44 protein-coding genes and 3 pseudogenes (1 of these 47 running past the window's edge) are annotated in these 57,671 nt (G+C 45.5%); 21 read left to right on the top strand and 26 right to left on the bottom strand.

Annotation, left to right across the window (positions count from 1 at the left end; translation table 11 throughout):
• Positions 1-2,025, bottom strand: the 5' portion of a protein-coding gene (locus H6F63_RS11420) for an alkaline phosphatase PhoX (RefSeq protein WP_190637432.1). It extends 240 nt beyond the left edge of the window; the window shows 2,025 of its 2,265 coding nt (coding positions 1-2,025); it begins with the start codon at positions 2,023-2,025; its stop codon lies beyond the left edge, outside the window.
• Positions 2,026-2,034: 9 nt separating this feature from the next.
• On the opposite strand from H6F63_RS11420, the gene H6F63_RS11415 reads away from it, so the two are divergent.
• Positions 2,035-2,244, top strand: coding sequence for a hypothetical protein (locus H6F63_RS11415; protein ID WP_190637430.1), 210 nt, complete (start codon positions 2,035-2,037; stop codon positions 2,242-2,244).
• On the opposite strand, the gene phoU is transcribed toward H6F63_RS11415, so the two are convergent.
• The 3 genes from phoU to H6F63_RS11400 all read right to left on the bottom strand — a co-directional run bounded on the left by phoU (position 2,241) and on the right by H6F63_RS11400 (position 5,387).
• Positions 2,241-2,912: a phosphate signaling complex protein PhoU gene (gene phoU, locus H6F63_RS11410; protein WP_347269547.1), complete on the bottom strand. Its 672-nt coding sequence runs from the start codon at positions 2,910-2,912 to the stop codon at positions 2,241-2,243. The two genes, H6F63_RS11415 and phoU, sit on opposite strands and share 4 nt — an antisense overlap.
• A 226-nt stretch (positions 2,913-3,138) precedes the next feature.
• Positions 3,139-4,437, bottom strand: a complete 1,299-nt coding sequence (locus H6F63_RS11405) for a HAMP domain-containing sensor histidine kinase (protein ID WP_190637427.1) — start codon at positions 4,435-4,437, stop codon at positions 3,139-3,141.
• 197 nt (positions 4,438-4,634) lie between these two features.
• Entirely contained in the window at positions 4,635-5,387 is a 753-nt protein-coding gene (locus tag H6F63_RS11400; protein ID WP_190444507.1) for a response regulator transcription factor, read from the bottom strand.
• Positions 5,388-5,557: 170 nt separating this feature from the next.
• Between H6F63_RS11400 and H6F63_RS11395 the strand changes: the two genes are divergently transcribed.
• Positions 5,558-6,304: a creatininase family protein gene (locus H6F63_RS11395; protein WP_190637425.1), complete on the top strand. Its 747-nt coding sequence runs from the start codon at positions 5,558-5,560 to the stop codon at positions 6,302-6,304.
• Positions 6,305-7,061: 757 nt separating this feature from the next.
• Here H6F63_RS11395 and H6F63_RS30960 read toward each other — a convergent pair.
• Both H6F63_RS30960 and H6F63_RS30480 read right to left on the bottom strand, forming a co-directional pair.
• Positions 7,062-8,507 (bottom strand): serine hydrolase, encoded by a 1,446-nt coding sequence (locus H6F63_RS30960; RefSeq protein WP_199297959.1) that lies wholly within the window; start codon positions 8,505-8,507, stop codon positions 7,062-7,064.
• A gap of 396 nt (positions 8,508-8,903) precedes the next feature.
• A complete protein-coding gene (locus tag H6F63_RS30480; protein ID WP_277876390.1) occupies positions 8,904-9,029 on the bottom strand; it encodes a hypothetical protein in 126 nt (41 codons plus the stop codon).
• A gap of 111 nt (positions 9,030-9,140) precedes the next feature.
• Here H6F63_RS30480 and H6F63_RS11385 point away from each other — a divergent pair, with 111 nt between their 5' ends.
• Positions 9,141-11,531, top strand: a complete 2,391-nt coding sequence (locus H6F63_RS11385) for an ATP-binding cassette domain-containing protein (RefSeq protein ID WP_190637423.1) — start codon at positions 9,141-9,143, stop codon at positions 11,529-11,531.
• Between the two features lie 20 nt (positions 11,532-11,551).
• Here the strand turns inward: H6F63_RS11385 and H6F63_RS11380 are convergent, their stop codons facing one another.
• The 4 genes and pseudogenes from H6F63_RS11380 to H6F63_RS11365 all read right to left on the bottom strand — a co-directional run bounded on the left by H6F63_RS11380 (position 11,552) and on the right by H6F63_RS11365 (position 15,012).
• The gene (locus tag H6F63_RS11380) at positions 11,552-11,851 is read right to left on the bottom strand and encodes a hypothetical protein (protein ID WP_199297958.1); all 300 of its coding nucleotides are present in this window, start codon (positions 11,849-11,851) and stop codon (positions 11,552-11,554) included.
• A gap of 212 nt (positions 11,852-12,063) precedes the next feature.
• Positions 12,064-12,267 (bottom strand): annotated as a pseudogene (locus H6F63_RS11375) (serine/threonine protein kinase); the annotation flags it as partial.
• Positions 12,268-12,601: 334 nt separating this feature from the next.
• Positions 12,602-14,410 carry a serine/threonine-protein kinase gene (locus tag H6F63_RS11370; protein ID WP_190637419.1) on the bottom strand — a complete coding sequence of 603 codons (1,809 nt, stop codon included), beginning with the start codon at positions 14,408-14,410 and terminating at the stop codon, positions 12,602-12,604.
• Between the two features lie 59 nt (positions 14,411-14,469).
• Complete coding sequence (locus H6F63_RS11365; protein WP_190637417.1) at positions 14,470-15,012, bottom strand: GIY-YIG nuclease family protein; 543 nt, start codon at positions 15,010-15,012, stop codon at positions 14,470-14,472.
• 457 nt (positions 15,013-15,469) lie between these two features.
• On the opposite strand from H6F63_RS11365, the gene H6F63_RS11360 reads away from it, so the two are divergent.
• From H6F63_RS11360 to H6F63_RS11350, 3 genes are all read left to right on the top strand, one after another.
• On the top strand, positions 15,470-17,107 hold the full coding sequence (locus tag H6F63_RS11360) for an ABC transporter substrate-binding protein (RefSeq protein ID WP_190637415.1): 1,638 nt from the start codon (positions 15,470-15,472) through the stop codon (positions 17,105-17,107).
• Between the two features lie 281 nt (positions 17,108-17,388).
• Positions 17,389-18,294: a vWA domain-containing protein gene (locus H6F63_RS11355; RefSeq protein ID WP_190637413.1), complete on the top strand. Its 906-nt coding sequence runs from the start codon at positions 17,389-17,391 to the stop codon at positions 18,292-18,294.
• A 151-nt stretch (positions 18,295-18,445) separates the two neighbouring features.
• Complete coding sequence (locus tag H6F63_RS11350) at positions 18,446-21,724, top strand: tubulin-like doman-containing protein (RefSeq protein ID WP_190637584.1); 3,279 nt, start codon at positions 18,446-18,448, stop codon at positions 21,722-21,724.
• A gap of 62 nt (positions 21,725-21,786) precedes the next feature.
• Here H6F63_RS11350 and H6F63_RS11345 read toward each other — a convergent pair whose 3' ends face one another.
• Positions 21,787-22,110: a hypothetical protein gene (locus H6F63_RS11345; RefSeq protein WP_190637411.1), complete on the bottom strand. Its 324-nt coding sequence runs from the start codon at positions 22,108-22,110 to the stop codon at positions 21,787-21,789.
• Positions 22,111-22,450: 340 nt separating this feature from the next.
• Between H6F63_RS11345 and H6F63_RS11340 the strand changes: the two genes are divergently transcribed.
• The 7 genes and pseudogenes from H6F63_RS11340 to H6F63_RS11305 all read left to right on the top strand — a co-directional run bounded on the left by H6F63_RS11340 (position 22,451) and on the right by H6F63_RS11305 (position 34,042).
• Positions 22,451-24,859: a GH116 family glycosyl hydrolase gene (locus H6F63_RS11340; protein ID WP_190637409.1), complete on the top strand. Its 2,409-nt coding sequence runs from the start codon at positions 22,451-22,453 to the stop codon at positions 24,857-24,859.
• 306 nt (positions 24,860-25,165) lie between these two features.
• Positions 25,166-26,446, top strand: a complete 1,281-nt coding sequence (locus H6F63_RS11335; RefSeq protein ID WP_190637407.1) for an MFS transporter — start codon at positions 25,166-25,168, stop codon at positions 26,444-26,446.
• A 171-nt stretch (positions 26,447-26,617) separates the two neighbouring features.
• Positions 26,618-27,335, top strand: a pseudogene (locus H6F63_RS29975) (IS4 family transposase); the annotation flags it as partial.
• 444 nt (positions 27,336-27,779) lie between these two features.
• Positions 27,780-30,977, top strand: a complete 3,198-nt coding sequence (locus tag H6F63_RS11320; protein WP_190637401.1) for an ABC transporter transmembrane domain-containing protein — start codon at positions 27,780-27,782, stop codon at positions 30,975-30,977.
• 289 nt (positions 30,978-31,266) lie between these two features.
• Positions 31,267-32,958 (top strand): HlyD family efflux transporter periplasmic adaptor subunit, encoded by a 1,692-nt coding sequence (locus H6F63_RS11315; RefSeq protein WP_190637399.1) that lies wholly within the window; start codon positions 31,267-31,269, stop codon positions 32,956-32,958.
• Between the two features lie 36 nt (positions 32,959-32,994).
• Positions 32,995-33,444 (top strand): HetP family heterocyst commitment protein, encoded by a 450-nt coding sequence (locus H6F63_RS11310; RefSeq protein WP_190637397.1) that lies wholly within the window; start codon positions 32,995-32,997, stop codon positions 33,442-33,444.
• A gap of 376 nt (positions 33,445-33,820) precedes the next feature.
• Positions 33,821-34,042 (top strand): hypothetical protein, encoded by a 222-nt coding sequence (locus H6F63_RS11305; RefSeq protein WP_190637396.1) that lies wholly within the window; start codon positions 33,821-33,823, stop codon positions 34,040-34,042.
• 595 nt (positions 34,043-34,637) lie between these two features.
• On the opposite strand, the gene H6F63_RS11300 is transcribed toward H6F63_RS11305, so the two are convergent.
• Complete coding sequence (locus H6F63_RS11300; protein WP_190637394.1) at positions 34,638-35,288, bottom strand: hypothetical protein; 651 nt, start codon at positions 35,286-35,288, stop codon at positions 34,638-34,640.
• 308 nt (positions 35,289-35,596) lie between these two features.
• Between H6F63_RS11300 and H6F63_RS11295 the strand changes: the two genes are divergently transcribed.
• Both H6F63_RS11295 and H6F63_RS11290 read left to right on the top strand, forming a co-directional pair.
• Positions 35,597-36,337, top strand: a complete 741-nt coding sequence (locus H6F63_RS11295; RefSeq protein WP_190637392.1) for a peptidylprolyl isomerase — start codon at positions 35,597-35,599, stop codon at positions 36,335-36,337.
• 72 nt (positions 36,338-36,409) lie between these two features.
• Positions 36,410-36,604 carry a hypothetical protein gene (locus H6F63_RS11290; protein ID WP_190637389.1) on the top strand — a complete coding sequence of 65 codons (195 nt, stop codon included), beginning with the start codon at positions 36,410-36,412 and terminating at the stop codon, positions 36,602-36,604.
• Between the two features lie 351 nt (positions 36,605-36,955).
• Here H6F63_RS11290 and H6F63_RS11285 read toward each other — a convergent pair whose 3' ends face one another.
• The 8 genes from H6F63_RS11285 to H6F63_RS11250 all read right to left on the bottom strand — a co-directional run bounded on the left by H6F63_RS11285 (position 36,956) and on the right by H6F63_RS11250 (position 46,235).
• Positions 36,956-37,831: a PEP-CTERM sorting domain-containing protein gene (locus tag H6F63_RS11285; RefSeq protein WP_190637386.1), complete on the bottom strand. Its 876-nt coding sequence runs from the start codon at positions 37,829-37,831 to the stop codon at positions 36,956-36,958.
• Between the two features lie 604 nt (positions 37,832-38,435).
• A complete protein-coding gene (locus H6F63_RS11280; protein WP_190637383.1) occupies positions 38,436-40,439 on the bottom strand; it encodes a PAS domain-containing protein in 2,004 nt (667 codons plus the stop codon).
• 184 nt (positions 40,440-40,623) lie between these two features.
• Positions 40,624-40,971 (bottom strand): 4a-hydroxytetrahydrobiopterin dehydratase, encoded by a 348-nt coding sequence (locus H6F63_RS11275; RefSeq protein WP_190425889.1) that lies wholly within the window; start codon positions 40,969-40,971, stop codon positions 40,624-40,626.
• Between the two features lie 128 nt (positions 40,972-41,099).
• Positions 41,100-44,813, bottom strand: a complete 3,714-nt coding sequence (locus H6F63_RS11270; RefSeq protein ID WP_190637381.1) for a methyltransferase domain-containing protein — start codon at positions 44,811-44,813, stop codon at positions 41,100-41,102.
• A 53-nt stretch (positions 44,814-44,866) separates the two neighbouring features.
• On the bottom strand, positions 44,867-45,394 hold the full coding sequence (locus H6F63_RS11265) for a hypothetical protein (RefSeq protein ID WP_190637379.1): 528 nt from the start codon (positions 45,392-45,394) through the stop codon (positions 44,867-44,869).
• On the bottom strand, positions 45,369-45,728 hold the full coding sequence (locus tag H6F63_RS11260; protein ID WP_190415303.1) for a type II toxin-antitoxin system PemK/MazF family toxin: 360 nt from the start codon (positions 45,726-45,728) through the stop codon (positions 45,369-45,371). The genes H6F63_RS11265 and H6F63_RS11260 overlap by 26 nt, the downstream gene beginning before the upstream one ends.
• Entirely contained in the window at positions 45,715-45,945 is a 231-nt protein-coding gene (locus H6F63_RS11255; RefSeq protein ID WP_190425874.1) for a CopG family transcriptional regulator, read from the bottom strand. The genes H6F63_RS11260 and H6F63_RS11255 overlap by 14 nt, the downstream gene beginning before the upstream one ends.
• Before the next feature lie 56 nt (positions 45,946-46,001).
• Positions 46,002-46,235: a hypothetical protein gene (locus tag H6F63_RS11250; protein WP_190637377.1), complete on the bottom strand. Its 234-nt coding sequence runs from the start codon at positions 46,233-46,235 to the stop codon at positions 46,002-46,004.
• A 14-nt stretch (positions 46,236-46,249) separates the two neighbouring features.
• Between H6F63_RS11250 and H6F63_RS11245 the strand changes: the two genes are divergently transcribed.
• From H6F63_RS11245 to H6F63_RS11235, 3 genes are all read left to right on the top strand, one after another.
• Positions 46,250-46,555 (top strand): hypothetical protein, encoded by a 306-nt coding sequence (locus H6F63_RS11245; protein WP_199297956.1) that lies wholly within the window; start codon positions 46,250-46,252, stop codon positions 46,553-46,555.
• A complete protein-coding gene (locus H6F63_RS11240) occupies positions 46,548-46,988 on the top strand; it encodes a PIN domain-containing protein (protein ID WP_190637375.1) in 441 nt (146 codons plus the stop codon). Before H6F63_RS11245 ends, H6F63_RS11240 begins: the two co-directional genes overlap by 8 nt.
• A 202-nt stretch (positions 46,989-47,190) precedes the next feature.
• Positions 47,191-49,101, top strand: a complete 1,911-nt coding sequence (locus tag H6F63_RS11235; RefSeq protein ID WP_190637373.1) for a S9 family peptidase — start codon at positions 47,191-47,193, stop codon at positions 49,099-49,101.
• Between the two features lie 61 nt (positions 49,102-49,162).
• Here the strand turns inward: H6F63_RS11235 and H6F63_RS11230 are convergent, their stop codons facing one another.
• Both H6F63_RS11230 and H6F63_RS11225 read right to left on the bottom strand, forming a co-directional pair.
• On the bottom strand, positions 49,163-49,630 hold the full coding sequence (locus H6F63_RS11230) for a DUF4365 domain-containing protein (RefSeq protein WP_190637371.1): 468 nt from the start codon (positions 49,628-49,630) through the stop codon (positions 49,163-49,165).
• 4 nt (positions 49,631-49,634) lie between these two features.
• Positions 49,635-50,120 carry a DUF4365 domain-containing protein gene (locus H6F63_RS11225; RefSeq protein WP_190637369.1) on the bottom strand — a complete coding sequence of 162 codons (486 nt, stop codon included), beginning with the start codon at positions 50,118-50,120 and terminating at the stop codon, positions 49,635-49,637.
• A gap of 373 nt (positions 50,121-50,493) precedes the next feature.
• On the opposite strand from H6F63_RS11225, the gene H6F63_RS11220 reads away from it, so the two are divergent.
• From H6F63_RS11220 to H6F63_RS11210, 3 genes are all read left to right on the top strand, one after another.
• Positions 50,494-50,661, top strand: coding sequence for a hypothetical protein (locus tag H6F63_RS11220; RefSeq protein ID WP_190637367.1), 168 nt, complete (start codon positions 50,494-50,496; stop codon positions 50,659-50,661).
• Positions 50,662-50,876: 215 nt separating this feature from the next.
• The gene (locus H6F63_RS11215) at positions 50,877-54,536 is read left to right on the top strand and encodes a DUF4157 domain-containing protein (protein ID WP_190637365.1); all 3,660 of its coding nucleotides are present in this window, start codon (positions 50,877-50,879) and stop codon (positions 54,534-54,536) included.
• A 7-nt stretch (positions 54,537-54,543) separates the two neighbouring features.
• Positions 54,544-54,996 carry a YbjN domain-containing protein gene (locus H6F63_RS11210; protein WP_190637363.1) on the top strand — a complete coding sequence of 151 codons (453 nt, stop codon included), beginning with the start codon at positions 54,544-54,546 and terminating at the stop codon, positions 54,994-54,996.
• Positions 54,997-55,067: 71 nt separating this feature from the next.
• On the opposite strand, the gene H6F63_RS11205 is transcribed toward H6F63_RS11210, so the two are convergent.
• The 4 genes and pseudogenes from H6F63_RS11205 to H6F63_RS30955 all read right to left on the bottom strand — a co-directional run.
• Entirely contained in the window at positions 55,068-55,907 is an 840-nt protein-coding gene (locus H6F63_RS11205) for a tetratricopeptide repeat protein (RefSeq protein ID WP_190637361.1), read from the bottom strand.
• A 320-nt stretch (positions 55,908-56,227) separates the two neighbouring features.
• Entirely contained in the window at positions 56,228-57,085 is an 858-nt protein-coding gene (locus H6F63_RS11200; protein WP_190637359.1) for a tetratricopeptide repeat protein, read from the bottom strand.
• 192 nt (positions 57,086-57,277) lie between these two features.
• The gene (locus H6F63_RS30475; protein WP_277876387.1) at positions 57,278-57,409 is read right to left on the bottom strand and encodes a hypothetical protein; all 132 of its coding nucleotides are present in this window, start codon (positions 57,407-57,409) and stop codon (positions 57,278-57,280) included.
• 165 nt (positions 57,410-57,574) lie between these two features.
• Positions 57,575-57,671: pseudogene (locus H6F63_RS30955) on the bottom strand (IS982 family transposase); the annotation flags it as partial.

Here is a 57,671-nt window from a genome sequence, read left to right as displayed (position 1 = left end):
GGTAAAAAATGGCCCAGTCGTTTCGCACTCCATTGGCCCCATACCGAACAAGTACGCCTTACCTGCATTCTCTCCAGTTGTGGGAATAAACCAGATGGAGTTGTTGCCAAATATCCCCTGTAAGTTAGTCTCTTCAAGCGGCTTACCCTCAGCATCAACACGACTGGTAACGGCTTTGTTGTGTTTGGAGGTGGACATATCTGTAACCATCCAAACATTACCGTCTGGAGCAATCAACAGGTTGTCTGGATTGGAAAAACCCATTCCTCCAAGAGCAGGTTCGCCTCCTGTGGCTAACATCTGCCAGCGGAAGCTTTTCGCCCCTGGTTCATTGCCATCTTCAATTAGGTGCATAACCCAGCCATACTCATAAGGTATTTCTCCCTTTGGCCCCTTGAAGATGCGCTTGTCTGGCCCGCCGTCGCCGCCGGGGGAACCGGAGGTAAAGGAGATGTAAAGCGAACCATCTGGCGCAATTTCTGTGTCTTCTGGGCGGGCGGTACAGGTTGCTCCAACAGCATTAGCGGCATAATGGGCATCAATTAGAATTGCCCCTTGTTTCTCTTCTGGGTTGCCAGTGTAGAGGTGATTTAGCGTCTTGAACTGCTGTTTGAAACTGGTGCTGAGTTCATCTTTATCAGCTTTGAAGTAGCCACCAGAGGGGCTGGGGGCTGGGGACTTGGAGGACAACGCTTTTTTTACCTTGTCTCCCCCTTTTCTTTCGGGTAAAGGAATCATCTCCCCAGCGACGTTGCTAGGCAAATCTGGATCGATTGGGGTGTTTGGGGAAAGGGGAATCCAACGCCCTGAACCGTCTGGGTTAAATTTAGCGGCGTAAAGCATTCCCTGTTTTAGTAGCTGGGAATTGGCTTTGTCTTGGGGATTGTTAACAACGTCTTGGCTGACGAATTTGTAGATATGTCCGCCACGGCGATCGCATCCTGAATAAAATGCCAGTGGTTTAAGAGTCTCAACTCGCACCCCCACAGCTTCATGGCGATAGCGTCCTAACCAAGTGTGTTTCGTACCGTAATCTTTGGGATTTGCTGGATCTACTTCCACAATCCAGCCATACTTGTTCCCAGCTAATCCGAATACATTACCCTGACCAGACACTTCCTCGTCGTCAATAGTCACGGTGCGCTCTTTGGGCGCGAAAGCTGTACCATCGGCATACACTGGTTCCGGCACCTGCACCTGAAAATTTTCTTCCCCACTCAGCACCGTACCCCAAGGCGTTGTTCCACCAGCACAGTTGCCAAAGGTGCCAATTATGCGATCGCCTAATCCATCTACATAGCCCATTCCCTGCTTTTTGCGAAACACAGCCGCAGCAGGCCCGGTGGCTTTCAGATACCGACCATCTTCTAAACCAGAAATCCCACTAATCCGTCGGTCAGATGGAGAATTTGTCCGCACCCATTTCCCGTTAGCACCTTTGCGAATGGAAATTACACCCATTCCCTGGTCTATTAGAGCTTCCTTGACAATTTCTCTAATTTGTGCTTTCGTCGGGTCATTATCTGGCAAAGCATAAGCATTAATTCCATCCTTCCCAGCTTTTTGAAGCGCCGCTTGTACCTGGGACAAAGGTAGAGGCTTACCAATCACCTGCTGATAAGTTTCCAACCAGGGAATCGCACTAATGTACTCAAAATTGACAGTGAGATACCCTTCATCTTTGCCCGTCTCGACGAAAGATAAATAGTCGTTATTATAGCCAAAGCGAGAATCCCCTACTTTGTCGCCCCAAGCAGCAACAACATCATAAGTAAAGCCTTCCGGCAACACCAAGTCATCTACCACTTCATACGTCGTGTAATCTGCGATTTGCTTGGTTAATTCCAGGTTGTCAGTTGCCAAGGGCATTGTTCCCTTAACTGGTTTGAAACCTAGTTTCTTTACTCCTTGGTTAAATTCTGCTAAAAACGGGGAATTTTTTCCGCAAGATTTGAGAGACCCCAAGGTGACGACACCGACACTCCCTCCCAAGAAAAGCAAGAAATCTCTGCGCTTGAGCTTCATTAACTGAATGTGTGGATTACGGCAACTATCTTAGGACTACTAGGATGCGTCTTCAACATGGACACCACATCTTATATGGGCAAGTTTAGTAGTAAGTTAGCATTTGGTAATCTTCAGGTTAAGCCATTACTCATTCTCATTCCCAGTCCGCAGCCTGGGAATGAAGAAGAAGCTCCGCGTCCGGCTGCAAACCAAGGCACCTCAGACAAACAACTTTAAGAGCGAGTACCAGTAACAATATATGCCACTCGTTGCCCAATATTGGTAGCATGATCTGCCATCCGTTCTAGGTGACGAATCACCAACACCATTAGCAGAATTGGTTCAATCACCCCTTTGATATCCCGCTGAAAGGCCAAGGTCTGATAAACGGTTTCGTAGGCGGTATCTACGGCATCGTCCTGCTGCTTGATAGCCTTCCCCGCGGCGGCATCCAAATCTGCCAGTGCCACTAAACTCGACGCTAACATGGCTTGGGCATGATGAGCCATAGCTTCAATCTCAGGTAGACAAGAATGAGGCGGATAAGGAAAGAGTTTAACGGCAATCTCTCCTAAATCTTTGGCATAATCACCAATTCGTTCCAAATCTCGCACCAGTTGCATATAGGCACTTAGCTGGCGCAAATCCTGTGCTACTGGGGATTCCAGAGTCATGAGAGTAGAACAATCTAGTTCGATCTGGCGATAAAAGCGGTCAATTTCTTTATCTAGCAAGGGAATTTCCCTTGCAGCCTCCAGGTTACGAGAAAATAAAGCTTGGTGCGCCAGACGGAAGGAGTTTTCTACTAAGGCTCCCATCCGCAAAACATCTCTTGCTAAGCTCCTGGTTTTTCGCTCGAATTGGATACGTTCTGAATTGCCGTGTTTAGAGGAAAGATTTACCACAGCTGCTAGTGAGGAAAAAAGGACAGTTATCTCTACATTACAATGGCTGAAATTTTTTAATTTAGCTGTATGTCTGTAGACTTTAATAAATACTATCTAAAGATAGATGTAAATTTTAAGTACAAGTATCAAAAAGTACATTTAATACTAAAGTGATTTGACGGTGCTAGGAATTTAAGGCTTATTTCCTGAGTGGAAGTGGCTAACTTGGAATGGCAATCCGGGATTAAGACAAAGGCAATTCTATGTGTAGCCATGCGCCGCCTGTTTCTGGATGATTTCTGGCTTTGACCAAACCGCCATGCGCCAAGATGATTTGACGCACAATCGCTAAACCTAAACCGCTGCCAGTCGTTACCCGCACTGGCAAATCTTCCGAAGTTCCAGACAACTCGTGGTGTCGCCGCCTAGAGGGATCTCCTTGATAAAGTCGCTCAAAAATATGAGGCAAATCGGATTCTGGGAAGCCTATGCCAAAGTCAATTATATGAATTTGCACTGAGTTGGGGGCATCCTCTGTAGGGAGGAGAGTTACTTCAATGTGGATGGTGCCTTCGTTGGGGCTGTATTTAATGCTGTTGTCGAGTAAGTTGAGAAAAACTTGGGTGAGGCGGGAAGAGTCGGCTTTTAGGTAAAGGGTATCGGGGCCAAAATATTTCAAACTCAGTTGCTTTTGTCGCGCTAATGGCTCTAGGGTTTCCCAGGCAGAATAAATTAAGTTATGCAGTTCTACTGATTTGAGAGAAAGATGTTTGCTGGGGTCTTGCTCTAGCTGACTCAGTTCTAGCCAATCTTGTACTAGGTTAATCAACCGATTAACTTCTGGTAGGAGGCGGTCAACCCACTGACGCTCTTTGTCTTGCTGCAAGCGTTTCTGTAAGGTTTCGATTACTAAACGAATGGAGGTGAGGGGGGTTCTGAGTTCGTGGGCGAGATCGCTTACCCAGCGATCTCGTGCTTGGGAAAGTTCCACCAGAGGTTGCCGATTTTCCAGAAATACTCCCACTTGCCCGTTTGGTAAAGGCCAACTGGATGCTCGTAAGGTGAGACCACGCATTTCAGCTATGATCGCTGCATCCGCACAATCTGGATGAAAAACCCACTCTTGCTCACCAGGTTTTTGCTGATGACGAGTTTGCTCAATCAGATGGTCGAGTTCATAGGAACGTACCAACTCCAGCAGCAAGCGCACCTGTCCTGGTTCCCATCGGTGAAGCTGTAACAATAGTCGCGCTTGCTCGTTACACCAAATTAGCTGGTTTTCTTCATCAACCTGAAGATATCCCAAAGGGGCAACTTGCAGAATTTGTTGATCGATTTTCAGTTGGGTTTCTAGCTCAAGACAATGCTGGTTAGAGAGGGAAATTCCTCGCCGCAGTAGAGACAGTAGCGGTAAGGACACCCCCTCTGCTCCTGAGGGCAGCAACCGCAGAATTTGCTCCAACTGTCGGTAGAGCTTGTTTTGCCGCCAGTGCCAATACCCTATTCCTAAAGCCAGCCCCAGGGAAAATGCCAGAAGGGTCATAAAAAAGTTTTGAATTATGAGTTTTGAATTTTGAATTAAAGCAATTAGTTTAATCGTAAAGCTTAATTTCCGATTAACCCTCCCTTATACATTTCGGTTAGGTATCAGATATTACAGAAATCTCTGAATCATGACAATTACGATCAGCTAATGCCTACTTTCTATTCAAAACTCAAAACTCAAAACTCAACACTTTTTCAGCCAAAGCGATAGCCAAAGCCGCGTATTGTAATGATGTATTCTGGGTGGCTGGGGTCGCGTTCTAATTTTTCTCGCAACCAGCGAATATGAACATCAACTGTTTTACTATCGCCAACAAAATCGGGGCCCCACACCTGATCGATCAAATGCTCACGCGACCAAACTCGGCGAGGATAACTCATAAACAAGTCCAGCAGTCGAAACTCCTTTGGCGAAAGGTTAACCTCCTCTCCCCGAACAACTACGCGGCACTCTTGAGGATAAAGTGTGACATCCTTAAATTGCAGCACTGGGGCTTGGGGCAAATTGCCCAGGCGTTGGCGGCGCAACAAGGCACGACACCGCGCCACCAATTCGCGCATACTGAAAGGCTTGGTTAGGTAGTCATCGGCTCCTACTTCTAAGCCTAAAACGCGGTCAGTTTCGCTAGCTTTGGCACTGAGAATCAGAATCGGTACTGGGTTGCCTTGATAACGCAACAAACGGCATAAATCCAGCCCATTGACTTGCGGGAGCATTAAATCGAGAATGACCAAATCAAACGGGAAGTCTATACTAGCCGGGTATTCACTCTGAAGAAAGTTTAAAGCGTTACGTCCGTCGGCGGCTGTGACTACCTCGTAGCCTTCTTCTTCTAGAGCCAAAACTAACATTTCTCGGATGAGATCCTCATCTTCAACAACCAGAACTTTACTGGTTCGCCCTAGTTCTGGACTAGAAGCACTCTTCGGTAGGTCTAGAGAAAGCATAATAGGGAAACTAGAGAGTATATTTCCATCCTCATTCATACAATAAAATCGCTGCCCTAAGGATTTATCTTCTGGTATACAATTCCACAACCTAGCTAGGATAGAGTCGATGCGCTATTAATTGAGGCATCTGGCGATCCTGACGAGAGAGAAAGCACTCCTTACCCTATATGCTGCTGCACTTAAGTACCTGGACTGAAGTAGAAGCTTATTTAGTCAGCTCTACCGGAATTATTTTACCGATTGGTTCGACAGAGCAACACGGGCCTACTGGGTTAATTGGGACGGATGCGATTTGTGCCGAAGCGATCGCTCGTGGTGTGGGAGAATCTATCAGCGCAATCGTTGGCCCTACCATCAATGTTGGTATGGCTTTGCACCACACAGCTTTTCCCGGTACGATTAGCTTGCGCCCCAGCACAATGATTCAGGTGATTCAAGAATATATTACTTGTTTAGCTAAAGCTGGTTTTACCAAGTTTTTCTTTATTAATGGTCATGGTGGCAATATTGCAACACTGAAGGCTGCTTTCGCTGAGACTTATGCTCATTTAGCCGACTTAAATCTTCCCAATGCCCACTTAGTAAAGTGTCAAGTAGGTAACTGGTTCATGTGCGGATCGGTCTACAAACTGGCAAAAGAATTATACGGCGACCAAGAAGGCTCTCATGCTACGCCTAGTGAAGTTGCTGTAACTCAATATGTCTATCCAGAGGCGATTAAGCAAGCACCTCTTGCAGCGGAAGTTAATTCTGGATACAAAATTTATGGTGCTGCTGACTTCCGAGTGCGTTATCCTGATGGGCGCATGGGTTCTAATCCTGCTTTGGCGACACCCGAACACGGCAAGCAGTTTTATGAATTAGCTGTGAAGGAACTCAGCAATGGGTATTTAGAATTTTTGAATGCGGAATAAGAGTTGTAGTTGTAGGGAATGGAAGTCACCCTCGCACGGGGGTGCGTGGCGTTTGAAGTAAAAACCCAACAAATATTAAAGATGATTGGGGTTCCCTAATTCGCACAGGCCCAACAGACAATCAACTTGAACTAACACTAATCAATATTGTCCACAAGACAATAAAAGCGAGTATAGCCATGCCTATACTCAGCCCCGCTCCTAACAATATTCCCAAAATAGAACCTACAAACGTCAACAGCAGGAACCTAGAAAATACTAAGCGGCGGCTTCGGCGGCTAATTTTGATCTGGTTTGGGAAAATAAATTCACTCTCTGTGTTAAAACTCTTACTTAGGGATGGTGCTTCTTGAGAGTTGTACATAATTTTTATAAACACAAGTCTATTTATCAAATACTACATAGCGTACCAAGAAATTTCTAGTAGTTATACGGAATCTTCATCAAAAAAAGGCAATTATTTTTATACAAGCAAGGTAAATATACTGATAAAACTAGCTTTTTTCCTTAGCTCAAGCGGTTTCTATAGGTATTAACACAGAAATAATTGCGTGAAGATTGTATGAAGTTCTAGTATTTGTTCTGATGACGGTTTTTGAACCTATGAGATGAGCATACAGCTATGTGAAGACAATCGGTGAGGCGACGAACTTATCGCGGGTATGGAAAAGTAAAGTTTTATGACGGTGGGTATGCGATCGCGATAGGCTGTCGTGCTATGAATTTTAAAGATGCGATCGCGATTAAATCATTACCATTAATTACTAGCTCTCATTCGTTTAAAAACTAAACGAGAAATTCTAGGAAAAATTTTCCCATCATTAGCATAAGCGTCATCGTTACCAAAAACAGCCAGAACATAAGCCGTTTCGCCATCTTTCGTCGCCACAAAAGCTACCTCTTGCCGTGAATTGGAAGTCCAGCCAGCTTTGGAAGCGAACTTTACGTCAGCCTTAGTTAAAGACTCGCCAAAAAAACCTCGTATAGGGTTAAAATCACCAGGATCTTGCCACTGTTTTTTCCAAACTTCCGGACGCAAATCTCGTATTAGCCATCCGCACATTTTTTCGCTTGCTGCTGGTGAAACAGCCTCTCCAGTCGCGCAAATTTCGTAAATAAGTCTGGCGGCGTGGTCTGTTGTTATTTGATTGCGGATAGGATTTTGCGGATCTCCTCGCATCTGCAAATCGATACCTTTCGGTTCTGGAAGTTTTAGGTAATAAACGGGATAAGTCTTTTGGTTGATATTGATGTTCTCATAGCCTGCGGCTTGAAAAAATCTGTTAACTTGTTGACGTTTATTTAGCCAAACTTGAAATTCTGCTTCTGATTTTCTTGAACCAGATTCGGTGTTGGTTATACTGTCAAGAATGAAACTAGCCGCCTGGTTATCAGAATCCTGAACCATTTTAGATATATATATATTAAAATCACCCTCATTTTCCCAAATGCTGTTTTCTATTTGAGCATAAGCAACCGTCATCCAAAACATTTTAATCACGCTGGCAGGATATCGCAATTGATCTTGTCTATATCCGGCAATTTCTTTACGCTTTACATCTATTAAGGTGATAGATAAAGGTTTCTTAGGAAAATCCCTAGCAGCAACAAGTCTCACAATTCCATCAACAATTTCTTGCAATCTGGCGCTTTGCTGAAAGCTTGGTGGGGACGTGAGGTTATAGACAACTTCGGAATTTTCTCGTCCTGGTAAACGCGAGGGAACTGGTTGTGAGGCTGCTTGAGGTAAGTCTGAAAATATCGGTGGGGAAGGAGGTAAATACAGCGTTTGTGGCACAGTTGGGGATGGTTCGACAGATGGCCTTGTCGGACGCTGAATTATTAGGCGAGTGACAAATAATCCTAGAGTTGTGAAGATTGTAGCAACTGCGATCGCTAGTAAGATAAATTGCAGACAAGAAAGTTTAACGCGGCGTTTAGATACGCGCCTCTTAGGAGTTTTACCTGAAGCTTGTCTTGGTTTAGGCTTTCGGTTGGGCGAACTTGGCGGTGGAACCCGCTTTCTTTTAAGCTTGTCCTGTTGTTGCTTTTCGCGCTTTTTTAAGTAATTAATTTGTTTTTTTAGTTGCACATTCTGCAACCGTAAATTTTCAATTACTTGATAAGTATGGTCAAGTTCTGCCTCCAGTTCGGCAATCTCTTCGTCAATCTCATCCCATCCTGGTGGCGGTTTTGGACGCACTATCTACACCCTTTACAATTTTGGATCTTGAAGCAATTTTTGAGTAAATTAATTACCGAAATATGGCGTGGTTTCGGAGGCTTGTTCATACAGCAATCCGATTTATAGGAATATTAATGAACCGCAGAGGCGCAGAGGCGCAGAGGGAGAGAAAAAAGAGAGTTTCATAAATGGAGGGAAATTGCTATACCTTGTTTTAGAATTTGATTATATGATTTAGCTCGTTAATAAGTTATCAGTGCGAGTATTAGAAAACGTTAGCATTTTTTTATTTTACTCAAATTTTAATATAAAGAAGATTTGGCTAAAGTATGAATAAAATTTTATTCAGGCGTATAAAGATTTGAAATATCCAATTTTTCATCTAGGGAAACGCCATAAGTTTATCTAACTATCTTATTCGCGATTGTCGAAAAGTGCCTTTAATGGCGCACGGGTTCCGACAAAGACAGGAATAACATTCTTAATATCTGTGTCCAAATGAATAATGCCTCTATAGGATAATACTTCTTCAATTTTCATAAGCAAAAACACTCTGATGTTTCAACTATGGTGGCAGCTTAAAAATGCAGATATCATGGATAAATATATTAAGCCTAACCAGTAAAGAATAACAACTAACAACTACTTGAAATGATCCGCAAACCCAGCAAGCCAACCGTTGTCAGCACAAGTCCCTTCATAGTTCTAAATAATAAAGGGCAGATCAAACGTTTTGAACTGAAGGAAAATCAACATTTCCTGGGCCGCGACCCTGAACGGGCCGATTTGGTGCTTCCTGATGACTGGGGAGTAATCTCTGGTTGTCACGCTGTGTTACGTAAGGAAGGGGATGACTACCGCATCCATGACGGGGATGGTTACAAGCGCAGTACCAATGGGCTATTTTTCAATCACACGCGGATAACACCAACTGAAGGGTATCGCCTGGAAAACGCCACTGAAATTCATATTGGACAGAATCCCCAAAACTTAATTCAGTTGCGATATTTTAATCCTTCCAGTTCTCAGACAGCAACGCAACCCCTGCTGCGTTCTATCTCCCTAAAAAATCAGTCGGTGGAACTAGGTCGCGAACCCTCCGGTAATGCCGTTTTGCAATTGGATGCGCCGATAGTTTCTCGTCGCCACGCCACCATTGATGCTGATGCTCAGGGGCGCTATATTTTGCAAGATCATAGTCAAAATGGTGTGTTTGTAAATGGGCAAAAAGTGACAGGTTCGGCAGTGCTACAACCGGGTGCCATGATTCGGATTGGGCCGTTTACCCTGGTGTTGCGCGGTGATGATTTGATGATACTCGACCAAGGCGATAAAATTCGCCTTGATGCTGAGAATCTGGTAATAAAAGGGCGGCTGGATGACATTTCTCTGGCAATTGAACCGCGACAATTTGTGGCTTTGGTGGGCGGAAGTGGAACTGGGAAATCTACGTTGCTGAAGGCGCTGTTAGGGATTGAGGAGACGGCTAGCGGCGCGGTTTATCTCAATGGGGACAATTTGCAAAAGGACTTTAATATTTATCGCACCCAAATTGGGTATGTGCCTCAAGATGACATTTTGCACCGGGATTTAACGGTGGCGGAAGTGCTTTCTTATGCAGCGTCCTTGCGATTACCGCCAGATACGGATGTGGAACAGGTGGTAGAAAAAACGCTTAAGGATATTGAAATGTCTCATTGGCGGGATGCGCTAATAAAAAATCTCAGCGGCGGCCAGCGGAAGCGAGTCAGTATTGGGGTAGAACTTTTAGCTGATCCAAAGTTGTTTTTCTTAGATGAACCGACTTCTGGACTTGATCCTGGTTTAGATAAGAAGATGATGCAGCTGTTGCGGAAATTGGCTTTGGAGGGACGCACGATTATTTTAGTTACTCATGCAACGGCGAATATTAAAATATGCGATCGCATTATCTTTCTCGGTCGCGGTGGACGGCTTTGTTACTTTGGTTCGCCTAATGACGCGCTAAAGTTTTTTGGGATTACAACTGGCGATTTTGCCGATATTTACACTCAGTTGGAGAAGGAAACAGACGCAGAAACAGAGGCGACTGTCAAGCAAATTTCGGCAGATTTTCACAAATCTCCTGATTATCAAAATTATATCGGCAATTACATCGGTGGTGGAACTCAGGTGCTACAACAGAACGAGGAAACGCCGAAGAAAGTTAATATCTCTCCTTTTAAGCAGCTAGCTATATTAAGCGATCGCTATTTTAAGCTGATCAGACGCGATCGCATCTATCTAGGATTATCCCTTTTAACTGCTCCCATCGGTATTGCCTTGATTCCTTTGGCAATTCAAGGTAAAAATCCCCTCGTTGTAGGTAGCGAATCCGACCCAAGTCTCGCACCTTTAGCATTGCGAGTATTATTTGTCTTTACCTGTGCCGCTATTTGGGTTGGGCTTTCCAGTTCCTTACAAGAAATTGTGAAAGAAGCGGCGATTTACATGAGAGAAAGATTGGTTAATTTAGGATTAATCCCCTATCTCGGTTCTAAAATATTGATACTTTCGGGGCTTGCTTTACTCCAAAGTTTGTTAATGTCACTGGTAATTTTAATATTTTTTAAATCTCCCACCCCTGAGCTAATTCCGTGGACTATGGGACTTGCAATTACTACTTTTCTTACTCTTGTCACCAGCATGAGTTTGGGTTTACTTGTCTCAGCTATTGTCAAAAATAGCAGTCAAGCCAATAGTGCGTTACCTCTACTTTTATTACCTCAAATTATATTTTCCGGTGTCTTATTTAAGATGGAAGGCATCGCCAGCAAATTATCATGGCTAATGTTAAGCCGCTGGTCTGTTGGCGCTTATGGTTCTTTGGTAAATATTAATGCTATGGTTCCCGACCCGATTTATTTACCTAATGGTACGCTAGCTCCCATGCCCTTTGAAAAGACACCAATTTACGCTGCAACGTGGGATAATTTGGGTTTAAATTGGGGTATATTGTTGCTGCACACTTTTGTTTATTTAACAGTAACTTGGTGGTTACAGAAGCGAAAAGATATTTTTTAATTCTCAGTGGGGCAGGTGTCTCAGCTTCCCCTTACAAGTAAGTCTATTATCCACTGTCCTACAGTCGTTTTCAAGTTCCATTCAGGAACTTTTGTATCATCAAGTTCAACTTCTAATATTTGTTCTAGGAAAAGAACGATCTCAAGAATGTCCCAGTCTGAAGTCCCAAGGCGAGCTAACTCACTAAAACTATCATCTGGATATATCTTCTCAGGAGGAACGCGAAACATTTCTCCCAATTTTGAGCGATAGCATTTGGCTGCTTTCTTGAATAGATCCCCCGACAATCTGACCATATTCATAAATTCTTCGTCGCTCATTGGAGAACGCTGCAAAAACTCCTCCAACTTTTTTTGTCGATTGAACCAGAAAAGCATAAACCCTCTCGTAACCCAATACGGTTCACTTAAAGCTAAAAATCCAAACCTTACGTAGGTTGGGTTTCGTTCCTCAACCCAACCTACAACTTGGTGGTTACTGATTCAAGATAGGCATATAAACGCGGAATTTGCGGGTTTTCTTCCCCAAGTTATTCTAAAATTGCCGCTTCTCGTTGAAACCGCTGTTGCACCAGTTGGTAAATTTGAGGGTTATTTGTTATCGGTTTCAGCTGCTTAATCACGCAGCGGCGTTGCGATGGCATTTGGGTATCTTCTGCGAGAAAGGTATCGCCAAATCCACCACTTCCTAGAGTCTGAATGATTCGATAGCGGTTGTTTAGGAGTGTTGGTGTCATTGACTTATGCCAATTTTGAATTGGTAATCGGTAATCGGTAATTACCTCTTTCCTGTAGCACCTAGAGTACCCGGTCTCTCATCAGTGTCACTCAGTATCTAAATATCAATTATGGTAGATGCGATCGCATCTGAGTAGTTTATATTACCCATCTACTTAATTGTGACAAAAAAGCTAATTTAGTCTGCTCAGAATAAAGCATGACGCTATACAAACAAAGACCGCATAAGCGACCTTAAAATCCTGCTAAGCTACGGCTTGCTTTGTTCGTACTTGGCGTTAGTCGCTGTTGCGCTTTAAAAAAGTGAGATGTTCAGTTTACCGTGTTTTAGCTTTAACACTTTCGAGCAGAACTAACATTAAATTCATGTAAATCTGCATCCCAAATACTAATGTAAATAACATTACAATCTTGCCGCACAATCATTCCTCTTAAGTTGCCTTGAGTGAAAGTATAAGAAGTGCGTCGCCCTCGTTGCACTTGTCGGAGTCCCTGGCGAATATCTGGGGATGCACCACTGGGTAAAAGTCCATTCAATGTGGTTGAAATCGTTTGAGGATCTACCGAGTCGGCAAAGGATACCTCTGTTTGCCGAAGCCGTCCAGAAGTGCGATCGAATAAGTAGCCAAGGTCAATCTGATCTGGCACCACTTCATAAATTACAGCGCGTGTCCTCCAAAGACCACTGACATCTTTGCTTGGCTTGCCGAGTGCTGCTTGTACGTCGCTTCTGGCTGTACCGACTGGAAATGTCGGAACCCTGGTAGATACGTTTGGCGCTGGGTTATTGTTTTCGGGTTCCGGTGTGGGACGCGCTGGTTCCGGTGTGGGACGTGCTGGTTCCGGTGTGGGACGTGCTGGTTCAGGCGTTGGCGCAGGTTCCGGTTCCCGCACGGGTTCGGGTTCAGGGGTTGGCGTAGGTTCCGGTTCGCGCACGGGTTCTGGTGTCGGGGTTGGCGCGATCGCTACGGAAGGTGTTGGTTCGTCGCGGGTTACAGGCGAATTGTCAGGCGTTGGAGAAGGGGTTAGCTGTGTTTGTCTGGGGATTGGTTCCTCGGCGCGGGGAGGAGATGAGGCTACCGGGTCGGGCGACTGCGGGCCTCTGGTAAAAAGAAAGGTGCCAGCTACAGCCGCACTTACCAAACCAAATGCAATTAAAAGTCCGATCAGCAAAGGATTCCGCTGTTGGGGTTGACCAACGACAGGCGGTGTGGTGTTTGCTGTTTGTGGATATACAGGAGTAGGCGGAATGTTAGCGCCAGCACCAGGAGACACTGCTACTGTTGCTACGTCAGAAAGTGCAGGAGTTGGGGTAAAAGCGGCACTAGATTGTAAAGCATCAAGCATTTCTCTGGCAGTGGAAAAGCGATCGCGTGGATGCGACTGAATCGCCTTATCCAACACCGCCGTAAAGCCGGGACTGAGATTCGATGCGTATTGATGCCACAAAATTTCCCCAGTTCGGGGGTCACTCTGCAAATCTTGCGGCAGTTTCCCAGTCAGCAAATAAATCGCCGTCAGCGCCAAACTGTACAAATCGCTGGCGAATACTGGGTGTCCTACTCCCTGTTCCGAAGGCATAAACCCCGGCGTACCAATTACCATCGAGGCGACGGCGTTCCCTACGGCAGTATTCCCCGCGCCCACACTTTCCTTAACAGCACCGAAATCAATCAGCACCGGCTTTCCATCCCGCTGCCGGATAATAATATTGTCCGGCTTGATATCCCGGTGAATCATCCGCTTGCTGTGGACAAAATCCAGCACTGGCAACAAACTCACAAGAATATCCTTAACCGCCTTCTCAGAAAGCACTCCCTCGGCTTGCACCTTCTTCGTCAGCGTTTGACCCTCGATAAATTCCTGAACCAGATAAAACTGCCCAGCTTCCGAAAAGTAGGCGTATAACTTGGGAATTTGATTGCTGCCTTCACCCAGATCCTCTAAAATTGCGGCTTCTCGCTGGAAACGAGTTTGAGCCTGTAGGAACATCTGGGGGTCGTTTGCTATTGGCTTCAGCTGTTTTATTGCACAGCGACGACCCGAAGGCATATGAGTATCTTCTGCTAGAAAGGTGTTGCCAAATCCACCACTTCCCAGAGTCTGGATAATTTTATAACGATTGTTCAGCAATGGGGGCATGAGATAAAATCACAAGCGAGGGTTTGTGCCAAGACGAAACGGGAATTTTAGAGCCGCAATTATTTTAGGTCAAGTAAGCCACTTTCTTTTAATTTGGGATTGAAGCGGAGTTCCACTTGTACGCCACGGGCTTTTAGCTCTGTGAAGATTTCTTCTTCAACTCGCCGTGCTACATTTTTTAACAGTTTTGCTTGTCCTATTTCATCTATCGTTAGGCTCGTAAACTTCGCCTGCTCCTCGGCTGTCATCGCTAGTTTTGCGTCGATGGGGTCATTCCATTTTTCTTTTTCAGAACTATTCCCTACTGGTATCGCACCATTTTCTTCAATCCAAGCATCTCGAATACTTTCGAGAATGGTACGGTTAGGGCGTTCGATAATGTGTGCTTTTAGCCAGTAGCAGTGTTGAGGTTGGCGCACTAGATGTTGTTTGATGCTGACTGAGATATCGCGAGAATAGTTAATCAGTTGCAGCACTTTTTCATCATCAAAAACTGCGTATACGCCAATTTTTCCCTGCCATTGCTCAGGCAAATGTCCGTTTTCGTCAATGTAAGGGATGTATTCTAAACTGGCGAGAGGGGGAATGTTGTTATCAGTCATTGAGATTTTCAGGAAATTTTTATATCTTACTTTTTATGAGCGCATCTAGGATGTTGATAATCTTTATTTAGATTTTTTCCAGATGAAGGCGAGTGCCACTTGAGAGAGGAGCGGATCATAACGCATCTTACATACCTACATATATTAAATCGTCTAGGCCAGAGAAGGTTGCTATAGCAATTCAAGGGTTGCATGCAATACATCTGTAGGGGTATGGCAATGCGATGCCTCTACCAAACGTTAGAACCGCAATATGTTCCACCCAACTGAGAAACCCTATACGGTAGGGGCTTTTTGATTAGGATGGCCCTATTTGGGCGATCGCGCTCCAAATATTTTTGTAACAACAATTAATACTTAGAGGGTAGACAAGGGTGGAACATTCCCTCTGTGGGTTGAAGATGGTAATTACTACAATAAGTAAAGACCAAAAGGGTTATCACGGAGATTGGGAAAGTTGAATCCTCAAGGCACATGGATTTGCGACGGTGTACCTAAAAATAACAATCAACAGTACCCTAGCACTGAACCCCATACACCGCAGGAAAATCACGGGCCAGACTGTATTATGTGTGGCTTGCCTAAAGAGGCAATGATCGCGGGGGGCAAAAAAAGTCAGAAAACTGTTGTGTCGAGTATTCCCGGTTCTAAGTCGTCGGCGCGATTAGCTTTCATTGTGGCGGGAATTGCGATCGCACTGTTAGCAGGATTTGGTTTATATAAAGTTTTACAAGGGAAGCAGCCTGCGGAAGTTACTTCTAGCGTTTCTGAACCTTCCACAGCTAGTACAGAAGCAGTAGCGCCAGCAGATCCGCAAGCAATTGTCAGCGATACATCTGCAAACGCCCAGCTGATTAGTCAGGGTGAAAAGATATTGTTTGCGGGTGCAACAAATCCGGCAAAACAAGCCGGGGCATTGGCTTTTGCCCAGAAGAAATGGGATGATGCGATCACGCAATACCAGCAAGCCGTCACCGCCAACCCCAACGACCCGGAAAGCAAAATTTACCTGAACAACGCCCAAGCTAAAAAAGCTGGAAATCCCCTGACGATGGCTGTTGTGGTTCCCGTCACCCCCAACCCCGATACAGCGAAAGAAGTTCTTCGGGGTGTCGGACAATATCAGGACAAGTTTAACGCCTCGCCTCCGACGGCTGGACGTTTGTTGGAGGTGGTAATTGTCAATGATATTGAACCGCAAAAAGCAGCTTCCCTGGCGCAAGATTTGATTAAGTCGCCGAATATTTTGGGAGTGCTGGGACATGGGGTAGATAATGGAAGTCAACAAGCGATCGCGCTTTACGAACAAGCTGGCTTAACCGTACTTTCTCCCATCAGCACCAGCATCACCCCCAATAGCAGCGGTCAATCAACTTTGCAAACAATTTCTCTGGCCAAAAAAGCCAACGAATTGTTAGGAAGTTACCTAAAAACTGTTGGCACTACCTTGGCGAAATACGCAAACTCTAAGCAATCTCCCGCTGCTGTTGCCGTTTTCTACAATTCTGATAGTCAATACAGTCAGCAACTCAAAGATCAATTCACAGCTGCTTTATCTCAAGTTAACGGCAAAGTCGTTAAAGAAGTAGATATTAATGCTGCTGGCTTTGATGCTGCTGCTACCATTGCCGATGTTACCAACGCTGGGGCGAAAATTGGCTTTTTGGCACTAAGTAAAAACAAAGCCGATCAAGCCGTTGCGATCGCTAAAGCTAATCAATCATTAGAATTAATTGGCGGCGATGAACTTTATAACCCTGCAATTTTAATCCAAGGGGGAGATGCAATTCAAAACATCGTTTTGGCGGTTCCCTGGAGTTCCCAGCCAAACGATCCATTTGCAAATCAAGCCGCCACAATTTGGAAAGGAAGAGTCAGCTGGCGCACTGCCACAGCTTATGATGCTACTCAAGCTTTAGCAACTGCCTTCAGCCAAAATCCTAACCGTTCTGGAGTATCGCAGCAACTTCAAGTTGGTATCCCGATTACGGGAACTGCAACCGATTTTAATGTTCTCAATGAGGTTCCTTTGGTTAAAGCTGTTCCCGGTAAAAATGGGCCAGCCGGATCGAAATATCAATTCGATCCAATTTAAGTAGAGGGGTAAGTATATGGACAAAAAACCTAACCCCCCAGCCCCCTTCCCTACCAGGGAAGGGGGGGAAAGGCTAAACCATGTGCAACTTCTTCCTAGCCCCCCTTTCCAAGGGGGGTTGGGAGGATCAAAACGTGATGCAAACAAGGACAGATCCCCTCTAAACCATAGGTTTAGGCACCGCTACACTAGAAAAAATTGTCAAGACTCACCGCCCCTACAAGGGGAGAGGTTTTATTTAATTTTGTCTACCAATTTAGCGATCGCACGCCCAACATCCCATGAGTAGTTTTCGTCGCGCATTCTGGCGGTATCCTCTATTCCAGATTCCGTTAATGTTTCTTTCCCTTTGTTTAATAGCAGCGCTTTTGTGCTGGTTATTGGGGCTGGGTAGACCAAAAGTTGCGGTAGCGATCGCTCTGGATCTTAGCACCAGCACCTACGGCACGCAGTTCAACGCCCCTGGTACGATTATGTACCAGGAAGTGCAAGCCGTACAGTCGTATTTGGCAGAAAATGCCCAGTTAAGAAACGCCAACCAAGTGCAAATTTTAGGGTTTGGGGGTGTGGTGCAAAGTCTTACAGGTAACGAATTTAAAACTGATAGCAAACAGGTAAGCGATGAATTAACCCAAGCCTTGCAAAATCCCGATTTACCTCAGTTAGTTGCGAATAATACCACAGACATCAATGCAGCAATTCAAAAAGGTACAGAAGCACTGAGTGGAGTTAGCGATCGCTGCCGGGAATTATTATTAGTAACGGATGGCGGTGCTAATGTATCACCGAATGTTGTAAGTAATGCTGTGGCGCGTAAAGTTAAGGTTAATGCAATCGTAGTCGGAGCAGATTCCCCAGAATTAAAATTAACAGCTTTCACTACAGGCGGCATTTATGCGTCTGGTGAAACCAGTAATCTCCAAAGGTTTTTTACAGAAAGATTTTTTACTCGATTTAACAGTAACCGCCAATGGATTATCTTATGGCTAGGTGCTGCTTGGATTGCGTTGATGTGGATGCTGACTCTGATTCTTGATAAGTTCATCTTTCAGGGTTTATTCAAGTTACCGATGAATCTTTCTGGACAATTATCTCTAGGCAATGCTTTATTTTGGAGCGTACTTACGCCAATAATTATTTGGCAAATCTGGAAAATACTTGATTTACCCTTTTTCTCGTCGTGTTGATTAAGTCATATTTTGCAACGCAAAGAACGCAGAGGCTTTCGCAAAGGGGCGCAAAGGACTTACTCTGACTCTGCGTTAGCGAAGCGGCGCGACAGCGCTACCTCTGCGATTACCTTTGCGTTAAAACTAAAAAAGCTGATACAGGAGAAATATCATGGCAGCAGTAGAAGAAAAAAGTATGGTTCCCACCGTACTCGTAGGAGTAGGTGGAACAGGCGTGGAAGTGCTGTCGCGGGTACGCCGACTGGTAGAAGAAACTTATGGCAGTTTAAAGAATTTCCCGATCATTAGTTTCCTGACAATTGATACCGATAAAGATTACAAAGTAAACAACCCAGAAGCAGCAGGAACGCCATTACAAGATAACGAGAAATTTTGGGCAAGTGTCAGCGGCAAAGAAGTCAGCGATATTATGTCCAATATGGGAAAATATCCTTGGATTGAGTCGTGGTTTCCCAAAGAATTAGAGCGAAATATTGGCGCATTAGAAGCAGGTGCGGGTCAAATTCGCGCTTGCGGCCGATTTGCTTTTTTTTATAACTACCACAAAATTCAGCAAAAATTTAATGAAGCTTGCGATCGCGTCAAGGGTCACGAAAACTTTATGCTGGATAAATACGGCATTAAGGTGAGCAGCGGTGGTTTAAATGTCTTCGTCACAGGCTCCCTTTCTGGGGGTACTGGTAGCGGTATGCTGATCGATTTGGGCTATTGCATCCGCAATTGGCTCAAAGGTCAAGCCAGCCCCCTGATAACGGCAATTGTGCCGATGCCTAATGCCTTTGCGAGTATCAAAGTGGGCGATCGCGTTCTCGCTAATGGCTACGCAGCGATGATGGAATTAAGCTATTTCTCGGATTATAGAACCGAGTACGCTGTTCAATTTAGTGGTGGATTAGCAGATGAAGTTCGCAACAAACGCCCTCCATTTGATTTTACCTATTTAGTAGGTACAAAAAATGGGGAAAGTGAGTTTTCCCTAGACCAAATTCGGGAAATGATCGGGCAAAATATTTTCCTAGATTTAACTAGCGATTTTGCTCCCCACAAGCGTTCAATCCGAGACAATATTAAAGGTGCTTGGGCGCAAGCAGATCCAGGCGGAAGAGGTTATCCCAAAAACTTTATGAGTTTTGGACTCTCTACGATTGAGATTCCCCTGGCTCAAATTCGCACTTCTTTATCTAGTCGTTTGGGAGTAGATTTAGTCAGTTGGTGGCTGAATGAATCTGTACCGTTACCGCCAAATGTTTTAGATTTGGTGCAGACCGATATCCTAAAAAGAATGCGGTTAACGGACGCGGAACTTATAGCAGATTTATCCTCAGCGAATGATAAATCCTATGTGTCAGAAATTTCCAACTGGGTGAACAGCATTCGCAATGAAATCGCTACCGATAATAAACTGCAATGCACCCATCAAGGTGTAAATGTTATCGGTTCGGAACGGGGTAAAATTCTGCAATTCGTGGATACTTATCTCACACCAAAGGTAGATGAATATCGCGCCAACCACTTGCGGGAGTTAAGTCCGGATGAGCGATCGCATGGTGACTTCCTGCAAAAAATGTACGACAACCGCAACCGCATTATCCAGCAGGGAAGAAAAGCGTTAGAGGTGGAGTTGTACGACATTGTACGCGATCGCAACCGAGGATTAAAATTTGCCGATGCCTTCATCGCTACAGCCCGCCAACTATTGACAAATTCCGCAGAAAAGTTTCGCCGCGACTCAGAAAAAATTTGGCAACCCAACGAAGCAAATCGGCAAAGACAGTATGAGACAGCTTTACAAGATATTAATCAATTTAAAAGCTTGTTTGGTCTTACCAAGCAAGCACAAATGGAGAAATATTGCGAAGATGCTCTCACAGGTTTAGAAGGTAGTTTTGTTGCTATTATTCAGCGCAAAGCACGCGCTTTAGCATTAGAAGTAATTGCCAGAATGCAAGAACATCTGGAATTACTAGAACGGCGACTAGCTCGATTTAATCAAAAGTTGCGGCAACTACGCGATGGTTTCAAACAAAAAGCTGATAAAGAAGCTGATAGCGCCGATGCTTTGAAAATTAACGGAATTAAACTGTATGAACGGGAAGAACTAAACCTGCTCTATCGCGATATGATTGAGCAGTTGGCGGGTGCATCAGAAGGTAGCAAAAGCCGCTATGAATTGGGTATAGATCAAATTTGCAGCACGATGTCAGAAGATGTGTTGCGCGATGCTAGTCCTCTGTGGAAACAAACACGCGCTGCTGGGGAAGTAATGCAGCTATTTGATATTACTCAACTACCGGATGTGAACTCGGATGACTTCAAGGAAATTGTCGTTAGCAGAACTCAGTTAGTAGTAGAGAAGTCTCCCCAAGAAAGTCGGTTTAAAAGGGAACTCGCCGCAAGCGATCGCTTATTCAAAGCCTTGCAAAACGACCCGGAAGCAATTCGTAGCAACATTCGCATCGCCTACCAAAAATCGCAACCCCTGATTTTACTTTCCCAAGCCGTTCTCAGTGGTGCAGATGCAGGTTTTACGCCAGCATTAAATACCAAAGTTGCCATCGTCGGTGGTCGCAACAGCACCGATCCAGCCGCAATTAAACTACTACCATATTTGCAAGAACGAGTCGGGAGTAGCGATGCGATCACACCATTAGGAGATCAAGAACGTCACCGAATTGTTTTTGTGCAAGAAAAAGGCGGCTTTTCTCTGCGTTGCATTGACGGAATGCGAGAGCTGCGACAATCATATCAAGACTGGAAAGGACAATCTATAGAAGCCAAGCGATCGCAACTTAAAGGCGAAAGCAAAGATCCTCCCGTACCCGTCCACATTCAAAAAGAACCCCCTTTCTGGGATGTGTTTCCCGAAGATCCAGAAGTGTTCCGGTTGGTGGTACAAGCACGAGCTTTTCGTGTTTTGCGACTAGAAGAAAATCGCAACACTAAAGAAAATACGATCCGCTACACAAGGAAAACTGTCATTGGTACAGAAAATGTAGATATTGCTTCCGGTTGGGAAGAAGCTGTACAAGTGTTGGAAGTGCTGGCGTGTCGTCCTGATAAAGAGGAAATTCAGCGTCAAGTGACAGCACTCCTCGCCGCCGCTGATCAACCCCAAGAAAAGCGAGTTTTATATAATCAGTTGATGGCTTATCTGAAGCAGCGAGAAGTGGAATTGGAGAAAAATGGCGGAACTGATAGCCCAGATTACAGACGCGAAGCTACGATTATTCAAAATGTCATAGCTGTCAATAAGTTAAATGTTGGTGAAGGTGTTGGTGTGGTGACACCACAACCGCAAGATCAGCCGCCTGTTAATAATGGTGGTGCTGCACCTGCACAGGTTTTCTGCACCAGTTGCGGCAACAAAAACCCCGCTAATTCTAAGTTCTGTTCCAAGTGCGGTACTCGACTGGTTCAATTCACCTAAATTAATCGAGACACCTTGATTAACTCGTTCCCAGGCTAAGCCTGGGAACGAGAAGGTGGTCTTTATCTCACCTTTCGATAAATGGCACAAAGGCGACTTGGTTTAAAAATTTTAGCTTTAAACATGAAATTAGGGGGGACGTTAATAATCAGGTGATCCTCAGATTGGTGGAATTTCTCAAATTCGGCTGGCATCCCTTTAGGTGTGGCTGTGCTGTAGGGAACTGGCTGGAAAAGAAATTCTGTAAATTCAACTTCTTCGCACTGCATTTGCTCAGTAATTTGCTTTACAAAAGCTTCGCCCTTTAATAAATTAAACAGAGTTTCTTTTGCCTCTGGATCGAGGGTAAAATTGCCATCAAAATTTTCAATGATTTTTAGACCCATTTTACGTACAGCTATTTATTAACGCCTTAGAAAGGATAGCAATAAAATTGTCACTTCGAGCAATTTATTGCATTGGGCAATGTTTTTTTGTGACAGGCTCTTTGAGAGGTTTGCAATCAACACCAGCTTTATAGATTAAGAATCGTGAAGCCTCTGAAACCAGAGTGTATAAAATATTAGTGAAGAAATGATGAATAGACTGGGAAGCAATACGTTGAGTAAACGCAAAACATAGAGATTGCTATCGAATTTATTAAAAATATTGATACTTTAGTAAATGTCAATATCAATATTCGCCCGGATTGGGGTGGAATCAGACGAAACGCCGTAAAATCAGGAAATGATTTATCAACGCCCTCGCTTGGAAATTCCCGAATGCACCTGGAAGCGTCCCATCGGACTCGGATGGGACAAGCCTTACACTGTCCGCTATGCCAGTAATCTCGACGATGGCCCTTGGCACGGTATGCCTTTGGGTGGCTTTGGCGCAGGTTGCATTGGTCGTTCCCCAAGAGGTGACTTTAACTTGTGGCACCTGAATGGCGGAGAACACATATTTCGCAGTCTGCCTGCTTGCCAGTTTAGCGTCTTTGAGCAGCCAGAAGACTCCCCAGCGCAAGCTTATGCGCTGTGTACGGAACCGCCAGAGGATGGCAGTTTATCTCGCTGGCAGTGGTATCCCAAGGAAGGGACTGGGGATAAGGGACTGGGGACGGGGACTTATCATGCGCTTTATCCGCGCAGTTGGTTTGTCTATGAAAATGTGTTTCAGGCGGAGTTGACTTGCGAGCAGTTTTCGCCAATTTGGGCGGGAAATTATCAGGAAACTTCTTACCCTACAGCTGTGTTTCGCTGGACTGCATACAATCCCACAGATAAGCCGATAACGATTAGCATTATGCTGACTTGGCAGAATGTGGTCGGTTGGTTTACCAATGCGATTAAGTCGCCAGAAGTACGGGTGCGGGATGATGGTAGCCCGGTTTACGAGTATCAGCCACGATGGGGAGATAGTACGGGAAACTTAAATCAGTGGATTTCCGACTTTCACCGCGTGGGATGTCTGCTAGATCGGGTAAGGCTGCATGATGAAATTGGGGAGGGGGAAGGACAGTTAGCGATCGCTACTGTGACTAATCCCAGTTTAGAAGTCTTCCATCACAGTCGTTGGGACCCGGCAAGCGATGGCGGCGATATTTGGGATATTTTTGCTTGTAATGGCACCTTGTCGGATCGGCAAGATGAAACGCCAGCCGCACCAGGGGAACAAATAGCTAGCGCGATCGCTGTCCGCTTTACTCTGAAACCTGGTAGAACTCGTTATATTCCTTTTATCGTCTGCTGGGATTTTCCGGTGATGGAATTCGGTACGGGGGATTCTATCACTAAATATTACCGTCGTTATACTGATTTCTTTGGTCGCAATGGCACAAATGCTTGGTCGATAATTCGCACGGCCCTCAAGCAAGATGATACTTGGCGGGACTCAATTCGCGAATGGCAACAGCCCATTTTAAAGCAGCAGGACTTGCCTTCTTGGTTCAAAATGGCACTGTTTAATGAGCTGTATCTGCTATGCGATGGCGGTACTCTATGGACAGCAGCATCAGAGTTAGATCCGATTGGACAATTTGGTGTTTTAGAGTGCCTGGATTATCGTTGGTACGAAAGCTTAGACGTGCGGCTTTACGGCTCGTTTGCTTTGGCGATGCTTTGGCCGAAATTGGATAAAGCAGTTTTAGAAGCTTTTTCACGAGCAATTCCCACAGGGGACGATACTCCCAGAATTATTGGGTATAATCAAGCACAGGCAATTCGCAAAGCTGCCAATGCTACACCTCACGATCTCGGCGCACCAAATGAGCATCCGTGGGAAAAAACTAACTATACCAGTTACCAGGATTGCAACCTTTGGAAAGATTTACCTTGCGATTTTGTTTTGCAAGTTTATCGAGATTTTGTGATGACTGGCTCCACAGATATCCAGTTTTTGGAAGAATGCTGGGATTCAATTGTCAAGACGCTGGCTTATGTCAAGGAATTTGATCTAGACGGGGATGGGATTCCGGAAAATTCCGGTGCGCCAGATCAGACTTTTGATGATTGGAGATTGCAGGGTGTGAGTGCTTATTGCGGCGGCTTGTGGTTAGCGGCTTTGGAGAGTGCGATCGCTATCGGACAAATATTAGCCCAAAATTACCCTGACGGCGAATACAACACCACCAATTACCAAACCTGGCTAGACCAATCCCAATCTTTATATCAACAAAAGCTTTGGAACGGTAAATATTACCGACTCGACAGCGAAAGCGGATCTGATATTGTGATGGCAGATCAACTTTGCGGTCAGTTCTACGCCCGTTGGTTGGGATTACCCGACATTGTGCCAGTAGAGTGCATACAATCTACCCTCAAAACTGTGTATGAGTCCTGCTTTTTGAAATTTAATAATGGTCTTTTGGGTGCTGCAAATGGAGTAAAACCAGATGGTACGCCTTTCAATCCCAATGCTACTCATCCCCTAGAAGTTTGGACAGGGATTAACTTTGGGCTTGCAGCATTCATGGTTCAGATGGGGATGAAAAATGAAGCCTTCCAGATGGCGGAAGCTGTCGTGCGCCAAGTTTACGACAATGGGCTGCAATTCCGCACCCCCGAAGCCATCACAGCTGCTGGTACTTTCCGTGCTAGTCACTACCTGCGAGCAATGGCAATTTGGGCAATCTACGGCGTACTGACAAAATTTTAAACTCGTTCCCATGCTCAGCCTGGGAAGGAAAGAATCATTTTGACTTTTGACTTAATTACCTCCTCCCGTTGACGGAGGGATTGCAGTAAAAAATAATTGTAGGAACGTCACCCAACAAATGCTTACCTTTTATTGGGTGACGTTCCTGAACGCAACCTACGCGAACATTAGTGTTTTTCGCTCTAACCGAACCGTATTGCTTGATTACTTCCCCCCGTTGACAGAGGGATTGCAGTAACTTTTTAAGTAACTTTACAAAATATAATATATGCTCCCGTAGGTTTGAGCCAAAAACGACCAAGGTATATGAAGAGAAATCCTATCAAACTGATGCCAGTTCTTCCGGCATTGAAATCGAGAAATTATCGGTTATTTTTTGGAGGTCAGGGGCTTTCTCTAATTGGAAGTTGGATGACTCAAGTTGCTACGATTTGGCTAGTTTATAGCCTGACTAATTCCGCCTTATTACTCGGTGTTGTGGGATTTGCAGGTCAATTTCCTAGCTTTATTCTCACCCCTATCGGGGGTGTTTTAGTAGATAAATTCCCCCGCCACCGGATCTTAGTCATTACTCAAATACTTTCTATGATCCAATCCTTAGCGCTTGCTTTTATAGCGTTTACAGGAATAGTAAATATTTGGCATCTGATATTTTTGAGTATATTTCAAGGAGTTGTGAGCGCCTTTGATGCGCCAGCTCGTCAAGCTTTCGTGCCAGAAATCGTAGAAAGAAAAGACGATTTAGCGAATGCGATCGCTCTCAATTCTTCAATGTTTAATGGAGCCAGATTAATTGGGCCTGCTATTGGAGGACTGCTTGTTGCTTCAGTTGGATCTGCTTACTGTTTTCTAATTGATGGACTCAGCTACATTGCGGTGATTGCTGCTTTATTAGCAATGAAGCTAAAGCCCAAAAAACTCAACGTTACAAACACTCATCCTTTGCAGAGATTGAAAGAAGGATTTGTATATACCTTCGGGTTTCCACCCATTCGCGCCATTATCCTGTTGCTGGCTTTAGTCAGCTTTATGGGAATGCAATATACCGTTCTCGTGCCAATTTTTGCCACTAAAATTCTTGGCGGTGGCGCTGAAACTCTGGGTTTTCTAATGGCTGCTTCCGGAGTTGGAGCGTTAGTAGGTGCGGTTTATCTAACTACGCGACAAAGTGTTTTAGGACTAGGAAAATTCATTGCTTATTCACCAGCCTTTATGGGAATTGGACTAATTGGTTTTTCTTTATCCCGCGTACTGGCGCTTTCTCTAGTGATGATGTTAATCGTGGGATTGGGTTTTATTATGCAATTCACATCTAGTAACACAGTTGTTCAAACAATTGTCGAAGATGATAAACGCGGACGGGTGATGAGCATCTACACAATGGCATTTTTTGGTGTCGTTCCCTTGGGCAATTTATTTGCTGGTAGTTTAGCCAATCAAATTGGCGCGCCCAACACCTTAATTATTGCTGGCAGTTTTTGTATCTTAGGTTCCTTACTTTTTGCCAAAGAGTTACCTACTTTAAGACGATTAATCCACCCAATATATACAAAGATTGGTGTAATCAAACCTCAGCCTAATTCATAATTACAACAGAAACTTTCAGGCTGCATACCAACAAATGGATTCAGTCAAAAGTAGTAGAGCGACAAGCTTAATTTGCTGGGTTTGCTGAGGGCTAAAAAGCTCGAAATGTAACCTTTGCCACATTTGTTCAACCCAGCATTTTAGCCTAGACGCGCTACTACCTTAGGTACCCAACCGTGTGAAGGGACTTACACCGTGCAGGTAGTAGACGAGCCTCGCCGGGAGCAAACCGCACGAGAAGCCCTGGTGAGTGTTCGTATTGCCAGGGTAGACATTCAACGACCCGATAACCTCAATGCCCAAGACTATCCCACCAGTGTCCGTCTTTGTACAGTCGAGGCAAAGGAGGTCAACCCACCGGCGGGACAAAAACCGATTCATTGGTGACTGTTGACCACCCATGAAGTCTTTTGTCTGGAACAGGCACTCGAAGTGATTGAGTGGTATTGCTGGCGCTGGCGGATTGAGCAACTGTTTGCCACCCTCAAGTAGGTAGGACTGAATCTCGAAGTCACTCAACTCGAATCGATAGAAGCTATTGAGCGTTTGAGTGTCCTGGCTCTATCAATTGCTGTGCGAACCCTGCAACTGGTGGAAGGGCGAGATAACCCAGACTTTACCTGCCTCGGTTGCTTTCACTTCGGAGCAGCAGCACTGCCTGACTCAACTGGCACCTTCGTTGCAAGGACGCACTCAAAAACAGCAAAATCCTTATCTCCCCAATTCTTTAGCTTGGGCAACCTGGTTAATTGCCGGACTCAGAGGATGGTCGGGTTATCGCTCCCAGCGTCTCCCTGGAATGCCCACTCTAGTTCATGGTCTGCGGCAGTTGGAGTGGCTCTTCCTCGGATGGAAACTTGCTCAGACTCCACTTGTTTGTACACGGTAGCTTCCTTTTTAAGGGGGCTAGGGGGGGTCAAGTCTTATCCGAGAAGTATTGTTTGTTAAATAAATCATATTGTCACCCTGATGCCTTGGCATTTCCCGTAGTGCCTCTAGATGTCTTCGCTATCAAAGAGGAATCTGTTACAGATGTTTTAAATCATCATGTCTTAAATGTTCCAATTTTCTAGCTTAGTTTAGTTAGGCATAAAAATATAAAATTGTCTTATAACTTCTGTTAAAGCTCTTCATATTTTTTATCATGAAGTTAAAATAAAGATTTCATAAAGTTGTAGTAAAGATTTGATAAATTATTAGAGGCTATATTGACAGCACTACGTAAATTCACTAATACATGATCAAAGGGGAAATACCGTTACCCTTTTCTTAGTGTTTTTAACAAAAACCTAAAACGAACAAAGTTAAACTTTGAAAGCTAAGAGGCTAATAAATGAATCGGATGTTAGGATTGCCAGAGCATCCTCCGCCTCAGAACCTTGAGAACGCTTCTCATAGTCTTGCAAATATCCTCAACCTACTGAGGCTATCTCAATCAGATCCCAATCAGGCATCGGAATTTAACCAAGTGTTTGAAATGTGTGAGTTTCAACTTGGCGATCCCTTGGTTAGCTATAATGTATCCCCTCCCCCAGGAAATTCCGTTCATAGTGAACCAGATCGAGAAAACACTGATTGGTTTTATATAATTTGCCAAGGTCGGGTACGGCTGCTTGGTTTTGATGCTACGCAGGGAAGAGAAGTTTCCGCTCTAGTACTGGAAGCAGGCGAAAATTTTGGTGCAGAAGCTTTATTCGGCAATATGGAGCTACAAAGCGCCCTAAGCGTAAGGATGCCAAAAGCGATCGCTGCCAGTGCAGGTGTAGCAGCAAGGATTCCAATTGCACAATTGGAAACTTGGTTAGAGCGACTTCCGAATCTGAGAGACTACTTGCTGAAACTCTCTCAGGAGCGGCAATGTCTAATTTTCTTAAAAACCGCTACAGAATTGCGATCGCTTCCCAGCCTAAGTCTGCGGCAACTCTTACCCTACCTAGTAGAAATACGGATCTCTGCTGGCGAGTCGCTGGAGTATATTCCCGCAGAAACGGGTCGCTTCTGGCTTGGCAATGGGCAAATTCACGGATCGCAGCCACCAGCAGTAGGAGAAAGCTGGGGATATCCAAATCCAACGCCCACAGATTGGGTTGCACAGACAGATTTAGTGGTTTACCATCTGCCCACAGAACATTGGGAAGCAGCGATCGCGATCGCTCCGCTTTTAGCAGTTGTATCCAGCGATAGTGCTAGCAACGGACATCAAAAGCTAGCGAGTCATCAGGCGGTAATGCCGATTCATCGCGTCTCTGTCAATCGTCAGCCGTCACTGAATAACGGACAAACTCCCCTTTCATCACCTTCATCAACAGGAGGGAAAGAAGGGGGAACAGACAACCAACAACCAATTGCTTTTCCCAAACCATTAAAGCCTCGGCGATTGTTAGGACAACGCTATCCATTCATTCAACAGCAGAGTACCGCTGATTGCGGTGCCACTTGCTTAGCAATGATCGGACAGTATTGGGGCAAACGGTTTAGTCTCAATTCCCTCCGCAATCTAGCTGGCGTAGGACGTTTCGGTGCCTCCCTGACTAAAGGCTTAGCTACTGCTGCCGAAAGCGTGGGGTTTCATGCGCGTCCCGTGCGGGCTTCTTTAAGCCGCTTGGTAGATCGGACTAACCCTTGGATTGCCCACTGGCAAGGCGATCATTATGTCGTTGTCTACCAAGTCAAAGGGAGGCGCATCCTGATTGCCGATCCCGCAGTAGGCAGGCGATCGCTTTCTCACCAGGAATTTCAAGCTAATTGGACGGGATACGCCTTACTCCTCGACCCCACAGAACGACTGCAAACAGTCCAAAGTGAGAAACGCTCTCTCGGTAGCTTCTGGGGCATATTGTTGCCTTACCGCTCCCTAATCGGGCAAATTATCTTAGCATCTTTGCTAATCCAGGTTTTTGGACTAATTACCCCCCTATTTACCCAAATCATTCTCGACCGGGTTGTTGTCAACAAAAGCTTTATCACCCTACACGTCTTCGCCATTGGATTGCTACTTTTTGGCATTTGGCGCATCGGCTTAAGTGCTATTCGCCAATACCTGCTGGATTATTTTGCCAACCGATTAGACCTCACCCTGATCGGTGGGTTTATCAGCCATACTTTGACCTTACCCCTGAAGTTTTTTGAATCCCGCCACGTGGGAGACATTATTACGCGGGTGCAGGAAAACCAGAAAATCCAGATGTTTCTAACGCGCCAAGCTGTCACCGCTTGGTTAGATGCCTCAATGGCAATTGTCTATGTGGGGTTGATGGCGTATTATAACTGGCGTTTGACGGTCTTGGTTTTGGCACTGATTCCCCCCATCGCCATTTTGACAGTTGTGGCGAGTCCATTCCTCAGAAAGGTGTCGCGGGAAGTCTTTGCTGAGGAAGCAGCGCAAAACTCCTCCCTTGTGGAAATGATGAACGGCGTTGCTACGGTAAAAGCAGCAGCAGCAGAGCGAGAGTTGCGCTGGCGTTGGGAAGATCGGTTAACTGGTACGTTAAATGCGCGATTTCGGGGGCAAAAACTGGCAAATGGGTTGCAAGCAACTGGCGGCTTAATTAATACTTTGGGTAGTACTGCATTGCTTTGGTATGGGGCGACACTCGTAATGCAGAATCAGCTCACTATCGGTCAGTTTGTCGCATTCAATATGCTGATTGGCAATGTCATCAACCCCGTGCTGGCGTTGGTGAACTTGTGGGATGAACTGCAAGAAGTGATGGTTTCTGTGGAACGGCTGAATGATGTATTTTCAGCCCAACCTGAAGAAAATCCCCAACAACCTCTACTTGTTCTGCCTCATCTGAGGGGTGAGGTGAAGTTAGAGAACGTTACGTTTCGTTACTCTCAGGAGGAGGAGCGCAACACGCTCCAGAATATTTCATTTGAGGTGGCGGCTGGGCAAACCGTGGCGATTGTGGGGCGCAGTGGTTCCGGCAAAAGTACCTTAGTTAGTCTGCTACAAGGTTTATATCACCCTACCAGTGGTCGAATCTGTGTAGATGGACACGATATTCGACACGCTTCTCCCCAATCGTTGCGAAGGCAGTTGGGTGTGGTGCCGCAGGAATGTTTTCTGTTTTCGGGAACTATTATAGAAAACATCACGCTTTACGCTGACGAGTATACGCTAGAGCAAGTGGTGGAAGTTGCTAAACTGGCAGAAGCCCATGCGTTTATTCAAGATATGCCCTTGGGATACAACACGAAAGTTGGGGAACGGGGTACGAATCTCTCTGGAGGACAGCGACAACGGATTGCGATCGCTCGTGCTTTACTCGGCGATCCTCGCATCCTGATTTTAGATGAAGCAACTAGCTCTCTAGATACGGATTCTGAGCGACGATTTCAGCAGAATCTCGCTCGTATTAGCCGCGATCGCACGAGTTTTATCATTGCTCACCGACTTTCTACCGTTCGCGGAGCCGATTGCATCCTAGTGCTAGATCGAGGCATTTTGGTTGAACGCGGCACTCACGAGGAACTAATTGCGCTGCAAGGACTTTATTACCACCTAGCGCAACAGCAGCTCGATCTTTAATCCAACTTGCATACCTCGGATAACTCTGGATGTTCTTGGGTTCTGAATCAATACATCTCGGTTAGCGATGTTTAGTCCAAAGAGATCCCCCTAACCCCCGTAAAAAGGGAGGTTAGGGGGATCAAGCCTTAACCAAAAAGTATTGGGTTCTGAATTGGCAACTAGAAGAGGTGAGCCAAAGATTGAGCCATCAACCCGATAGAACTCAGGCAATCTATAAGGCAATTCTGGATAAATCGAGGTAATACAAGGCTATTGACGCTGAATTTCTTAATTCTGCCTGACTAATATGGAAAAACGAATCGTACCGATTCCCAACTCAGAGCCCTTTAACCCGCCAGCCACATTATCGGCTGCTGTTGGGAATAGCTGGGAAGACCTTCCCGTAGACCTATCCGACGATAGAAGTAGTGAGGCTGCATCTATCTATGGAGGTACAGCTGTCTCCGTACAAAGTCCCCAATCAGAACCCAAATCTTCTGGCTTTTCACTCCGCACTAGAACCGGAAACCAAGAGCCGAAACACTCAGCACCTGCTTCGGGCAACTGGTCTACTTCCCTACAAAATGTTCTGGAAGAGCCGCCTTCAACACTCCCCCGAAAACTGGTATTGGGAGGGTTAGTTTTTTGTGCGGCATTTGCTGTGTGGGCTTGCTTTGGGCAAATTGATGAAGTGGGACACGCCCAAGGGCGATTAGTGCCTAAAGGGGAGGTTTATAAAATTGACCCGGTGGAAATGGGCAAGGTTGTCAATATTGCCGTCAAAGAAGGGCAAGCGGTGAAAGCCGGGCAGATGTTGGTGGAACTGGATACTCAAATTGCTACTGGTGAAGTGGAACGGTTAGAGCAAATGCTGGGAACCAACCAAATCGAGTTAAGCCAGAAGCAAAGGCTTATTGAAAAAATGCGTCAAGAAAGCGGAACTCGTGCGGAAATTGCTAAGGCGGACGTTGAGGCTGCTGCTGCTGCGATCGCCCAAGCTAATGCCAAGACAGCTGCTTCCCAAAAGCTGCTGACTGAATATCTGGCGGATACAGCGGCAAATCAGGCAAGACTAGAACGGCTAAAACCGCTCTCCGGTACGGCGCAAGAACTGCTGGTGCAACGGCAAGCGGATGCGGCGGCGGCGGCTGAGGAAGTGGAACGGCTTAAGCCTCTGGTGGAAGAAGGTGCGATCGCCAAAAAATATCTGTTTGATTCCCAGCAAGTTTTACGCGATCGCCAAAGTGCTATTACCAAAAACAAGCTGGAAGAGGATACGGGTGTCAAGGAACAACTGTTTCAAGCCGAGCAAGCATTACGCGATCGCCAAAGCGCCATTACCGAAACCCAAGGCGAACTCCAGCAAACTCAAGCCCAAGCCGAGCAACTGCAAGCACAGCTGCACCAGAAGCAAGCCGAAGCACGCCGAACGCAGTTAGAGGCACAGCAGCAAATTCAGCAACTGGAAGTAGAAATCACCCAGCTCAAAGCTAAAATTGCTGAAAATAAAAATCTGCTTATCAGTGCTAAGAGCAAGCTAAAACAGCGGTTTCTCTACGCTCCCGTAGATGGTGTCGTGTCATCCCTCAACATCCACAACACAGGCGTTGTTGTGCAACCTGGACAGACCGTTGCCGAACTGGCTGCTGACAAAGCACCTCTAATTTTATCGGCTAGCTTGCCCAATCAAGAAGCAGGCTTTGTCAAGACAGGAATGTCGGTGCAAATCAAATTTGACGCTTTTCCTTATCAAGACTACGGTACCGTTTCCGGGAAGGTACTATCCGTATCCCCCGATGCTAAACCCGATGAACGTCTCGGCACAGTTTATCGGGTAGAAGTGGCGCTAGACCGGAATTCTGTCACCGCCAATAATCAAACCATCCACTTTAAGACGGGTCAGACAGCGACCGCTGATATTATCATCCGGCATCGTCGCATCGCCGACATCTTGCTAGATCCGATCCGGCAGCTGCAAAAAGGCGGCATCAATTTATAAAACGCAAAAAACAGTTTAGTAAAAAGGGCGATCGCTATGACTTATCACATTCCCTGTTCTAATCCCAATCTTGACAAAACCATAAATCCCGAACAGTTGAATCAAGTTGTCGAAGCTATCCTAGCTGGAAAATACTCCTGGGCTTGTGTTTTGCTTCTAAGGTTTTCTGGTTACAATCCTTTACACTACATCCCCTACCGTACTTACAACCGATTGCTCAAAGAAAACTGCCAAATTGGCAGACCCAATCCAGGTGAAACGGATAGTATAAACACAGATAACCAAAGCGATGCTGCTCGGTCTGAGAGCGTATCTCCGCATAATTGCTTAAGCAAGATTACGGATTTGGGTTATTTAGAGGCGGTTAGCGAACCACGTTCCCACCTCAGGGGCGGCAATTTAGAGCAGGGGTTTGTCTTCTCCAATCCAGAAGACGCTCCGGTGGAAGTGGTGGCACCGAAGAAGCCTTGGTTCTCTATTTTTTAAAGGGGAAGCTGCTGCAAAAGTTTCAACAACTACATTCAATTTAATTAAATAATACGAAATCCGCGTCCAAAAACTACTTTTTCTGGGAGAGAAAGAAGGGTACTCAAACTCTTGCTAGGGTGAGACTAATGGCACTTATGTACTCACTCAGGGCTCAGCACTCCGGACTTAGTATAACGCGACAGTTTCATTCTATTGCTAAACTAAAGCCTAGTTCATTTTTCTCAAGAACTAAGCTTTTTTTATTGGCTATATATACGGGTTGTTACATAAATAAATCTGCCAAAATGGCAACACTCTTTTAGTCTACTTAGCTACAGTATTCAGAACAGCCAAACAGGCTAATCAAACCAACCTTTTGAACGAGGACACAGCCATGAATATTTCCGATTTAGATATTTTGGAAGTCGTTTCTGAAGAAACCAGCATTGAAGGTGGATACGCCAATGCATATGCATCTGCATCAGCAAATGCATCTGGAACCTACTACAGCTACACCTCTACCGGAACTTATACCAGTGCTTATAGTAGCTATAGCTACTACGGGCCATACTCTTCTTCCTCCTCAAACTCTGGCTCTAGCTCATCTTCATATTAAGCAGAGATTTGCCGAAATTGCTAGTTAACTATAGAAATCGCTGAAGGCTGAAAAATTGAAGATGAAAAAAAGCTTTCAGCGGTTTTTATCACTAAAAGGAGGGAGGTATAAGTTAATTATAAAATTAGATAATCTAAGTTTCTGTGAGAATCAACTTCCTAGTAATAGCGAAGTATTAAGGGGGAAGAGGAATTACTGTTTCCTCCCCTAGTGGTAGAAGTAGCTGGTCAGCTAGCTCTGACTCTGCTCGTAGCGCACAGGCTATTTTAGAGATTTTTTCTTTGACAAAAGCACTGGGGACTTTGGCTATGTAATCGGAGCTGGATACTCTGCCTCTATCAGCGACGCAGCATCTGGCGCTCTGGCTAATGGTAGTACCTATGCCTTATGATTTGCCGGAGCTGGTACTTTCTCAAGCTTATGTAATTTTGGTTTAAATAAATAAGCTGTTGATTAGAAACGCTACAAAAATGCTTGTTCTAATCAATGGCTTAAAGTCGGTTTTTCAACTTTTTTATAGCCAAAATTTCCTACTTGCTCTTATCTCTATTAATAAGGAGATAGCGATGATTAGCTCATCAAATAAAGACGTTTTCTATCTTTGCATACTCGGAAGCATAGTAGTTACTTTTGCTTCTCCTTCCCAAGCTAACCCGATCCCCAGTTTCACTCCTCCTAATTTCACTCCTCCTAGTGGCATCGCCCCTAGTGTCAGCAGTAGTTCCAGTAGCTCTAGTTCATCCTCATCTTCAGGCGGTTCTGGTAGCAGTAGTACTGCGACAGCAACCTCGCCCACAGGAACCAGTAGCAGTAGCCAGACAACATTCACTCCCGGAGCAACCTCCAGCAGCGCTAGCGCTACAGCAACTGCGACAACAACTGCTCCCCCTACCACTAGCGCCACAGCAACAGCACCCGCTCCCGTATCTCCGAATTCTGGCACAACTTCACCTGCACCCGTACCCGCACCCGTATTTACCAATCCCGGTGGCGCAAGTGTAAATGCACCCGCACCCGCACCCGTATTTACCAATCCCAGTGCCGCACCCGCCGCCGTATTTAGTAATAGTAATTCTGCTACCGCCGCAAATGTAAACGCACCTGCTGCCGTATTTAGTAATTCTGCTAGTTCTGTAAGTTCGGGAACAACACCATTCGTAAGAACATTTTCATCCGCAACAACATCCATTAGCACCTTTTCCTTACCATCGTCTCTCCCAACTAGCAGCGCTATTAGTGCTGGCAACAAAGAAAACCGTGTTGAGGATAATCAGGATAGTAGCGTCAGCCGACAGATTCCCTACAGAGTGATAGGAGTACCCAGCCGCGTTTTTCCAGGTTTAGGTATGAGGGCAATTCCCATTAATTCCAACTAATACTAATGTGCAGTTGCATAAAATTGCTCAGTGGTCATTGCACATTAATACTATGCACGAATGACGCGAGATAGTATAATACAGTTTCACGATGTTTCTGCGATACCCTAACTCTAGGAAAATTGGAATGCGTAGTAATGAGTTTTGACCACTTTATGTGTATCAAATAAAACCTAACATGAAATATTTTTCAGGGTCATCCGTTGAAGTTAATGAAATTGTTGATTTCCTGAAAAAAGACCTACAGTTAAAAGAAGTATGTCAGAAGATTTTATATCAAAAAATTATTACCCAAGCTGCTCAGGAAAGAAGTTTAGCCGTCATGCCAGAGGAAATCCAGGCTGAGGCGAACAAGCTGCGTTACGCCAGGCGTTTGGAGAAGGCTGCTGATACGTTAGCATGGCTAGCCGATCAGATGATCGCTCCCGAAGACTGGGAGGCAGGAATTTGCGATCGCCTGATTGCTAAAAAATTAGCAGAGAGTCTTTTTGCCAAAGAAGCAGAGAAGTTTTTTGCCCAAAACAAGCTGAATTTTGACCAAATCTTACTGTATCAAATTATTCTTCCTGATGAAAGAATTGCCCAAGAACTCTTCTATCAAATTGAAGAACGGGAAATTAGCTTTTATGAGGCAGCTCACCTTTATGATATTGATGAGCGGCGTAGACATCAATGCGGTTATGAAGGCAAGCTTTACCGTTGGAGCTTTAAGCCAGATATATCAGCGGTTGTCTTTAGTGCCAAACGAAAAGAGGTGTTTGGCCCAGTTTCCACCGACCAAGGTTATCATCTGTTTATAGTTGAAGAGTTTATCCCAGCTCAATTAACGCCTCAAACACATCAAGAGATCGTGGATAGGATGTTTAAAGAGTGGCTAGCTAGCGAGCTAAACTATATGCTACATAGCACAACAGCTTAAAAAAGCTACCTCCCTAAATATTTCGGGTTGGGGTAATTTAAAAGATTATTAGCCTATAAATAAACATTGATTATGATCCACTCTAGAATCTTAATCCAACGGGTAGTTTCACCAGATGGAAAAAGCGTTGCGTCAGCCAAGAGCATAGCGATCGCATCTGGCGCTGAGAGTACAATTAGTCAAACCGTCACCGTTCAAGTTTCTTCCAGCAAGGGTTGTAGCAGTAGCTCAACATCTAGTACCTCTAAATATACACAAAAAAACTAAACATCAAGAAACCCGTTTTCCTAGAGAAAACGGGTTTTTAAGTCGAGGTTTAAACTTCTTGCGCCAAGTCAGGAGAAAGGTTAAAGGAGAAGGGGAAGAAATATTACTTACTTCTTCCGTTTTTACTATGCTTTCCTAGCAGGGAAAGCAGAGGAAGCTTTTCCCTTTTCCCTCCTATTGCAAAAGGGACTTTTGTAATAGGTCTATTACTACGTTTATTTCTGCCTACCCCTTTATTTACTTAGTGCCAAGTAATACCTCAGCAGGCAAGTCGCTGTACTTTACCAACTATGAAATTGGGATGCAATTAGTAAAATTTTGATAGGCTGAAATCTCTATAGTTGCTGTACTTTACCTCAACTTTGATGCCAATACTTTATTTCTAGCTCTATATCCAACGCCTATTAAGCAAAAGATAAGTAAAGCAAAAGTTCCGGAAGACTCAGGAGTTTTAACGACTACTTGATTCCTTTTAATTTCTACTAAAGTTAGATAAGTTAAGCTATCGAAAGTACGCGAATACTTACCTGTAACCGAGGCTCTGGCAGATTCTTCGCTCCCTCCATAAGACTTCTTAAGAAAATCTTTCAATGGTTTAGAGGTGGTAATGCTATTACTCTTATTACCTATAAAGAAATCACCGCCACCTGGAGTATTTAATTTACTGGATATACTAAAGAAATCTAAGAGAATCCAGTTGTCCCGCTCGTTAGTGTTATACAACTGAAAAGATATCTCTCCAGCAGCACTAGCGCGTTCAAATTTGGGATTTTCAATGGAAGTCTTTAGCTTTAAATCAGCTAAAAAATCAAAAGAAAACCTTTGTTTATCTCTCACGAGAAAATCGTAACCGATAATGGCAGCAGTGCTTTGGGCTAAACCAAAGTAATTTTTACCTGCACCGTTTGCTGTACTTACAGAGGAGTTTTCGGCGAATGTCGGCGGTTTTAAAGGATCGGCTGTAAAAGAGGCGTTAGCGTTAGCGTTAGTAGTCACTTGACCGTTGGTTGCAATTGTATCAGTCAAAGTATCGGTGAAAGTCTCAACCCCTAAAGGATTGTGACTAAAGTTATTAACTTTGAATGTTGCTTCAGACTTGGCTAGAGTAGCCGCAAAACTGGGTGAAGCAACAACCAGAGAGCCAGTTACTAACGGTGTAACGAATAGAAATAAGCCTACGCCCAGCTTGTATTTTAGTGCCATTAAATCTTTTCCTTCGTATTTCAATAGATATCAGAAAGTAAATTTTTCTGATTTGCCGAAATTTACTGCCCTAGCCGTGTATTAAAAACAGCATTATAAATATAGGGCTGTTCGCTTCTAAGAGAAATAGTCTTATCGTCAAATGGATGAGATTCCCAAACCAGAGATGTTAGGCTAAAAATCTCGACGATAAAAATTCCTACTGCAATAAAGCCAGAAAAAGTAGCTGCGTACTGTCTCCGTAATTATACTAATGCCATATTGATAAAGTTGATGTAAAGCTAACGTAATTAAGAATATTTTTTTTTAAAGATTGTGTGAAGTAGGAACCGTCACTGGATGCTGGACAAAATGGGAAGATTGCCATTCTATGTATTTGTTCTATATAAACTGTTATTAGGAACAAAATCACAAGTAGCCGCACAGGTGCTATTTTTGCCCGCAAAAGGCGAGGCAAATATTGTCAATAGCGGTAGTAGTGCGCTGTAGAGTATCACTCGGAAGCAATCAAGGAGTACCGAAAGGTAGTAGAGGAACACCTGGAAAAAACCAAGAAACCCTTGGACAAATCAAAGTAGCATCTAACAGTTAGTTGTCAGATGTCAGTGGAAAAATTTTTCGGTGCGCCTCAATTATTCCAAGTGAAGTGAAACGTTGCTCCTGCGCCTGGTTCAGACTCAACCCACACTCGTCCCCCCCGACTCTCGACGATTTTCTGAACCACTGAAAGACCGATACCAGTTCCTTCAACTTTGTCCCTAGACTCCAGCCGCTGGAAAATGCCCCAGATTCTCTGATGGTACTCTGGTGAAATTCCTTGGCCGTTGTCAGTGACTGAGAACTCGTAGGATTTTCCCATCCGAAAACCTACATCGATACGCACATCAGGACGCTGAGAATACTTGATAGCATTGTTGATCAAGTTCATAAAAATCTGTTGCAACGGCACCCGCTGAGTTTTTAGCGTCGGCATATCCGACTGTACAATAATTGAAACTTCAGTGGGAGGGGCGAGCAGTTCGATTACTTCATCTAGTAAGGTGGAGACATTCACCGTCTCGATTGGTGTTTGCACGCGACCTGCGCGAGAATATTGCAGAATGCCGTCAATCAGGGCTTCCATGCGGTGTACCCGTCCGCGCAGCAAGCTCATATGCTGGCGGGATTCATCACTGAGTTGATCTGCAACGTCTTCCTCGATCCATTCGGAAAGATTAGCGATCGCCCGCAGAGGTGCTTTCAAATCATGGGATGCAATATAGGCAAATTGGTCTAACTCGCGATTACTGCGCTCTAACGCTTCGGTTAGTTGGGTGAGTGCTTCGGCTTTTTTCTCCAGTTCCTGACGCGATCGCACCTGTTCAGTCACCTCTACCGCGTGGGTCATTATCCCATAAACCTTGCCATCCACATCTAATAACGGTTGGTAAACAAAATTCCAGAAACTTTCCTCTAAAATGCCATCGTTGTTGCGGTCGAACATCGCCCGCATCTCTTTGCCGACAAAAGGTTCGCCACTGGTATAAACCCGGTCTAACAACTCGAAAAAGCCTTGCCCTTGCAAATCCCAGAACGCCTCCCGTGCGGGTTTACCGAGGATATCTCGCTTTTCAACAATCTGCATATACAGTGGGTTAGCTGTTTCGGTGACATGGTTCGAGCCACGGGTGATGGCAATTGCGGCTGGTGCCTGCATGAAAACCCCCTGTAGTTCGGCACGCGCCGCTTGGGCTTCGGCTAAAGCGCGATCGCGTGCCTCCTCTACTTGTTTGCGCTTGGTAATATCCGTGTGTACTCCCACCCATTCCCGAATGCTGCCATCTGCTTCCAGCACTGGCACCCCCCGAACACTCATATATCTATATTCCCCATCCTTTCGCCGTAGACGATGCTCAACTTGGTAAAGAGTTCGGTTAGCAAGGGCAGTTTCCCACGCCTGCGCTGTGTGAGCTTGGTCGTCTGGATGAATAGCATTGAGCCACCCCCAGCCTTTATACTCCTCATAGGTTTGTCCTGTGAACGCACTCCATCCAGGCTGAGGAGTGACAAGTTCCCCCTCAGCTTTGGTGTCCCAGATAATCTGAGCAGTAGCTTCAATTAGGGAACGGTAGCGCTGTTCGCTTTTGCGGAGTGCTGACTGCACCGTTTCCACCTCCATACCTGCTGCTCGTTCGCAGGACAGTTGCCAAGATTTTTCCGTAGAGACGCCATATATCGAGTCTTTACAATTGGTAATGTCCACCATTAAGCCGCGCAACAGCTTGGGGCGATCGCATTCATCTTTAACGACGCGCACTACATCTTTGATGAATACGATGCGACCATCAGATGCGATCGCCCGATACTGAAATTCGCCTTCTCGCCCCTCGTTAATCGCGAGCGCACAGAAGTTTACGCACCAGTTGCGATCCTCTGGATGGAGAATTCGATCCTGCCAGAAGTTCGGCTCATTTAACCACTGACTGACAGGATAGCCGAGGATATCAATAGCGCGATCGCTGACAAAAGTAAACCTCCACGTTACCGCGTCCATTTCCCAGACAATGGCATCAGTTCCCTGCACCAGCTCAACAAAGCGAGTCAATTGCGTTTCTGCTGTACTTGGTGCCGTTTGTAACTGGGTTTCACTCATTGCTTAAGTCTTGTTTTTAATATGACTGGGTGATACTGATGCTTCGCAAAACGAGGATTCATCACAAAAAAAATTCGGTGACAAAACCCTTTTATTAGTTATGTGAATACTAAATAAACCTCAGAAAAAATATACTTCCTGCCTCCTTCCCGCTTCGGGAAGGGGAGGTGAGCAACTATTTCTTTTAAGTAAATTCTGCGGCAATTCCGTCCGTTTTTGCCGCCATAATAAAATCGTTGCGGTGCAGCCCACAAATAGCGTGAGTCCACCAACTCACCGTCACCTTACCCCACTCCGTAAGCAATGCGGGATGATGTCCTTCTTCTTCCGCTGCTTCGCCCACTTTATTTGTCAACGCTAGTGCTGTCTGAAAATCTGGAAACTCATAAGTGCGTTCCAGCCTGGGTATGCCATCCACTTCTACAATGTTCCAGTCTGGAACCTGCGGCTTGAGTTCTGCGATTTCCTCATCGGTAACGCGAGGTGCATCCTTATTGCAAGCGCTGCACTTTTGTTGTGTCAGATTTGCCATACTTCCCTGCTTGTGACAGTAAATTGCTCAAATTTACTAAAGTGAGCTTTTTAGCACATCGTCCCTAAAGCGGATTTTGCCGGGATGGGGAGGGTGAGCGCGATCGCGCTAAGCCGTCTTTAACCACTTCAGCAAGGCGCTTTAATAGCATTGATGTAAAAAAACTGGTTGGCTTCTTCAATGTTGCCAATTACCAGAAAGCCAGCATTCATAATCTGAGCAAGCAAATCAGACTGTTTCTCTAACCAGCGGTTTATAGGTTCAGAAATTTTCAATAAACCACCGAACTTAAGCACGCGATAGGCTTCCTTAAGATAATCTGGATAGTTGATGCCCATTAGAGAAAGAGAAAAGACAGCAACATCAAGTTTTTCGTCTTCTAAGGGAGTATGAGCAATATCGCAGGCGATCGCGGTTTCATTGATGGCGATGTGATCGAAGGAGTAAACCTTGTTCGGCAGAGACTCGGCAAGTTTGGCTTCACCGCAACCAAAGTCACCTACAACCCAGTCAGGACGTTTTTCAAGGGACTTGGCAATCTTTTCATAGGGGATTTCCGTCCAAGTTTTTCGCGCCTCACGGTAGAGTGTGTGATACAAGTACCATTCCTCTGGATTCTGATTTAGTCGTTCATGGGTAGTTTGGCTGTAGGCGCTGTTGAAGCGACTGTTCATCATGGAGAAATCGCCAAATCGACGCAGGGCAATTTCTGTCTCGAATTCTGGTAAGGGGACTTTTAACTGGGTACGCTCAAAGACGAAAACCCCATCCTGTTCTATCCGTGAAATCCATGCTTGTAGAGCCTCATTTGCCTTCTTTTGCATGGTTTCGGGTGATGCCAGTTCCCCTTCAGGAATAACCCCATCTACAGCAGCATCAGCGAGAGTTTTCTTCCACTGAATCCGATGCCACCGCATCTTATCCCAAGACCAGATATCATCTTTATGGGCAAGGACAACCTGCGGGATGATTACCTCAACTTTCTCGAAAGCTGAGCCTTGTCGGTAGAGTCGCCCAACGAGTTGTTCATACTCAGCGCTAGTCCAAGGCAAACTGACAACCATTAAGCGGTTACAAACATATTGCAGTCCATCAACGCCAGTGCCAACAGGCGCGGTTCCAATCAATACATCAACTTTGCCTTTACAGAACTGCTCTAACCCAGTCTTTTCCTCACCTGTGAATAAACCAACTGTAAAGCCAGCATTCTGGATTGCCTGACGCAATGGCTCGATTAGCCCTGTGAGGTAATGGGTGTAAACGAGGGTTCCTTTTCGCAATGCACTAACAATTGTGTCGATTTTGGCATCGAGTAAAACCTGTTCTTTATCGAGAAGGCTACCCTGAAACGCTTTTACTAATTGGGGAAGAAATGACTCGCCAGGGATTTCAGGATGGGTTGTTTCAATATCCAGCTTGTAGTTTGGTCGGTAGCGGATGCCATACAGAATTAGCTTCTCGTGCATGGCGATCGCATTCGCAATACTACTAAATGTCTTGAGGTCGCTGAACTCCACACCCTTAATCATCTCTAGCAGTGCTTTGGCTTCGTAGAGGTTGTTAATTACAGGTGTGGCACTCATGCCAAGAACACACAAATCGGGGTTTTTCTGCCTTGCCTCACACAGTAGACCATTGACTACTTGCCGACGTTTGCTTTCTACTTTAGGAGTGCGCTGTTTAACGTTTTGAATTTCATCTAAAACAATAAAGTCAATTTGGTGATTATCGACCAACTGCCGTGCCATCTTGTCTGAATTTGGCTGCTGGAAGGTTTCAAAGTTCAGAATCAGGTAAGTATGCTTTTCTGGATTAACTTGGATATCGCCACGCTCTTTAACGATAACCATGCTGTCGGGATAGACGGATGCGATCGCGTCTTTCCACCCTTTGACGGTACTGTTGAAGGCGATGATGATTGTCAAACGTGCATTAATTACACGGCTTGTCAAAATGGCGGATATCGTCTTACCTGCGCCAACACCTGACCAGTTGCCCACTCGTCGTTCTGTGAGTACGCGATAGGCTGTAAGCTTTTGCATTAGTTTGGGTGGTGCATGGAAGCTATAGCCTGGGGGAATAGGAAGATTATTTGCCCCATCGTACTGGCTTAAGAAACGGTTGCGGATCTCGTTAAAGTAGGCTCCACCTGTTTCGGTACGGAGGCGATCAAGGTTGAATTTAGGGTCATTATTTAGGCAAGCTTGCCAGATTTCGCTGACTCGGTTACAGACAAGAAATTCTAGTGTTTCCTCATCCGAGGTGATTCCTGCATCAACTAAGAGGTCAACTGCTTTGAGTGCTGCAAAAGAGCGAAGTGTAGGCAGTTCTTCAGTAGTTTCTTCCTCGGTAGGAACTACATTGGGGGCTATTTCCTCATCATTGCCAAGTTCTTCGTTATTAAGTTCGGCGTTCTGTTCCTTAATTTCATCAATAATTTTCTCAAAATCAGACTCAGGGTTAGGTGAGGAGCATAAGCCTTGAATGGTCTTAATAAGGCGAGTATTACTGTTGTAACCATTTGTCGAGGCAGCTATCATGCCGTTTTGACGCATGATGGCGTATAGTTCCGAAGGCTGGAGACTTGGCAAAACAGGTTCAATGCTACGCAGGAAACACAAAACAGAGTTGTGGTTCCATTTGTTAAAGACACCTAACCAATCCCCCCAACCTGCCCAACCCTTACCTTTATAGGTCTTGGAAGGAAGTGAGGGTATATCATTCGGTCGGTTCTTGCTCTTAGACCATTCAAACCATTCAGCTTGGATCTTAAATCTCAGGCTGCGGGCAAAAGTGCGGGCTTCCTCAAAGGAGCGATAGGTTCGGTCACAACCAGCAACATAACCTGTCCCAAGCCAATCACCCCAGCCTAACCAGCCTTTATTCTTATAGACACCGGGAGGATGTGCTGGAATATCATCCGGTTTAGCACTGCTCTTAGACCAAGTTCTATATTGATTTTGATTTTTAAAATTAAGGCTGCGAACGAAAGTACGGGCTTCTTCATAGGGTCGATAGGTTCGGTTAAAGTTAGCAATAACACCAGTTCCAAGCCAATCACCGATGCCTGCCCAGCCTTTATTTTTATAAGTACGTTCTGGTGTTGCAGGAATATTATCTGGTTTAGCACTGGTCTTAGACCATTTGAACCATTCTGCTTGATTCTTCAATCCCAGGCTGCGGACAAAAGTACGCGCTTCCTCGAAAGGTAAGTAAGTTCGATTCTGAGAAGCAATAGTATCAGTCCCAAGCCAATCACCCCAGGTATTCCAGCCTTGATCGCTGTAACTCTCGCTTGGATATGCCGGAATATCATCCGGTTTAGCATCGCTCTTAGACCAAGCGTACCATTCAGATTGACTCTTCAATCCCAAACTGCGGACATAAGCACGCGCTTCCTCAAAGGGTCGATAGGTTCGATACCGAGGAGCAATAGTACCTGTCCCAAGCCAATCACCCAAGTTAACCCAGCCTCGATCTTTATAAGCTTTCGGAGGGTGTGCAGGAATATCCTCTGGTTTATCGCTGCTTTTAGCCCATGCTACCCATTCAGTTTGGTTCTTCAATCCCAGACTGCGAACATAAGCACGGGCTTCTTCAAAGGGTCGATAGGTTCGGTTTTGATTGGCAATTGTACCTGTCCCCAACCAGTCACCCATGCTTATCCAGCCTTGATTTTTATAAGCTTGGTCTGGAGCCTTGGGAATATCATCTGGTCTAGCATCGCTCTTAGACCAAGCTTTCCATTCAGTTCCACTTTTCAATCCAAAGCTGCGGACATAAGCACGCGCTTCCTCGAATAGACGCCAGCTATAGCGCGGTTTTTCCTTTGTGTCTTTCATCTTTAACATCTATCAATGTGGCTGACGGGTGCGACTTTGCTGATGGTGTAGTCTCATCCGGTATAACTCAGTTGATTGATATTTGCTTCAGCTTTTCCCAAAACAAATTTCAGTTTGGGAATCTCTTCCACTCCTTCAAAAAATAACTCGCTTGTCATACTTAGCGAGATCGCATCCTTCAGAATACAAAGCGTGATCGCATTCTTACCAATAGAAAGCGCGATCGCATCTTCCCAATGCAAGGAGAGCGATCGCATCCTCCCCAACACAACAAGCGCGATCGTATTCTTCCTAATACCAAAGCGCGATCGCATCCTTCCCAACACAACAAGCGCGATCGCATTCTCCCAATACAAAGCGCGATCGCATTCTCCCAATACAAAGCGCGATCGCATTCTCCCAATACAAACCGTGATCGCATCCTCCCCAACACAACAAGCGCGATCGCATCCTTCCCAACCCACAACAGCGGGATCGCACTCTTCCCCAACACAAAGCGCGATCGCATTCTCCCAATACAAAGCGCGATCGTTTGATTCTAATTCTTTGACACTTTTAGATCGCAAACCCCAAAACAACATTTAAGCTAAAGCGAATCTGTTCCCAGTATTCTTCCTCTAGCACACCTACCAAACCCAAAACGCGACGATGATCGACAGCACGAATTTGCCCGACATCAATAAAACGGTCTTGGTCTAATCCATTAGAGGATGTTGCTTTGACATTTACAACGTAGGGGGCTTCTTTATTTCCCGGTCGAAACGGCATCACAATTGTTAGAAGTCCATACTGGTTCATGATGTCATTTTGCACAATCAAGCAAGCGCGGGTTTTTTGTGCTTCAGCCCCTACGGTTGGATCGAGTGTTACCCAACGGATTTCTCCCCGCCGATAAGTTAAATTACTCGCTGGCATTAATGCCATCCCCAGCTACACTATCCCAAGCTGAAATTGCAGCTTGGTACTCTGGATCTTTAGCATCCTGTTGGAGGGCGGTAATCATTTGTGCCTCCAGAATCCGGCGGCGGTGTTCTGCCAGCAAATCGTTAATATAGGCGCTGCGGTTGCCTTTTGCCTGCCGATCTACAAATCGCAGGATGTCATCTTCTAAAGAGATTGTGACTTTCTGCATAAGTATGAGTTTTGGGTATGGTAATTTCATCATACTTAAAATTGTCCCCGTTCATCTCAGGTACCGCGTGTGAAGCGAACAGAACAAACCAAGTAAAGCGCATCTTCTCCAGCACAAAGCGCGATCGCATCCTCCCCAATACTAAAGCGCGATCGCATCCTCCCCAACACAACAAGCGTGATCGCATTCTCCACTTCCACAACAAGCGCGATCGCATCCTCCCCAACACAACAAGCGCGATCGCCTCTTCTCCAGTCAGGTCTTGTAAAATGAGAAAATCTGATAACCATTACAGGTTAAAGCCGTGACACCAAGTTCACAAGACACGGACGTTGAGATCAGAGAATTTCCGATTCGTCTGCGGGAAGGGGGGGAAATTACCGTTCCCCAGCTGGTGCAAGATCACCTCAATTTGACCGAAGGAGATATGCTGACGCTGCTGCAAGTAGGCGATATAGTCTTGCTTACCCCCAAACAGCCCCAAGTTCCCCAACTAGCCGATAAATTCATAGCCATCATGGAAGATGAAGGCGTAGGCTTGGCTGAATTGCTAGAAGGATTACAAGCAGAACGCGAAGCAATCTGGCAAGAGCAACAGCAAGATGCGTAGAGTCTTTGCTGACTCAAGTATTTTAATTGCTGGAGCAGGGTCTCGCACTGGAGCCAGCCGTGCTGTGCTGACAATGGCTGAAATAGGATTATTTAAGCTGGTCATCTCCCAGCAAGTATTAGACGAGTGCTATCGCAACCTCCGCAAAAAATTACCCGCCGCTCAGCCAATTTTTGCACAACTTCTGGCTGCTACCGATCCTGAAATTCGACCTAACCCACCGTCAGAAGAATCGGCTCGATGGACAGCTATCATCGAAGCAAAAGATGCTCCAATTTTGGCTGCTGCTGTACTGGCAAATGTCGATCGTCTTTTGAGTTTAAACACCAAAGATTTTACCCAGGAAGTCGCTGTACACAGTGGGCTGATTATTCAGACTCCCGCCGATTTCATCAGAGAAATTCGCGCAATTGTAGAAAGGGGTTTGCAGTAGACTCTCTATTAAACCGGATGAAAGGACGCGATCGCATCCTCCCCAATACAAAGCGCGATCGCATCCTCCCCAATACCAAAGCGCGATCGCATCATCAAAGGTAATTGGTAAGGTAGCGATCACCGATGGTCGGTTAACCGGACTAGGTGAATCGCTAATTCTATGAGCAAAGTAATAGTAGGCACGAGTATATGAGGTAATAATGCAATCCACAGTTGAAGAACTAGCTACGCAACTGCCGCCATTAATTCCCCGCGAGATTCTTTTTGGCAACCCAGAAAGAACCAGTCCGCGACTCTCACCGGATGGCAAATATCTAGCGTACATTGCTCCGGACACTCAGAATGTCTTACAGGTATGGCTGCGGACAATTGGAGAAGAAGGCGATCGCCAGCTGACAGCTGACAAAAAGCGCGGTATCCGCATCTTCTTCTGGACTTACAACGCCGACCAGCTGATTTATATGCAAGACTCGGACGGCGACGAAAACTTCCACCTCTACTTGGTGAATATTCACTCCAATAGTGTCCGCGACTTAACGCCATTTCAAGGAGTGAAAGCGCAACCTGTGGATTTTGACCACAACTTCCCGGATCAGATTTTGGTGGGGATGAACCTGAAAGACCCCCAAAAGTTTGACGTTTATCGCGTCAATCTGAACAATGGTGCAGTTGAGTTGGATTCGGAGAACCCTGGTAACATAGTAAGCTGGACGGCTGATGCTGAGTTCCAGATCCGTGCAGCTACAGCCGCAACTCCCGATGGTGGTTCTGACCTCTTATTCCGGGAAACCACACAAGGCAGCTGGGACACTCTGCGTCACTGGGGGCCAGATGATGAGGGCGGCGCAGTCAGCTTTTCTGCTGATAACAAAACCCTTTATATTGAAGGCAGTCACGATGCCAATGCTGCGCGTTTGCTTGCCTTGGATTTGGCTACCCGCGAAGAAAAGGTGATTGCAGAAGATTCTGAATACGATGTTGGCGGGATAGTTATACACCCAACTACGCGAGTTATTCAGGCAGTTTCCTTCTATAAAGATAAACAAGAGTGGCGAGTGCTTGACGAAAGCATCGCTGCTGATTTTAAAGCGATCGCGCAAGTGCGTCCAGGTGAGTTCAGCATTTCCTCCCGCGACCTTGCAGACAAAAACTGGCTAGTCGCTTACCTCACCGACGATGGCCCTGTCTACTACTACGTCTATAACCGCGAAACCAAAACCAGCACATTCTTATTCAGCAACAAACCCAAACTTGAAGGGTTGCAACTTGCATCAATGCAACCTGTCTCCTTCGAGGCGCGAGACGGCTTGACTATCCACAGCTACCTGACGACACCTGTGGGGATATCTGCCCAAAACTTACCAACAGTGTTGCTTGTCCACGGTGGCCCTTGGGCGCGGGATACTTGGGGTTACGATCCGCAAGCGCAATGGTTGGCTAACCGGGGTTATGCGGTGCTGCAAGTCAACTTTCGCGGTTCGACTGGCTACGGCAAAGCTTTTGTCAATGCAGGTAATCGCGAATGGGCTGGTAAAATGCACGATGACTTGATTGATGCCGTTAATTGGCTGGTGCAACAAGGCATCTCCGACCCCCAAAAGGTTGCCATTATGGGCGGTTCCTACGGCGGTTACGCAACGCTGGTAGGATTGACTTTCACGCCGGATGTATTTGCCTGCGGTGTGGATATTGTTGGGCCGAGTAACCTAATTACGCTGATGCAAAGTATCCCGCCTTACTGGGAACCGCTGAAGGCGAATTTCTACCATCGCGTGGGTAACTTGGAGACGGAAGAGGAGTTTCTGAAGACGCGATCGCCTTTATTTTTCGTTGACCGCATCGAGAAGCCTTTACTAATTGGACAAGGTGCTAACGATCCGCGAGTTAAAGAAGCAGAAAGCGAACAAATTGTCAAGGCGATGCAACAAGCTGGTAAACCAGTAGAATACGCCCTCTACCCCGACGAAGGACACGGTTTCGCCCGTCCAGAAAATCGGTTACATTTTTATGCGATCGCTGAGGAATTCTTAGCTAAATACTTAGGCGGTCGTTGCGAACCGTTGGGAGACATTCCCGGTCATTCAGGTGTGCTAAATCCAAGTCAAAATTAAACGCAAAGGTTCGCTAAGGTAAACGCAAAGGAACGCTGAGAATTACTTGGCGTTCCTTTGCCTATTTCCGGCTGTCATACCAGGTATTTACTACTGAGATGATGTTATCTATTTCGTCGTCAGTTAATTTTTTAAACTTATTAGTGTGATTGAAGTGCAGCTTTGGATTTTGCTGACCTTCAATCACAGGCTCCAGAATCCATTTATAATAACTGCGATCGCTATCTAGAGTAAAAAAGAATAAACAGACTGGGAAAGGTAATTCAGCGAGGAAGTCAATTGACGTTTCATTAAGCTTAATCTCGATAATATCGTCATCCTGAATTGACTTTGGAGTAGAGGCTGTTGCTTTAAACTGGACTCCGAAGAGCCTACCAGTGTAAGCAGCACTTTTTCTGATTGTTACCAAAAAGTCCAAGCCATAATCTTCTTGATGTCTTGAAACAATCAGGTCATTTCGACGGGTTAAGTACATGAGTGTTAGAGATTCTGCCCGTTGTCCGATATACCAAGCTTGTTTTGTTGTCACGCTTCTATCTCCAATTTGAGTCGGAAAATTGTGAACTTAAACGGTTAGTATGGTATCTTCTCCAGAAATCGTTCACCTCGTTCCAGAGCAGTTCCCTATTCTGTGTGTTAATCGGAAACATTGTAGAGAGGCTTGACATAGAGCTGAGGCTTTCTCCATTTGCAGAAACTATATAACCTGTCTCTTTTATCTCATCAATACCAACTATATAAGTAGGGGCGGGATACGATGCTAAACCACATACACCCTCTTTCGGTACTTTAACCTTTAGCCGATTTAGTTTTTTTGTATAGCCTTCTCTTGTGGTTTTAACTTGGACGAAGAAGTACGGGACAACGGCTCCAGCCCCTACAAGTTCCACAATAAAATCAACATACTGCCATTTATCTCCTAAAAACTGCGGCTTGAAAATTGGGACAGAATTAGAGTGAAACGCAGTCGTTAAAACTATGAATATTGCTTCACCCCGTTGTCCAAGTGCGTCCCTCATCTATATTGCTATCCTAATTCAGCTTATAATTTTATCCCTATGCCACGGGGCAGGTAGCGCTGCCGACCTCACACAGTTTCTACAAAGTCGTGAACTATCTTCATTAGACAGTCAAGCGCCTTCTCGCAGCTTATCCGGCACGCCACGATCTTCTTGAGTAGAGGTGTCACCGGAGACTTTTTGACCGGAGGCAATATCTTGCAACAGTCGCCGCATAATTTTACCAAAGCGAGTTTTGGGTAAGCGTCGGTAAAGCGAATTTCTCGAAAAACTGTGTTTCCTTCAATAGGCATGACAGACAAATTTGTTGCCCTGAAGGGGAGCGCAACGAGTGGTATGTCAAACTTCATTACAAAAGACAAAGAAAAAGTGCATGGCTCGGAGGCTTTCTGATGAAATCCTGAGTTGTCGTCGTTGGAGGCGATCACGCAAATCGAAAGTTAGCCGTAAGCGATCGCCTTCTATTGATTACGCTCCTTCTCGGAGTTTGTCTGACACTCCACGCTCCTGTAATGTGGATGTGTCGCCGGATACTTCTTGACCAGAGGAAAGATTTCGCAACACTCGCCGCAGAATATTACCGGAGGGAGTTCTGGATAAGGCGTTGGTGAAGGAAAGTTCTCGCCTGACGAGTGATCGCGCTTAAATATAAAGTTTTATTTATTACCAAATTTCTTGAGGTTAAAATATTGCATAAACAAACAAACACGCGATCGCGCTTTCCCCCGTGCTGGCATTTTTATAGAGGAATCAGCTATGAACACCCAACGCTACACCCAGAAAAAAGCTTCTGCAAATTCCTCCACCACGCCAGCACCAACAGGACAGTTCGCGCCGCGTCCCTTTCCGGTTCAGACAAAAGCTGTCGAAGTAGCACCTTCAGAGCAAAATACACTAAATTCTCAAAGCAAAACTGACCAAGACAAACCCATAGGCTTCGATTTCGCCAAGATATCAATATCTGCTCTAGGCAAATCAACACCGTCAGTCATTCAACCGAAATTTGCCTTTGGCCGCACAAAACCGGATGTGCAACGTCACTCTGAGGAAGAAGACGAACTTCAGATGAAACCGGATGTGCAACGTCACTCTGAGGAAGAAGACGAACTTCAGATGAAACCGGATGTGCAACGCCACTCTGAGGAAGACGAACTTCAGATGAAACCGGATGTGCAACGCCACTCTGAGGAAGACGAACTTCAGATGAAACCCCAGGTGCAACGCCAGCCTGAGGAAGAAGACGAACTTCAGATGAAACCCCAGGTGCAACGCCAGCCTGAGGAAGAAGACGAACTTCAGATGAAACCGGATGTGCAACGCCACTCTGAGGAAGACGAACTTCAGATGAAACCGGATGTGCAACGCCACTCTGAGGAAGACGAACTTCAGATGAAACCCCAGGTGCAACGCCACTCTGAGGAAGACGAACTTCAGATGAAACCCCAGGTGCAACGCCACTCTGAGGAAGAAGACGAACTTCAGATGAAACCCCAGGTGCAACGATCTGGCAAAGGTGCCAGCTTCGATGCCAGCAGCGACCTGGAAAGTCGGATAAATAGTAATAAGGGAGGCGGTAGCCCGTTACCCGATGCAGTGCGCTCGTTCATGGAACCCCGCTTTGGTCATAGTTTTGCCCATGTGCGAGTGCATACAGACAATGCGGCAGTGCAAATGAATCGGGAGTTGCGCGCCCAAGCTTTTACTAACGGCAACCATATTTTCTATGGGCCCGATAAATCCCCCAGCCATTTAGAGTTGACAGCCCATGAACTAACCCACACAATTCAGCAGACGGGTGGGAGCAAACTGCAACGCCAAAGCGCCGACTGTCAATGTCAGTCTTGCACTTCAATTAATCCAATAATCCAGCGTCAAATCGCTTTCAAACAGACGGGCGGTACGCAGGATTTCTGGGGTTCTAAATTGACCAGTCTAGTGCAGCGTCAGGGAGAAACAACCGCTTGTAGCACAGGTTGTCAATGCTCTACGTGTAATAACGTTGCTCCAATTCAGCGTCAGGTAGAGGCAGGTTCTCATAGTTCTGGTTGCCAATGCTCTAGTTGCAATACCGCTATGCAGATTCAAACCAAGCTCACTGTCGGGGCTGTGGGAGATCAATACGAGCAGGAAGCAGATCGGGTAGCGGCTGAAGTGATGAAAATGCCAGAACCCAAGCCTCCTGAGTCTATTCAACGCCACGAAGAAGAGGAATTAACTCAAACTAAACCAGCCATCGAACGTCAAGTTGCTGTCCAACAATCTGCCGCTAACGTAATTCAACGCCACGCCGCTTACGAACACTATCTATTAGGACAAGTTGCACCCGATCAGTTAGCAGACCTATCCTATGTCCGCGATGTCCGCAAACAACAGCAACAAATAGAGCTTCAGTTGGCATTGATCGAAGGAGGAATGGTAGAAGGCTCCCAAAAGCAAATGAAAACCGCACGTGCAAAAGTCGCCAGTCTAGAAGCCGAAAAGACTAATGCCAAGCATACTATTGAGCAGGAAATGCAACGTCTGGTCGCCTACAAAGACAATCCCGAAGCAATGCCAGTAGGTGCGCCAGAGCCAGGAAAGGTGAAAAAAGGGACAGATGATAAATGGCAAGTTCCATATGTCATCCTACCCGTCAAAGGTGATGATTCGCAATCAAAACCAGGCGACTCCTCAATTGTTGTTTCCTACAGTGAAATTAACACTTTCCCAGACTTCTTCGGCAATCCAGAAACCATTGCCAACACGAATAAATCGAAAGTTCTCGCCTTGCTTCAGGGAGTGCGCCAGCAAAGCTATATTGAATTAGCTAACTTATACAAAGAGCTTTTTGACGAAGAAAAATCTGTATTGCATAATACGATCCTTCCTGATGGAGATTTTGAAGGTGCCGTGGGACCAAGAGGTCAAGCCGTAATTGGTAAGGCTTACGAAATTCGCACAGAGATGCAAGTTGATAAGGCAACCAAGAAGGAAAAAGGACAAGAAAGTCAAGGTTACTTCCCCGCATTAGAGCGTAATGCCTGTCACTTTGCACCTTATAGCTGGGATAGCTGGCAAAAGTATCATGAAACAGCGCTAGATTTGGCACAACAGTCCAATAAGTTCCAAATGTTGGCTGATGTTGACAAAATGAACTTAGATACACTTGGGCCAAACACAACAGATGAAGTAAAGGTCAAGCTGTACCAGCAAGGTGTTAAAGAGAATCAAGCGAAAGCCGACGACCTTTCTAACAAAGCTTTACTGCAAAATGCTTTTGGCGAACACTACCTGCAAGACTCATTCGCAGGCGGACACTTGATCGACAAAACTAAGATCATGCAGTGGTTTGTGGAATGGGTAAATAAAGATGGTAAAAATCTTGGCACAACGGATAATGCCAAAGCAGAATGGGCAATGGTTAGCACTATCGCTCAACAGGATCTAAAATCTAATCCGCAAGCACTTGATGACAAGATGCACAGAGGAGAACTTGGCAAAGTAGAAGATGCAACGAGTGAAGTAGGACTAGAAGCCAAGCCTGAAATTGTATTCATGATGTGGTGGCGAAATGCGGCATTGAACAACCAACAATTAAAACATCTAATACCTGATGAAGCCGCGCAACAATGTAGTCTAAATGGCGTCCATCAGAACGCTATAGAAGCCAAAAAACTGATGGATCAGTTGGTGCAACAGAATTTTGCAAAACTCAAAGTTGAAAGGTCAATTGGTAGTAAACTTACATTCGGTTTAGCTGGCAAGAATAAAACGGTTTATTCGTTAAATGAGTCGATGATCGATGTGCTAAAAACTGATAAAAAAGGTAAGGGTCAAGGGACTTATGAAGCACATCTAGCGAAGAGCATGATGCAAAGTGGAGAGAAGCGCGACTTCACAAAAGAAGCCCATGAATTTAACCTTGCTGCTTACAATAGCTTTTTGAGTAACGCCTACGTTGGCGGTGCTACGAAGTATTTCCACGACCACTACTGTAAGGAAGGGCTGGAAGTTATCACAGGTAAAGGCGACTCGATCGGCAGAATTTATGGCGACAGCAATATGCTTAACGCAGGCGCTCAAGAAGGCGTGAAGTATTCAGCGGAAACTTCCCAGTTGTCTAGAGAGGCGATCTTTAAAGCCATAAGTGGTGAAAAGGTCGAGGGAGACTATGAAACACAGGCGATTAGACAACGTTTCCCTGTCAAGGTTATCGATCCCAAGGGAGGACCGATGGATCTGGCTGACTGGAATAATTCTCTCAAAGCTGTGTTCGATAAAGGTGTGTTGAATCCAGCTTCAGATAATGGTGCCAGATTAGTTTACAAGGTTAAGGAAGGTGGCGGTATCTCGAAGGGTAATGCTTTGGATCTAAAGAAACTGACTAAGGAAGTAGAAGAACAAAATAAAGTTCAGCAGCACGGCGGGCCATTTTAGTTAAATCATGTCCGAAATTTTTGAGGCGGTAATCAACTTTTTCAAAGAAAATAACTGGCTCTTTTTTCAAATGGAACAAGAGCCAGCTTTGCAGATGAGTTTTCAGGGGGAAAATGGGCAATGGATGTGCTTTGTTAAAGTGCGCGAAGAACAGGAGCAATTGATTTTTTACTCAATAAGTCCGGTGAAGGTGCCAGAAAATAAACGATTGGTGATGGCAGAATTTCTGAGCAGAGCGAATTTTGGCTTGAGTATCGGTAACTTTGAATTAAACTTTGCTGATGGGCAAATTCGCTACAAAACTAGCATTGCTGCTAAGGGTAACGGTGTAAATTCAGCGTTAATCGGACAGTTGATTTTTGCCAATTTGCTGACAATGGATGAATATCTACCTGGGATTATGTCCATTATTTACACTGAGTTGTCGGCGCTGGAGGCGATCGCGCAAATCGAAAGTTAGCTGTAAGCGATCGCTTCCTATGGATTACGCTTCTTCTCGGAGTTTATCCAGTTCAGCGTTGCGCTACTCTACTATCCACTCATCCGCTGCAAAAGCGAATCGACTTGGTTAACTTCGTAAGGCTGACGCTGTTGTGTATATAGTTTTTTGGCTTTTTCTAGGGAAGCGATCGCATCTTCCCGCTTACCTTGTTGCCACAGCGCTTGTCCCAGATTTTTCAGCACATCAGCATAGTCAGGATTAATCGAAAGCGCTTGCTGATACTCTGCAATGGCTTCTTCCCATCGACCTTGGCTTGCTCTGATAATTCCAATAGCGTTATGAGCTACAGCATGACGAGGATTGAGGCGAATCGCTTGCTGATATATAATTATCGCTGCTTCGGCTTTGCCTTGACCATACAGTTCATTCCCTGACTGGTAATACTGACGTGCGTCTTTTGGGTGCATTTCTATGAGCTTGCCAAAGACTACCTCTGCCTCAGACAATTTGTTGGCACTATAGAGGTTACTCCATTGCTGCATGAGCTGCCGCACTTCTTCTGCCCGTTTTCGTGCTTGTTCCTCTCGCTGTCTTTGTCTCGCCTCTTGTTCCCGCCGCAACCTGGCACAATCTTGCTGTTCACTAGAAGTGCGTGGCCTATACATCCCTCCCATTGAGTCCATAAATGACTCGTGTTGGCTAGGTAGGATGTTGTTACCAGTTCGGCAGGGTCTTGGACGACGGTTATCATTAATCTTGCCCTTGAAGACAGGAGGTTTAGAGAAAACTGATTGATCTATTATTAGATCGCCTGGTAATATCGGTTGAGCCAACACTATAGGGGGGATAGCAATTCCCGCAAGGATGCCTAGACTGATGCAGGTAAGCGGTTGAATAAATGCTGGCTTCAAGTGGCTTTTTAGCTTCATAAAAATCTATGCCAAAATAGTCCACCTTAAAGATAGTTGAATTGTCAAGTAGGCAATGTCTACCAACACTTTTTTTAACGTAAAGGTACGCAGTACCTTTGCGTTAAAAAAATTACGCTTATTCTCGGAGTTTATCCAATACGCCACGCTCCTCTAGCGTAGAGGTGTCGCCGGAGACTTCTTGACCAGCAGCGAGATTTCGTAATAATCGCCGCATAATCTTACCCGAAGGAGTTTTGGGTAAGGAATCGGTGAAGCGAATTTCTCGCCTGACGGGCGATCGCGCTCCTTAAATTCTAATTCAGCGTTGCGCTACTCTACTATCCACTCATCCGCTGCAAAAGCGAATCGACTTGGTTAACATCGTAAGGCTGACGCTGTTGTGTATATAGTTTTTTGGCTTTTTCTAGGGAAGCGATCGCATCTTCCCGCTTACCTTGTTGCCACAGCGCTTGTCCCAGATTTTTCAGCGCATCAGCATAGTCAGGATTAATCGAAAGCGCCTGCTGATATTCTGCAATGGCTTCTTCCCATCGACCTTGGGTTGCTCTGACAACTCCAATAGCGTTATGAGCTACAGCATGACGAGGATTGAGGCGAATGGCTTGCTGATATATAATTATCGCTGCTTCGGCTTTGCCTTGACCATACAGTTCTTTCCCTGAGTGGTAATACTGACGAGCGTCATTTGGGTGCATTTCTATGAGCTTGCTAAAGACTACCTCTGCCTCAGACAATTTGTTGGCACTGTAGAGGTTACTCCATTGCTGCATGAGCTGCCGCACTTCTTCTGCTCGTTTTTCTGCTCGTTCTCGTGCTTGTTCTTCTCGCTGTCTTTGTCTCGCCTCTTGTTCCTGCCGCAATCTTTCACAATCTTGCTGTTCTAGATCCGTGCGCGGTCTGTATCGGCGCTCTCGCTCTCCCCCTCCTCCTATCTTTATAACTAGCTTGATGTCGTCACCAGTTCGGCAGGGTCTTGGAGGACGGTTATCAATAGTCCCGTCCTTGAAGACAGGAGGGTGAGGGTTAGAGAAAACTGATTGATCTATTGTTGTATCGCCTGGTAATATCGGTTCAGCCAACACTATAGGGGATATGCCGATTCCCGCAAGGACGCCTAGACTAATGCAGGTAAGCTGTTGAATAAATGCTGGCTTCAAGTGGCTTTTTAGCTTCATAAAAATCTATGCCAAAATAGTCCACCTTAAAGATAGTTTAATTGTCAAGTAGGTAATGTCTACCAACACTTTTTTTAACGCAAAGGTACGCAGTAAGGGCAGGTTTAAAACCCGCCCTTACCCCAAAGGTTCGCCAAGGAAATTCTCGGCGAAACTCTGCGTTTACCCTGGCGTACCTTTGCGTAAAAAAAATTACGCTTCTTCTCGGAGTTTATCCAACACGCCACGATCCTCTAGGGTAGAGGTGTCGCCGGAGACTTCTTGACCAGAAGCGAGATTTCGCAACAAGCGCCGCATAATCTTACCGGAGCGAGTTTTGGGCAACGAGTCGGTGAAGCGAATTTCTCCGGGACGAGAGATTGAATTGATACGATAGGAAAGTTACCCAGAAAAGCTCTAAAGCTGAAAATACCATAGTTGATCGTGAGATTTTTCCACTTTAGGAACCGTCTACTTGTGTTTTTTGGACTATCTTAACGTGAGTTCGGGTTAAGCAGGCAAGGCAGCATCGTTGATCAGGGAGGGCTTCTTGGGCTGGTGGCAGTACGCAATTAAGCCAGCTATCAAATTGACCGCAAAGTTGACA

Source organism: Trichocoleus sp. FACHB-40, assembly GCF_014695915.1.
GTDB lineage: Bacteria > Cyanobacteriota > Cyanobacteriia > Cyanobacteriales > FACHB-T130 > Funiculus > Funiculus sociatus.
This window is presented reverse-complemented; position numbering and strand designations above follow the sequence as displayed.

Excerpts from the sequence above, each read along its gene's own strand:
- H6F63_RS11405 (WP_190637427.1), bottom strand. The coding sequence starts at position 4,437 with ATGACCCTTCTGGCATTTTCCCTGGGGCTGGCTTTAGGAATAGGGTAT.
- H6F63_RS11400 (WP_190444507.1), bottom strand. The coding sequence starts at position 5,387 with ATGCTTTCTCTAGACCTACCGAAGAGTGCTTCTAGTCCAGAACTAGGG.
- H6F63_RS11395 (WP_190637425.1), top strand. The coding sequence starts at position 5,558 with ATGCTGCTGCACTTAAGTACCTGGACTGAAGTAGAAGCTTATTTAGTC.
- H6F63_RS30480 (WP_277876390.1), bottom strand. The coding sequence starts at position 9,029 with ATGAAAATTGAAGAAGTATTATCCTATAGAGGCATTATTCATTTGGAC.
- H6F63_RS11385 (WP_190637423.1), top strand. The coding sequence starts at position 9,141 with ATGATCCGCAAACCCAGCAAGCCAACCGTTGTCAGCACAAGTCCCTTC.
- H6F63_RS11380 (WP_199297958.1), bottom strand. The coding sequence starts at position 11,851 with ATGAGCGACGAAGAATTTATGAATATGGTCAGATTGTCGGGGGATCTA.
- H6F63_RS11370 (WP_190637419.1), bottom strand. The coding sequence starts at position 14,410 with ATGCCCCCATTGCTGAACAATCGTTATAAAATTATCCAGACTCTGGGA.
- H6F63_RS11365 (WP_190637417.1), bottom strand. The coding sequence starts at position 15,012 with ATGACTGATAACAACATTCCCCCTCTCGCCAGTTTAGAATACATCCCT.
- H6F63_RS11355 (WP_190637413.1), top strand. The coding sequence starts at position 17,389 with ATGAGTAGTTTTCGTCGCGCATTCTGGCGGTATCCTCTATTCCAGATT.
- H6F63_RS11345 (WP_190637411.1), bottom strand. The coding sequence starts at position 22,110 with ATGGGTCTAAAAATCATTGAAAATTTTGATGGCAATTTTACCCTCGAT.
- H6F63_RS11340 (WP_190637409.1), top strand. The coding sequence starts at position 22,451 with ATGATTTATCAACGCCCTCGCTTGGAAATTCCCGAATGCACCTGGAAG.
- H6F63_RS11335 (WP_190637407.1), top strand. The coding sequence starts at position 25,166 with ATGAAGAGAAATCCTATCAAACTGATGCCAGTTCTTCCGGCATTGAAA.
- H6F63_RS11320 (WP_190637401.1), top strand. The coding sequence starts at position 27,780 with ATGAATCGGATGTTAGGATTGCCAGAGCATCCTCCGCCTCAGAACCTT.
- H6F63_RS11315 (WP_190637399.1), top strand. The coding sequence starts at position 31,267 with ATGGAAAAACGAATCGTACCGATTCCCAACTCAGAGCCCTTTAACCCG.
- H6F63_RS11310 (WP_190637397.1), top strand. The coding sequence starts at position 32,995 with ATGACTTATCACATTCCCTGTTCTAATCCCAATCTTGACAAAACCATA.
- H6F63_RS11305 (WP_190637396.1), top strand. The coding sequence starts at position 33,821 with ATGAATATTTCCGATTTAGATATTTTGGAAGTCGTTTCTGAAGAAACC.
- H6F63_RS11295 (WP_190637392.1), top strand. The coding sequence starts at position 35,597 with ATGAAATATTTTTCAGGGTCATCCGTTGAAGTTAATGAAATTGTTGAT.
- H6F63_RS11290 (WP_190637389.1), top strand. The coding sequence starts at position 36,410 with ATGATCCACTCTAGAATCTTAATCCAACGGGTAGTTTCACCAGATGGA.
- H6F63_RS11280 (WP_190637383.1), bottom strand. The coding sequence starts at position 40,439 with ATGAGTGAAACCCAGTTACAAACGGCACCAAGTACAGCAGAAACGCAA.
- H6F63_RS11275 (WP_190425889.1), bottom strand. The coding sequence starts at position 40,971 with ATGGCAAATCTGACACAACAAAAGTGCAGCGCTTGCAATAAGGATGCA.
- H6F63_RS11270 (WP_190637381.1), bottom strand. The coding sequence starts at position 44,813 with ATGAAAGACACAAAGGAAAAACCGCGCTATAGCTGGCGTCTATTCGAG.
- H6F63_RS11265 (WP_190637379.1), bottom strand. The coding sequence starts at position 45,394 with ATGTTGTTTTGGGGTTTGCGATCTAAAAGTGTCAAAGAATTAGAATCA.
- H6F63_RS11260 (WP_190415303.1), bottom strand. The coding sequence starts at position 45,728 with ATGCCAGCGAGTAATTTAACTTATCGGCGGGGAGAAATCCGTTGGGTA.
- H6F63_RS11255 (WP_190425874.1), bottom strand. The coding sequence starts at position 45,945 with ATGCAGAAAGTCACAATCTCTTTAGAAGATGACATCCTGCGATTTGTA.
- H6F63_RS11250 (WP_190637377.1), bottom strand. The coding sequence starts at position 46,235 with ATGGTTATCAGATTTTCTCATTTTACAAGACCTGACTGGAGAAGAGGC.
- H6F63_RS11240 (WP_190637375.1), top strand. The coding sequence starts at position 46,548 with ATGCGTAGAGTCTTTGCTGACTCAAGTATTTTAATTGCTGGAGCAGGG.
- H6F63_RS11235 (WP_190637373.1), top strand. The coding sequence starts at position 47,191 with ATGCAATCCACAGTTGAAGAACTAGCTACGCAACTGCCGCCATTAATT.
- H6F63_RS11225 (WP_190637369.1), bottom strand. The coding sequence starts at position 50,120 with ATGAGGGACGCACTTGGACAACGGGGTGAAGCAATATTCATAGTTTTA.
- H6F63_RS11220 (WP_190637367.1), top strand. The coding sequence starts at position 50,494 with ATGGCTCGGAGGCTTTCTGATGAAATCCTGAGTTGTCGTCGTTGGAGG.
- H6F63_RS11215 (WP_190637365.1), top strand. The coding sequence starts at position 50,877 with ATGAACACCCAACGCTACACCCAGAAAAAAGCTTCTGCAAATTCCTCC.
- H6F63_RS11210 (WP_190637363.1), top strand. The coding sequence starts at position 54,544 with ATGTCCGAAATTTTTGAGGCGGTAATCAACTTTTTCAAAGAAAATAAC.
- H6F63_RS11205 (WP_190637361.1), bottom strand. The coding sequence starts at position 55,907 with ATGAAGCTAAAAAGCCACTTGAAGCCAGCATTTATTCAACCGCTTACC.
- H6F63_RS11200 (WP_190637359.1), bottom strand. The coding sequence starts at position 57,085 with ATGAAGCTAAAAAGCCACTTGAAGCCAGCATTTATTCAACAGCTTACC.